The sequence below is a fragment of the Proteiniclasticum sp. genome (assembly GCF_003514505.1).
In the GTDB taxonomy this organism is placed as follows: Bacteria; Bacillota; Clostridia; order Clostridiales; family Clostridiaceae; genus Proteiniclasticum.
Genome location: NZ_DOPX01000010.1, coordinates 1 through 57,671 on the forward strand (window position 1 = coordinate 1; position 57,671 = coordinate 57,671).

A 57,671-nucleotide genomic window follows, 5' to 3' on the forward strand; every position below is an offset into this window, starting at 1 on the left:
ATCAAGGGTCTTAATCAGTCCGTGAGAAATGCACAGGACGGAATTTCTCTGATTCAGACAGCAGAAGGTGCTCTAAATGAAACACACTCCATTCTGAACAGAATGAGAGAACTTGCTGTACAGAGCTCCAATGATACCAATACAAACTCCGACAGAGATGAGATTCAAAAAGAAATGAATCAGCTTTCCCAGGAAATCACAAGAATCTCTGAAAACACTGAGTTTAATACTCAGAAGCTTCTTACAGGAGACTTTGCAAGCAAAAAGCTTCACATTGGTGCCAATGAAGGCCAAGCGATGGAAGTTTCCATTGCTGATATGGGCTCAAATGCACTCGGAGTAGAAGGTAAAGTTGGATCAGCTACAGCTGTTACCGGTGTCGCAAACTTAAACGTAAGAGCAGTTAATGGTGATACAGCCCTTACAATCAAGTTTGCAGCAGCTGGAAATGATGCTGTCACAGAAACAACAGCTACAAGATCTGGTGATGAAATCACAGTTACATTGAAACAAGGAGCAGGTACTCCTGGTACAATAGCTGATACTCATGGAGCCATAGCTGATGCATTAAGCACGATTGAAGGACTTATCGTTGAGAAAGCAACTGGATTTACAGCAGGCACAGCAATTGCAGCAGCTCCTGCTAATACAACCACAAGCACAACACTTGATGCCACCTATAATAGAGATATGGGAATCAATGTATCTACACAGGCTGATGCCGATGCGGCAATCACAACAATTGATAATGCTATTACATCTGTATCTGCAGAAAGATCCAAGCTTGGTGCTGTTCAGAACAGACTGGACCATACCATCAACAACCTGACAGCAACTTCTGAGAACCTCTCAGCTGCTGAGTCCAGAATAAGAGACGTAGATATGGCTAAGGAAATGATGGAGTTCACAAAGAACAACATCCTGAACCAGGCATCTACAGCAATGCTGGCTCAGGCTAACCAGATGCCACAGGGAGTACTTCAGTTACTCGGCTAATCAAAATATTAAAGGTAGACAGTTTCATACTGCCTACCTTTTTTCATACTCTAAAAATATTAGCTAGTTCCTAGTACGTATACACCATCCCTAGCTTTTCAATCTTATCAACAAACCATACTTATCCATGATACGGTAAACCCTGATATTAGTAGCCATAAGTTATTGTACAAAATGGCTAGATTACTGAAAATGCTCTAATTAATCAATAATTTTAAGTTAAAGAGTGATAACAAATGTAAATTTGTTATTATAAAACTCTTTTTGACCAATTTTTACTAGTGAATTTGATGATACAGAATATGCAATGCTATGAATCTCACAAACTCGTTTTGCCAAGTAAAGCCCAATTCCGCTTCCTTTTATGGATGTTTCGCAAGCATTTTTTCCTCTGTAACCATATTCAAATATTTTTTCGTACTCTTCTTTCTCAATTTTAGGACCTAAAGATTCAAATTCAATGAATAACCTTTCCTTTTGTTCATTGAATGAAATATTTATTTCTTGATTTGAAGGAGAGTACTTTATTGCATTTTCAAGAATTACATAAGGTAAAATGTCAAATGTTTCCAAGTTCAACTTTATACTACTATAAGACTCCCCGCTCTTATTAATATATATTAATTTTTCTTTAGCTGATGGCTCAAGGCATCTAATAATTACATTAAATCTGTTATATACCTTTTCGGTAACCTTATCAAATGTTGATGTAGTTAAACTATCATTTAGTAAATCGAAACGCGTAAAGTTAAATCCTATGAGTCTACCAAAGTGAAAAATCTTTAGAGAGATATCCATTAAGTGCTTATCTTTCTTCTTCCCAGTCGATTCTCTAATAAGCTTCTCACTTAAAGTTTGAATCTCTGCACTCCATGTTATTGTTTCATGTTTTAATGACATAAAAAAATCAGTTAACTTTTTTTGTGATTCATAATATTCAATCTCACTCTTACAACTATTAATAATTTCATTCATAGTATTCATATCAAGAATTGGATTATAGTTATTTTCTGTAAAAACTAATTTTTTATATAGCGCTCTATTAATATACCCTTTCATTCTAAAACATGTGAAAATAATTATCTCTGACGAATTTCTATATACATAGCTACTCATTCCATACGGACACTGATGAAAGCCTTCTTCAGTTTTTATTAACTCGTAAAATTGCTTGCATTTCATGTCCTTAACTTTATCCAAGCAACTATTTGAGCACTTAACTAATTGACCATCTATAATTAATCCTTCAGATTCGATAAACCGTGGTAAAAATGTAATCATATCTTCACCTTTGCACTTATTACAGATTTGATAATTGGCGTTAATATTAACTCATATTCTTTCAATGCTTTATAATTTTGGAATAATAAAACCATCTGTGCTTTATTTGGTAGCTTTCCTTGCCTATAAGATTTAACAAACATATCTTCAAATATTGCAACATCTCTTGTTCTAACACCTTTTTTTTCTAAGTATTTTTTTATTTTTCCCCAAGACAAACAAGGATCAATTATTTCACCTATAGATTCATCAAGAATACTTTCCCATGTACTCTTAGACTGTCCTTTTAGAACCCTCTTATCAGCATACTCTTGAATCAATTCTATCTGACTATTTCTCAACGTTCCTGCTGTATAAAGTATTAGTTGTTTATTCGGATACATCAAACGAAGATCTTTAATAAGACCTGCTCCTTCATTTTCATCACTCGTATTAACCCCTTGTAAATCACATAAAATAATGTCATAAATTGATGCATCATAAATATCTTCAAGGTATTCTTTATACCTTACATCATATCCACTTTCCTTCCTTAAAACTTCAATGATACTTAATTCACTATCATCAATAAATAATATTTTAAATTTCTTTCTCATTTCCATATCGATTTCTGGTCTAGAATACGAAATGTCGTCTATACTACATTGACCTATAAACTTGTTTTTTAGGTAGAACACTATGCTTTCTAATCTCACATTAATTACTCCTTTAGATATTTTTATGATATATTTTTATTATATTTTTAAATTGTTTTTTTATCATATAAAATATAAAATCCACTACCTACTAAAGCAAACTCCATTTCCCCAACACATTCATACTGAAACACAGGACCATCCAGTTCTAGATAGGTCTCAACCTCTAAAGTATCCAGATTGATCCTGCAGACCCTATTATTCCCCATATCCGAAACACAAAGCATATTCCCCAGTAGTGTAAGACTTTCTGGATAGCAGAACAGGCTTCCACGATCCATACCGATTTCTCCATCAGAAATTGAAATTTCCAAGCTTCCATCTTCCAAAGAGAATCTTTTTACAGTGTGGGATGTAGGGTAAGCACACCATATGGAGCCCCCATACACGGCAATATCATAAACCGTATCTATACTTCCCATCTCTTCATATTTCCTCATAAGGAATCCACTTCTATCAAATTTGTAGATGACAGATTCCTGATAATAGCACACATAGAGAGAACCATCCTGGTCCCAACACCTTGAAGTACTCCTATCATCAAACCTAACCACCATGGGTTCATAAAGCTCTCCATAAAAGGCTTAAAATATTCTTCTCCCGCGATTTCCCCAATCTCACCACGATATTTTCTGTACGCTCTGTTTCCATAATCATCAGATACTACATAATAAAGATCCTTGTTGCCACTACAGATTTCTGCAACACTTTCACTAATTAATTTCAAATAGACCACTCCTTCTCCTCTAGCATTACAAACAAAGACATCCAGTAGAAAGAACTAAACCACTGATCATTTCCTGCTTCGATCCATCTTCTTTTACACAATAAATTCACTTAAGAAGTTATCGATCCCACTCCACCTCTGAAAACCAGGTGCCTTCACTAAGCTTTTCAGAAAGCGCCACACTATCTACATGGTTCTGAGCCGGTGCTGCAAAGAACTTTTTTATTCTTGGCTGACTCCCTTCTTCATAAAAAAGGATCAGAATCTCTTCAAAATCCTTGGTAGAAACATATCCCCCATGCTGCATAGAGTTCAGCTGGTTTTCCTTCTCGAAGAGGCTGACGTCACCTTCTTCATTATGGAAACGAATGAGAACGTGTTTGCCATTCCATGGATGAGAACTGTCTGAAAAAGTAAATTCCCCCTCAAACTCATTCATCGAAAAGTAGCGGTACTTGGCCGTTCCGTGGATGGTTACTTCCATGACCATATCCTCGCCTTCACTGAAGCTTCTTTGTATGCCGCTCAGCGTACTTTCTATCTCTTTTTCGTAAGGAAGGACATAGGCTATAACAGCTCCCAGAACCAGAAAGATCAAAAACAAACTGCTATAGATCCATCTTCTCTTCATACACGTACACCTCTCCATTTCACATAGGGATATCAATCTAAAACTTCAGTAAATTCAGAATATATTTTTTATATTTCTATCTTAATATATTCACAGATACAACACAATGAAATTTCTATTCTTTTACTCTCCTAAATTAAGAGCAAATTGTAAGTCCTCTTCTTGGATGCTACAATTTATTTAAATGAAGAAGAGAACGTCCATCCGAAGGAGAAGAAGCAGCATGATACACGAAACCATGAAGATCACACAAGAAGGTTCCCTGGAATACGCCAGACTCGCCACTTATCTTTGGGAGGACTCTCCCGAGATTCCCATAAAGAAAAGAGCATTAGTCCTCATCTGTCCCGGAGGAGGCTACCATAGAACCTCCGACAGAGAAGCGGAAGCTGTTGCCCTCAAGATCATGTCCATGGGTCATCACGCAGCCGTGCTCCGATACTCTGTAGCACCAGCCCGTTTTCCTGTGGCTTTAAGAGAAGTGGCCAGCAGCGTAACGCTCTTAAGAAAAAAAGCAGAAACGTGGCACATAGATAAGAATAAAATTGTTGTTATGGGCTTTTCCGCAGGCGGCCACCTGGCTGCAAGCTATGGGGTCTACTGGAACTCGCCAATGCTTTTAGAAAGCACCGGGGCGAGTTTGGAGAATCTCCGTCCAAACGGCCTCATCCTAGGCTACCCCGTCATCACCGCATACGAACCACACCGCCATGAAGGAAGCATCCGAAACCTGCTGGGAGACTACTGGCAGGAAAAAGACCTCCAGGAGAAAGTATCCCTAGAAAACCATGTTGGATCCCATACGCCTAGAACCTTTCTCTGGAGCACCTTTAAAGATGATACGGTTCCAGCAGAAAACTCCCTGGTCTTTGTCCAGGCACTGATGAAAAAGAAAATCCCGGTGGAGTTTCATCTCTATGAAAGAGGCGGACATGGACTCTCCTTAGCAAACCACATCACCGACAACGTTGCCCACACCTGCTATCAGAAAGAATGCCAGAACTGGATTGATCTTGTAGAAGTCTGGCTACAGAATCTATAGAAGACCCCAAAAGGAGAACCGCCATGAGTACCATTCTCAATGAAAACCTCATCTACGAAATCCTCTCCGTGGTGGAAGAGATCCCGCCAGGTAAAGTGGCCACCTATGGCCAGATTGCCCGTCTCATCGGAAGAGAAAAGAACGCAAGGCTTGTGGGCAGTGTCCTAAAAAGATCCGAATACTACGGAAGCTATCCCTGCCACCGGGTGGTGAATCATTCAGGACGCCTGGCGCCCGGCTTTCCAGAGCAGAAAGAGCTTCTACTAAAAGAGGAAGTGCCTTTTAAAAGCGAAAAACAGGTGGACATGAAAAAAGCCCAGTGGGATGTATAGATGGTAGAACTCCTGTTGAGATGATGAGCTATACCTATACCACATCCACCACATAACTGCAAAACCCCATAAATCAAGGAGGAACAAATATGAAGCAGCACATAAAGCTCAAAGACGGCACCTCTATGCCAAGGCTCGGACAAGGAACCTGGAACATGGGAGAGGACCCGAAGCATCAAAAAGAAGAGATAGAAGCTCTCCAGGAAGGGATCCGTTTAGGGATGACGCTTATCGATACTGCAGAAATGTACGGAGAAGGACGCTCTGAAAAACTGGTGGGCGAAGCCATCAAGACCTTCCCCCGGGAAGACCTTTTTCTTGTATCCAAGGTCTATCCTCACAATGCTGGCCGGAAGAACATTTTCACCTCTCTAAAGAGAAGCCTTGAAAGACTGGACACCCCATACCTCGATCTTTATCTTCTCCACTGGAGAGGCAGCGTTCCACTTTCTGAAACCATTGCCTGTATGGAGGAGATGAAAAAGGAAGGACTCATCAAGAACTGGGGGGTCTCAAACTTTGATACTGACGATATGCAAGAACTGCTTTCATGCCCATCTGGAGATCAGTGCAGCGTAAACCAGGTGCTCTACCATCTGGGCTCCCGAGGCATCGAATATGATCTTCTCCCTTATCTGAAGGAAGAGAACATTGCCCTCATGGCCTACTGCCCCTTGGGTCATGACAAGAACAAAAGAAGAAGAATCACCGAACACCCTGTGGTAAGAGAGGTGGCAAAAAAGCATAGCATCACACCTCTCCAGCTGATGCTCTCTTTTACATTAGTAGAGGACAGCATCTGTTCCATTCCCAAAGCATCTTCTCTACCCCACGTGAAAGAGAATGCCGAAAGCTTACACCTTACGCTCACAGAAGAAGACCTTCTGCGTCTTAACGAAGCGTTTCCAGCCCCAAGAAAAAGCGTCCCCTTGGATATGCTCTAAAGCACTTTCATAACTTCATTTCTAAACAGATAAAGGCATAGGAAGCTGCCTTCCTATGCCTTTATCCTATGAGTACTGTTTTTCTGCCAAAGGCACTGATGATTTCTGACTCCACCCCATAGACTTCTTTCATGATCTTCGGCGTCACCATGGAAGCCTCACCATAATCATGAACCTTTCCGTCTTTCAGAAACAAAAACCGGTCGCAGTAGCGAAGGGCTAAATTAATGTCATGGATCACCACAAGGCTGCCCATGCCTCTTTCCTTCGTGATCTCTCTCATGAGACCCATCATTTCCACCTGATTTTTCGGATCCAGACTGCTGGTGGACTCATCCAGAAGAAGCAGTTTTGGATTCTGAAGAAGGGCCCGGGCAATCATCACCTTCTGGACCTCTCCTCCAGAAAGCTCATGGATGTACCGGAGAGAAAAGGGAGAAAGTCCAACTCTTTCCAACGTTTCCTCGCAAAGAAGAAGATCTTCCTCTGAGACCCCCCACTTCATGTGGGGTTTTCTGCCAAGAAGCACCGCATCAAACACCGTCATCTCATGAATCTCATTCTTCTGGGCCACAAAAGCCATCTGCCTTGCCCGCTCCGCCGAAGATAAAGGCAGCATGCTTTTCCCCTCCACATAGACACTTCCATGGCTGGGCACCCGGATTTTACAAAGGCAGGAGAGAAGGGTGCTTTTTCCAGCGCCGTTATTCCCTAAGACGGCCACAAACTCTCCTTTTCCCATACGAAAACTCACATCTTTCAGAATCTCGGTTTTTCCGTAGGAAAAAGAAATCTTATCCACTTGAATCAAACTACATTCACCTCCGCTTTCCTTTCTTCAGGATCAGGTAGAGAAAAAGAGGTGCCCCCAAAAACGATGTGATGGCACCGATGGGAAGCACTGCCGGCGTTCTCACGGTCCTTGAAAGAAGATCCGCAAAGAGCATCAGCATACTGCCAAGAAGGGCAGAGCCTGGAAGGAGGAAGCGGTAATCACTGCCCACAACCTTCCGGACCATATGGGGAGCAATGAGACCGATGAAGCTGATGGTGCCCACAAATGCTATGGCCGTGGCAGAGATCAGCGTGGCGAGAAACATGCTCACAAGAATCAGCCGCTCCACAGGAACGCCAAGACTCTTCGCCGTCTGAACACCGCTTTCCATGGCATTGTAGTTCCATCGGTTGTAAAAAAAGTAGAGAAAAGACAAAAGAGACGTGATGAAAATGAGCGCAATCTCTTCACTTCCCGCCCGGCCAAGACTCCCAAAGGTCCAGTAGACGATGGACGCCACCATCTCGTCGTCACTGAAGTACTGGATGAGGGTGGTGGCACCGCTGAACATGGCACTGAGGGCAACCCCCACAAGGATCATCACCGTGGGGGAGACCCCACGGACCTTGGAGAGAAATAAAATCAGCACCGTGGTAGTCATGCCTCCTAAAAAAGCCAAAATCACAATGATATAAGGATGGGTGAAGGTGATGCTGGAAAGAGCGTTTCCAGAAACTTTGCTCCCCGCATGGAAATACACAATGGCCACAGCAGCGCCAAAGGAAGCCCCTTGGGAAACCCCTAAAGTAGAAGCCGAGGCCAAGGGGTTCCGAAGAACACTCTGCATGACGCAGCCTGCAAGGGCCAAGGCCATGCCCACCGCCACCGCCGTCAAAACCCTGGGCATCCGCACCTGGAAGAGGATGGTCTTCATGGAGGCATCGCCGCTTTTTCCAAGAAGCGTATTTAGCACATCCTTCAGTGGCATCCCGGAAGACCCCACTGAAAGTGACAAAAGAGCCATGAAAATAGCCACGAGAAGAAGACCCAGAAGAAAGAGCGCTTTTCTTCTGGTATAGCGCTGATAGCCTGTACTTGTGGTCTCTTCTCTTCGTACTGTCTTCATTTTCTACTCTCCCAGCTGAATGGTTCCATAATATAGGCCACCTGCCACCATCTCTTCATAGAGATTGACCCCCAGAAACTTCATGAAGATCTCTTCTGCCTTATCTTCCAGGTTCACATCCTGAAACTCTTCCGGATAAAGGATCTTCCCGGCATGGTAGGCATTGAGAAAGGCATAGGTGAAATTGGTGCCTGCATTGTTGAAAGACGGCATGGTATAGACCTGCCCCTCTTGTACCGCCCGAAGATTTTCAAAATACTCCGGATGGTCCTGATACTCCTTGGTCACAAGATCGAGATTTCCAGGATCCAGGAATATCACCTGGGGATCCCAGGTCATGATCTTTTCAAGATCCGCCTCATAAAAGCCCTCTATGGCAGCATCCTCCGCCACGTTTTTCGCATGGATCGCATCAAAGATGCCGAACTTGGAGTAGGTGCCTGAAAAGCCCCGTCTGCCGTTAAAGGTTACAGCCCCTGCATAGGCCCGTAGCTTCTTTTCTTCCGGCACATTTTCTGTCCGCGCCGTAAGATCTGATAGCATGCTGTCCATATAGCTAAGAACTTCCTCTGCCCTGTCTTCCTTCTTGATGACCTCTCCAAAGACTCTCATGGCTTTATAAAAAGACTCCGGAGAAAGGCCTGTGCTGTGCCTGACAGAAACCACGGGAATCCCTGTCTGAGCCTCCAGCTCCTCTGCTGCCTCATAATCAAAGCCTGCGATGATGACATCCGGGGAAACCAGGATGATCTCTTCAGAGAATCCATTGTTCTGTCCGCTGCCGCCTCCTTCACCCACCACTGGAAGCTTTAAAAGGTCCTCCCGGTAGATGGGGTTATAGTCCCGCCGAATATTGACCCCTTCAGAAAGGTAGGCTTCGCTTCCCACCACCATATCCATGGCCTGAAGATACGCCGCAAGTCTTGGAGCTCCTGAACCCAGGCAGATGATGGTTTGAACCTCCACTGGAATCTCCACATCTCTTCCCACGGCATCGGTGATGATTCTCGTCTGGGACGCAGCTGGGGTATCCAGCACATCCTTCTCCACTGTTTCTTTTTCTCCACATCCTGTAAAGCTTGTGAGGACACTCAAGGCAAGCCCCATCAGCAGAATGCTTTTTAACTTTCTCTTCATACTGTTCTCCTTTAAAGCCAGAAAATCCGGTCTTTTCTTTCTCTTTCCTCATCCTTCCACTTAGAAGGTCATAAGAAAGGCACCTATAAAAGGTGCCCACTTCATCCACGATATCTCTACTCTGCAAGGTTTCAGGAAAAACCCTAACACTCTTACTATAATTTTTTCTACAGTCCGTTGGCGGTTAAAGTCTTCTTATAGGCATCGGTGTGCACGTAAAGTTCCTGCCGTATAGGGTTCACCTTTCTCTGTCTCATGGTGTACACCATGAAGAAGAAGACGCCCAGGTTGAACACAAAGGACAGAACACTGAGGCTCATGAGGGCTCCGGTGCTGTAGGTAGGGATCACCTTGAAGAAGGAAGCCGTCTGGAAGTCCACGGACAGAGAGAACATGGCATAAAGAGACAGGATCTGCGCTCTATGCTGCAGCCATGCGCCCCGCTTGAAGAAATACTCCGCAATGACCGCGGCGGTTAAAATGCCAAATCCCGCGTAGAGGGATCGGGTGGAGATGCAGTTATAAACATAGGCATAATTCCATAGGGTATAGCCGATGACGTAGGGCCAGGTCATATCCGGCCAGATCATATCTCTGGATTTGTCCTTGGACACCCGGATGCCCACAAATCCTGTGAGGGTGATGATGGTGAAGACTCCGGCAATGGCATTTAGAATGTTCCAGGGACCACCCTGAACCACAATGCCGCCTGCGTCCACCGTCAGGGTCTTATAGGTCACAAAGATCTCCAGCTCTCTGAATACCGCCTCTGCAATGTTGATGGAGAGGATGGCTGCTGGAAAAACCGCAGCAAACTTCTTTGTGCCAAGCTTTGTAAAGCGAATGAGAAGGAATCCATAGACACCGATGAGGGCGGATACCACTTTCACCCAGCCGAACCAGGTTTTCCCAGTGGGAGAACCCAAGGGGCCAAAAAAGATGCCCATGGCCAGAAGCACTGGAAGAAGGACAAACATCAGCACCGATACTGCTTTGGATCTTCTGCTGATCTCATTTAAGAAAAGGAATGCGGCGATGAACGCCAGGAGGGCCAGGAAACTCTGTACATTTAAACCTTCGTATAAAAATCCCATGATAAGCTCCTTTCACTAATACGCAACGACTTCTTTGATGTTAAACTCCTGACCGGAGAGGAGTGTATAACTACTCCCCCCGCAGGAAGGACAGATGCGGCGGTGGGTGACAATGTTAAAGGTTTCCCCGCAGCCATGGCACTTGGCCATGGCTGGTAAGGTGAGGATTTCAAGCTTTGTCTCTTCATAAGCGGTGCCGCTCACCGCTGCCGGATAGCATTCCTCGATGAATCTTGGAATGGCCTGGGAAAGCTGACCGATTTCCAGCACAATCTTATCCACCTTGGACAGCTGGTTTTCCAGAACAAAGCTGTCCACCACCCGGATCACTTCATAGACAATACCAAGTTCATGCATACAAACACCCCATCATCTGGTTTCACTGAACGGATTGATCTTGTTCAGTGTAATCTTCGCTTTTCTTGTAATGGCATTTTTCATCACAGACTTTGGCAGTTTGTCCAGCTCAAAGCCCTTGACATCGTGGACTCTTTCCAGACTGATGGCACCGAATTTGCACCTTAAAGTGCAGGCGCCACAGCCCACACATAGATACTCATCCACTTTGCTGGCACCGCAGCCAAGACATCTGGAGGACTCTTTCCTTATCTGCTCTTCCGTGAGAACCCCTCTTAAATCCTTGAAGGTATCTCTGGCTACTCTGCCAGAAATTGCAGCGGTTCTCTGACGCTCTGTACCGTCATAATCCACAATCTCCTTGAGATTGCTCTTATCCAGCATGATGTAGGAGTGGTTGTCCCGTCCAAAGACCAGGGACTGTCCATTCTGCACAAATCTGTGGATGGAGATGGCCGCTTCTTTCCCTGCTGCAATGGCATCAATGGCAAGTCTTGGTCCGCTGGCCACATCGCCGCCGGCAAAAATGTCGGCCTTGGAGGACTGCAGCGTCACAGGGTGCACCTTGATGGTCTGACGCTCTGTTAGAAGAACATCCTCTCCCTGGAGAAGCTCTCCATACCCATAGGTCTGACCCACAGATAAAAGCACATGGTCACAAGGAACCAGAATGGTGTCTGTCTCATCATAGACAGGTGCAAATCTTCCGGAAGCATCAAAGATGGAGGTGCATTTTTTAAACTCCACGCCCGTGACCTTCACGCCGTCATGAAGAATGCGCACAGGACCCCAGCTGTTGTGGATGGACACCTCTTCAGAGAGTGCTTCCTCCACTTCTTCCTCGTGGGCTGGCATGGCGTCTCGTGGCTCCAGGCAGTAAAGAGCTGCGCTCTCCACACCGGGAAGCCGGATGGAACTTCTGGCCACATCAATGGCCACATTGCCGCCGCCGATGACGACAACCTTCCCGGATACCCCTGGATTTTCTCCGAGATTGATCTTCTTCAGGAATTCTACGCCGTGCATGACCTCTGGAAGCCCTTCTCCCTGAAGACCCAGGTTTCTGCCTAAGGAAGCCCCAACGGCGATGTAGAAGGCATGGAAGCCTTTTTCTCTCAGCTGCGATAAAGTCACATCCTTGCCCACTTCAACGCCGGTCTCAAACTTCACGCCAAGACCCTTGATGACTTCAATCTCCGCATCCACCACATCTTTTTCCAGACGGTAGGAAGGAATGCCTAAGGTGAGCATACCGCCCAGCTTCTTTTCCTTTTCAAACACCGTCACATCGTAGCCGTCCAGAGCCAGATCATAGGCACAGGTGAGTCCCGATGGGCCGGATCCGATGATGGCCACTTTCTTATCACTGTAGTCATGACGCTTCTTTGGCACATAGCGGGTACCTGCCTCCAGGTCCTTCTCTGCAATGAACTTCTTGATGTCATCCACAGCCACCGCTTCATCATAGGCGCTTCTTGTGCAGTCCTCCTCACAAAGTCTTGGACAGACTCTGCCGCAGACCGCAGGCAGCGGGTTGTGCTTTTTGATGAGCTCTAAAGCTTCAGTGTATTTGCCCTGGGCAGCCAGCTTGATGTACCCTTGCACTGGAATATGCGCTGGACACTTGGTGATACATGGAGCAGTTCCGGAGTCTAAGGTGTTTTTCCGGTTCACCCGGTAGTCGCTGTTCCACTTGTCCTCTTGCCACTCGGTGTTTCTTGGGGTTACCTTTGTGATCTTCTCATCGAGAGGCGTCTTTGCGCAAAGCTTCTGACCAAGTCTGATGGCATTGGTGGGACACACATCCACACACTCTCCGCAGGCAACGCATTTGGACTCATCCACCACGGACTTATAGTTGGAACGTACGATGTCATTATTGAGATACTCATTGGCCAGTCTCATGGCATAGCAGCCACAGCCGCAGCAGTTGCAGATGGCATGGGTATGTCCTGGCGTATCCAGGTTCGGCACAGAGTGCATGAGTCCGTTGTCCTCAGCTTTTCGGATGATCTCATAGGCTTCTTCCCTTGTAATCTCCCGACCTCTTCCGGTTTTGATGTAGTACTCCGCCGCATGGTCCAGCTGAATGCACATCTCTTCCTTGAGATGTCCGCAGCCTTCATGCATGGCTTCTCTGGAGGTTCTGCAGGAGCAGTCGGACACAGAGAAGATATGGGCTTCGTCGAGGTGCTTGGAGATTTCCTCGTAGCTGGCCTTTTTAGAGTTTCCGTCGATGGCACGCTCGATGGGAAGAACCCTCATGGGACCTCCACCGATGGGCATGATGCCTGCCGCCATGGGTCCTTTCTTGCTGCCGAAGAAGTAGAAAGCTTCTGCCACTTCCGGATGCTTTGCCACCAGTTCTTTGTTGTTGTTGATCATCTCCAGATGTCCAGGCACAAAGATGTCATGCCAGTACACATCCACCCCATCCACAGTGTTCCAGAAGGTGACTCCGGTCCAGGCCAGATGCTGCAGCGCTTCTTTCACTTTTTCCAAAGGCTCCCCGGCAGACGCTGCAATCTCCTCTGCACTCTTTTTGTCTCTAAAAGACACATGAAGGGCAATCTTCGCCTCATAGGGAGAAAGGATGGGCGCCAGAGCATAATACTCCGGACCAAAAGGAATGGCCTCCCGGCTGGTTCCCGCTTTAGTTCTGCCGATCTTGTTTGCAAGATCCACAATCTCCTGACGGTATTCTCTGCCGTCCACATCTGCCCAGTTCAGAGCAAAGTTAAATCTTTTCGACTTATTGAAATTTGTTTTTTCCTGTTTTTTTGCCATGTTCTACTTCCTTCCCATTTGCTTTCTGATCCAGTTTGTCCAGGCGTCCATTCCTTCTCCGGTCTTTGCCGAGAGAGGGAAGATCTCAATGTCCTTATTCAGCTGATACACCCTTTCCTTCAGCGCTTCCATATCAAAATCAAAGTAGGGCATCACATCCATCTTGCTGATGAGAAGCGCATCCACCTTGGCGAAGATCATGGGATACTTGAGAGGCTTGTCGTCTCCCTCCGGTACGCTTAGTATTGCGATGTTCTTCATGGCTCCCGTATCGTAGCCCACAGGACAGATGAGGTTTCCGATATTTTCCAGAAACACCAGATCCAGATCCGAAACCTCCAGGGCATCCACCCCGGCTCTCGCCATGGTGGCGTCAATATGGCACAGTCCGTCTGTGTGCATCTGCACCGCTCTCGCACCTGCCTCCTGGACGGTTTTTGCGTCCACATCCGAGTCCACATCCGCTTCAATGACGCCGATGTTCATTTCTTCTTTCAGCGCCTTCACCGTGCTCACCAGCGTGGTGGTTTTTCCGCTGCCGGGAGAGGACATGACATTCACCATGAAGGCTCCATTTTCTCTTAAAAACCCTCTGGTTTCCTCTGCCACTTTCTTGTTGTCCTCATAGATATTCTTCTTGATGGAAAAGACTTTCAGCTCACTCATTTCTACACCTCAACCCTTTATTTGACATGATTATAACAATCTGATATTCCATGAACAACTGCCCTTTTTGTCTTAAAATTAACAATAATTTACTTTACCCATCTGTTTACAATAGATGGAGAGTCCCTGTAAACAGGCAATATCCATCGAAGTGTACACACCACCCCAAAGTAAAATTTTCTTTCTACATTGTATAAAGCCTTGTATTATGTTAAAGTTTTGGTAAATCATGTGCAGAAGAAATGGGGGGGATAACTATGGATTCCAAAGAAAAGCAGAACATCCTGGCAGAGGGTCAGAAATATGGCATCACCACCACCTGCGAGAAGTATGGCATCTCCCGGACTCTCTATTACCGGTGGCTCCACCGGTATGAAACCAAGGGCATGGAAGGCCTGACGTTAAGGAAAGCCCCAAAGTCTCCAGCGAACCGTACACCTATGGATCTGGAGGAGAAGGTGCTCACCCTCATCCGGACCTATCCCGCTTTGGGTCCTAGAGAAATCAAGTACCTTCTGGAGGAGATTGACGTCCATCTCAGTGAATCTGCGGTGTACAACATCATGAAGCGCCATAATCTCTCAAGACGGGAGCAGCGTTTGGCTTTTTCCCGAAAGAAGCTACCAAAGTCCTCTTCCGGAATGCTTCCCTATGAAGATGCAAAAAGTGGAGAGTGCTGGTTTTTCTATCTTACTGCCTGCGGACACTGGCAGGAGGAAAAGCCTCTTTACATATACAGCATCATCGACTACCAAAGCAGGATCGCCTGCTCGCGTCTTTATGAGACACTTTCCATGGACTGCTTTGAAGATCTTCTCACCGCTGCAGCGCTTCCTGTGGCCCAGAACCTGGGCTTTCAGACAAAATATCTGGTGTTTTTGGAAGACGCTCAGCTTCAGTGTAAAAACAGGACCCTCTTTGAGGAAAAGGTCCATGAGATTCTTCACGCCAGCGGATTTGATCCGGAGCTTCATTTTCTGAAAAGTGAGGCTCTGCCAAAAGAGATCCTGTCCCTTCGGGAAAGCTACACAAAAGTCTGTCTGTCAGCCCTGATGCCGAGGCTCTCCCAGTCAGAACCTCTGTCTTCCCTGAAGATCGCCCTCCAAAGAGAAATCAGAAGCTATAATCTTTCCCACAAGATGCTCTATGAAGACCTCTTTCTCTCCCCTTTGGAGTTTCACAGAAGATCCATCGGAGTGGGAACCATTCTTCCATTATGGGCCTATATGGACCGGGAATATTAAGGAGTAGAATGTATGCACATCGCTGTCATCGGCGGAGGATTCAGCGGCCTTCTGGCCGCGTACCTTCTTCAAAAAAAAGACATCCACGTTACTGTTTATGAAAAAGAATCTCTTCTGGGAGGCCATATAAGAACCCTGAACTGTCATGGCCTAACGGTGGAAATCGGAACTGCAGCTGCTTTTTCTCCACATCTCAAAGAGCTGCTTCTGGAGCTGGGCATTCCCTATTCAGAGAGGTTCACCTATAGAAACTTTCTCGATGAGAACTATCAGAAAGTAGAGCAGCTGAGTCATGAGGAAGTGGTGAAGCTCATAGAAGAGCTCCCGCGGTATGAGGCGCTCTACAGCTCACATTTTTCTCAGTGGGCTTCTCCTTTTTATGGAGAATTTGGGTATCTGAAAATGCCTCTTTGTGACTTTTTGACGATGCATGATCTTCCCATGTTGAGACAAGTCATCGCACCCCATCTTTCCGCCTACGGATTTGGGGCCATAGAAGAGGTTCCGGCCTACTATGCCCTTCACACCTTTGATCCCCAGACCATTAAAGCCATCATCCGGGGTGATAAACTGCTTTTTGTGGAAGAGGGCATGCAGTGCCTTATTGAGAAGCTCAGTGCGCATCTGACAGACATCCGTTATGGGTCTGAGGTGATTCATGTGGAGCCTGTCTCAAATAAAGTACGAATCGACACCTCTTTTGACGCGGCACTTTATGATCAGGTGCTGGTGACGACGAAGCTTCCCAAGGGTGTGCTGAAGGATGATCTCTATAATGACCTTATGAAAAAGATTGATACCAATCCCTATATCACCTGCACCTACGAAGTGGAGAACAAAAACATCGTCACCACCTACTACAAAGCCAACGCAGGAAAAAAAGAGTGTCTCCAGTTTTTCAATGTCTATAAAGACAAAGAAAAAACCATCCTGGTGGCCTACACCTATGGACAGCTTACAAAAAATTTAGTGGAGAACATCACAGAGGATCTCATTAGGACCGGGATTGAAGTGAAGCATCTCATCATGGCCAAGCAGTGGTATATTTTCCCCCACCTGAAAACTCATAATCTCACGGAGGATTTTTATGAGCAGCTTTTGGCGCACCAGAAAAAGAGCCCCATCTGCCTCACCGGGACCCTCATGACAAAACCTTCCATCTCCCATCTCTATGAAGCCATTAAAAGCTTTGTGCAGGAAAGATTTTCTTGAATGAAAAGAGGGCAGTGGCACATCTTGATTGTGGCATTGCCCTCTCTTTATCATAAACAGACGCAGTTTCTCCTCCTGAAGTTTCACTTATTGTTCAAAGAATCCTCACAGGCAGGTTTCAGTTCTCCCTTACAATGAATCCAAGTACTTTTTCATGAAATTCAAAGGAGGACGGCAAATCATGGCAGATGATCTAGATAAGAAACTGAACCATCCAAAAAACAATGACCTGGAAGATGCCCCGGAGTCCGGTACCGTGGTGCAGAAGGACGATCCATCCAAACCCTTCCATGCAGACAAGGATGATAACCTGGACTCTGTGGGGGAAGCCCCAGAGTCCGGAACCCTTCGAGACAGATAAGAAAAAGGAAGCAGCTCTTTATTTGAACTGCTTCCTTTTCGTATGAGAGCATCAAAATTCCTACAGACCTTTCACTATAAAACCGCACCCCTTCGGAAGGCTCCTCTTGAAAGAAGTCTTCTAAAGGGGTGCTTGTACTTTTTTATATTAGAGAGGAGGCTCTTGATTTCGCAAGGAAGAATCAATATGGAGATTATCCAGAGGCGTCTTGTACTCCGCTTTGTTCTTGAAGTCCGCCACTGCCCGCTTGACACGGCTCATAGAAGCGATGGTTCCAGGACCTGCAATGCATCCTCCCGGACACGCCATACCTTCAAGAAGATATCCATTTTTCTTGCCAGTCTTTGCCGTGCGCATGAGTTTAACACAGTCCTGAAGGGTGGACGCACCTTCCACCTGAATATCTCTTGTTGGGTCCAGCAGCTGAGCTGTGGTCTTCACCGCTTCCGCAACACCACCTGCGATGGCATAGCCTCGGCCTAACGTCGATGCATCCTGAATCTCCTTAGAGACCTCGATCTCCGAAAGCTCAACTCCTTTAGCCACAAACATACCCATAAGCTCTTCAAAGGTAATGACATAATGGACAAAGTCCTTGACTTCTTCTCTCAGGGCTTCTAATTTTTTAGAAATACATGGCCCGATGAAAGTGATGACAGCATCCGGGTCCATTTTCTTAATGTGCTTTGCCGTCTCCACCATGGGTGAGGCAGAATCAGATATATAGTCTGCCTGGTCCGGAAAGAGCTTCTTCACCATAAGTGTCCAGGAGTTACAGCAGCTGGTGCCCATATAGGGAATTTCCAGTGGCACACGCTTCAAGTACTCCTTGGCTTCATGAAGTGTTGTGATATCAGCACCCAGGCTGACTTCCAGCACTTCCTTAAAGCCCAGCTCCTTGATGCCTTCAAAGATCTGAACCGGTGAGGCCAGAGGGCCAAACTGTCCTAGGAAGGAAGGTGCGATGATCGCGTAAGAGTTTTTTTCTTTCTTCAGTGACTTCACCAGCTGATAAATCTGTGACTTATCAGAAATTGCCCCGAAAGGACAATGCGTAACACACCTTCCGCAGGATACACACTTACTCTGATTGATTTCCGCTCTTCCGAGATAATCACTGCCAATGGCATTGACGCCGCATACCGCGGCACAAGGTCTTTCATAAACCACAATGGCGCTGTAGGGGCAAGTCTCCTTGCATCGCCCACATTTGATGCACTTCGCTTGATTAATGACAGCCCGGTCTTTTCCAATGGATACTGCATTGACAGGACAGACATTCACGCATGGATGCGCAAGACACTTCCTGCAGTTGTCTGTAACCACATAGGCTTTCGTCGGACAGGCTTCACAGGCTGAGGTGATGACATTGACCAAAGGCTCAAGAAACAGAGTGTTCTCCACATCCTCATCCACGATGCCATCGGTAACCCGATGGAACTCAATGGGTTTTCTCGCATCCAGCCCCATGGTGAGACGCAGGCGCTCATCGACAATGGCTCTTTCACGGAACACACTGTCTCTAAAATGCGCCACTTCACCTGGAATAATCTCAAAGGACGCTTTCTCCAGTTCCTGAAGTTCCACATCCTCATAGGCCATTTCAGCTATTTTAGCAAAGACTTTTCGTCTGATATTGACGAGATCCACATAACTTTCCTTCATTGCAATCTCCCTCGCATGAATTATCCTTCGATTCTCAGTTTATCCATTATTTTTTCCATTACCACCTGACCCGATGCCTGGAGGATGATTTCCCCATCCAGAACCACCACGGGTGCAACAGGCTCTGTGGTTCCTTTACAGATCCCTATACATTTCACCGCTTCCACTTCCATGGACTCATTCTGGTAGCTCTCCGGATGCTCTGAAATGATTTCCTTCAGATCTTCAATCTGATCCAGAATATTCATAGCCCCCAGCAACGTACAGTTGGATCCAACACAGACCTTGACTTTCATAGATTTTCCTCCTCTTTCCCATCCTTGCAGATTTCACATCTGCTTTTCTTTGATAAACTTTCACTTATGCATCACTATATTCGTTAAAGATTTAACTTTGCAAGGCGGCATGACTTTCTTTCCAAAGACTTCACGCCAACTTGAAGCTTTGGAAGATTCTGTGATTTTCATTTTCCATTTTTATCATACCATAGACAAGGCGCTCCTGTAATTGGATTCCATGGAGTTTATGGTATATTCTGCCATTTATTACTCAAAAAAAGAGATAGAAACCGTAAGGTACTCTATCTCTTTTCAGCTGGGGCTATTTTACAACAGCCCCCTATACTTCATCCATCCAATTCATTTACGATATGTATCGTGCTGCCCTGCGTTGAACTACTCAGATCTTTTGAGCTTTATGCCATTCAATGGTCCCTGAAATCTAAGTAGGGTCTTTATATCTTCCTGAAACTACAGTATTCTTTGAACAATCCAAATGATCAATACGACAACCAGAATAGTACCAAGCAATCCCCATGCTCTATTGGAGTTCATAGTAAATTCTCCTTTCTTTTGAAAATTTTTCATCCGGTGTCCCAGATGAACATATCCTTTTATTTTGAAAGCTTATTTGTGATAAAACAGCTGCGCTGATTCATTGCTCTAATTTTACAAGGCAGGGCTCTTTGATGACACGGCAACTATTTTGATCCATGTAACGATTCTTTGGCCTAAAAATCTTTTTTCTTCATAAGATGATCGGCTGTATTCTCCGCTTTTTTAATAAGTTTATCCGCTTTCTCTTCTGCTTTATCTCTGATCTTTTCAGCCCTTTTCTGATCTTTCACATCCTGAATATTGTCTATTACGCTCTCCTTCACGTCTCTAATCTCTTCTTTAGCTCTACCTTTGATTTCGTCAATTCTATCGTCTGCTTTGTCTTTGATGATTTCTGCAGATTTCTTTGTATCTTTAAATGTACGCTCTATTCTTCTTTTAAAATTATCCATTGTTCATCCTCCATTTTATCTGTGAACAAGAGTTCAGCAGGTGCGATCCGGGATTTCCTAATAAGCTTCCCGCTCAAAGGTAAAGAACACATATCTTATACATCGCCATTTCATCTTACTGCTCCATAAGATTCCGCAACATCGAAGCAGAAGGCTCCATGCTATTTGGGGTCTTCGTATAGGGTTTTTTCATAGCGCTGGCCTTGACGTGGCCTCAGCAGTTTCAGCACACCCCAGGCAACAAACGCCACTGCAACCATGGCAATGGCCGCTGCTGGTTCAAAGACTGCAGTGTTTCCAATACCAAACATAGAAATTTCAGAGAAAATCCCTTCAAATAATCCTACGATATACTGCGTAATCTGATAGACCCCCTGAACAATTGGGTTCTCTTTATTTGCTCCCAAAAGCTTAAATACCAATCGAAACAGCAAAAGCAATTCTACGGTTCCAAAAAGCAGGCTAGCCACGGTTTGCCCCAAATGGCTTTCTTTTTTTGTCTGTCTAATCTCGGTTCGTCTTGTTCTATTTTCCATTCTTATTCCTCCATTTTTTTCATACGATGGTATCAGAAAGTGACATGTCAGACTTTGATTCCATTCACGATGAATGTTAGAAGCTCCTCAAAGGCCTTGTAGTATCTGTCTTTTTTTCCTTTTATCTGGAGTAAGTAGGCCGTCTCCCGGCCTACAAAGAAAATCACATAGCCAAACATCTCAGCGTCGATATCCCGAATTTCTCCGATTTCTTTAGAATCCTCCAGCATTTTTTGGAAGATATCCGGAACTCCAAGTGAATCGTCTTTCATTTCACTGTCTTGATTCTTGAGTGGTCCTGTACCTTCCTGAGATAGCACTTTGGCCAGATCTGGATGATTCTCCATCTCCTTGAAATGGTACCTCAGTATTCTCTTGATCTTTTCCAGAGGAGAGATCTCCTCTTTCTCCATTTTCTCTATAAACTCACTCATCTTGGTGTGTTGCGACTCAAATATATAGTCCAGAATATCGTCTTTGTTCTTAAAATAAATATACACGGTTCCAACAGCAATCTCCGCATCATCTGCAATATCTTGAACCTTAGTTTTGTAGAATCCCTCTTCTGCAATAATCTTGGTGGCAGAAAGACGAATCAGCTCCTTTTTATTCATGGTATCTCCTCCGCATCTCACGTGATAAGTATGCGAAATATTCTGAACAATCAACCTGTACTCTGCCACGGACTGTGACGGTACTCTTATCCCTACTAGATGTCAGACTATAAAATGAATGAACGTTCATTCATTTTGCTGGATTAAAAAAAGGGCTTTTCCACCCATCATATTTCCGAAATCAAGAAAGAAGTTTTGTCATCTTCTCCCCATTTCCTATTCATACTTTAATTGATGGTTCTTCCTACCTACATCATAGCACTAATTCATCTTCTGTGATTATTTTTCATAAAATTTAATAATAACATAAATTTTAAAACTATGCAATATCTTTTTGAGTATTCACGTACATCTTTTACCCATCTTTTACCTTCTTTTATAAGTGCTTTCGTAAGAGTCTAACTATCTTATCTGCTTTTCTTTGTCCATGAGAGGATTCGCCCACTATTTGTCTGACATGAGGACTATGCCAATACTCCGCTGCCCCGCAGCCACATACTGCCTACTTGACTCTTCAATCTTGTGTACTTCTATAAAATGAGTTCGCTGAAGCTTAGTGTGGAAACTCAAATTCCATGCTAAAATCAGTTCAGATGATTAAATGTAATGGATGGAGAATGAACGTGCCTAAATATAAGAAAATCTATATGGAAATCACCAGCGCCTGCAATCTCTCCTGCAGCTTCTGCCCAGAAACAAAGCGCCCCAAAAGCTTCCTGTCTGTGAAGGAGTTTGAGAGAAGGCTTCATGAAGTCAGACCCTACGCCGACCATCTCTATCTCCACGTGAAAGGAGAGCCTCTCCTTCATCCGCAGCTTGAAACGCTTCTGGATCTCAGCATGGAGAACAATATTAAGGTAAATCTCACCACCAATGGCACCCTTTTATCCAAGCATCGTGAGATGCTTTTGAAAAAACCCGCCCTGAGGCAGGTGAACTTCTCCCTGCACAGTTTGGATGGAAATGAGGAAGAAAGAGACAAGAACTCCTACATGAGGACCATTCTGGACTTTGCCAAAGAGGCTTCTCAAAAAGGACGGCCCATCGTCTCTTTGCGATTCTGGAACATTGACAAATCAGATCTTCTCAGTCTGGATGCGAGAAAAAACCGAGCACTTCTGGAAATCATCGAAAAAGAGTTTCATCTGGACCACCCCATTCTGGAAAAAGTCCAGCCTGGACGGGGCCTGAAGCTTTCAGAAGGGATCTACATCAATCAGGACCACGAGTTCCAGTGGCCGGCCTTAACCGAAGAGGAAGATGATGGAGACGGCTTCTGCTATGGCCTGAAAGACCAGGTGGGAATCCTCACAGACGGCACTGTGGTGCCCTGCTGTCTGGATGGAGAAGGCATCATAAACCTTGGAAACATAAAGGACACGCCCTTTAGAAAGATCATCGAAAGCGGGCGAGCCAAGAACCTGGCAGAAGGGTTCTCAAGAAGAACCGCCGTGGAAGAGCTCTGCAGAAAATGCGGCTACCGGAAACGCTTTGGAAAGTAATCCTAGTCTTCACACTCTGTTTCCATGAACCCATGTTAGACACATACACAATCAAAACAAAAATGATGAAAAGAAAGAAGGGTCAGCACCAAGTGCTGACCCCCCTTTCATTCAAGGAGATTTATTTACCAAACTGAGCATCATTGTTGCCCGAGTCTGATGTCCACATTTCAAGCATGTTGATAGGGTCGTTGAAGTCTGCGATCCATCCATTTCTAGCTACATCGAAGTTACCAGCTTTTCTCTCGTTGAGGAAAACGCTCCACTCCAGAGTCTTGATGGTCATATCAATACCCACAACAGCCAGGTCCTGCTGAATGGCTTCTGCAATGGCTACATGTGCGGAGGACTCATTGGTCACATACTCAAAGCTGAGTGGTGTGGATGCATCCAGCATACCGTCAGCAGTGAATGTGAATCCAGCTTCTTCCAGAAGAGCGATGGCTTCGTCCACAGCTGCATCAGAGTACTCTGGGTCAAAATATCCAACTGTAGCTTCGTCTGGATAGGTGTAATCCGCATCGTTGGTCTTGAACTCGCCGCCATGTCCATCCATCATCTTTGCAGGGATGAAAGCGTTGGCTGGCTGCTGTCCTGTCTGTCCAATATTTTCTGCAATGTATCCTCTGTCTATGAGAAGGGCTAAGGCTTTTCTCATGGCATTGGCCTGTGCAGGAGTCTTGCCTTCAAAGAGGCCGCTCTTGACATTAAAGGTCACATAGTAAGTACCCAGCTGATCCACGATGTTAAATTCTGGGCTGTCTAGAAGTCCAGCGATTTCATCTGTAGGAACGGTATCGATGAACTGAAGGTCTCCGGACTGATATGCTGCAAAAATAGCTGCATCATCATCGCTCAGCATGAATTCCAGTCTTTCAATCATTACCTTGTCAGCGTTGTAATAGTTCGGATTCTTCACATAAACCATACTTTCATTATGGTTCCAGGTCTCCAAAGTGTAGGCGCCGTTGGATACAAATCCAGCTTCCAGTGCCCATGCGCCAGGGTTTGTGGCGTAATCAGCTGGTGCTTCCACAACATCCTTCTTTACAGGAAGATAGGTTGGGAAAGCCACTAGATCCAGGAAGTACGCTGTTGGAGCTGATAAAACAACAGTCAGGGTCTTTCCATCTTCAGATGCAGTCACCTGAAGGTTGTTGTCGTCAAAACCTGCGATGGAGTTGAACATGTAGCTGTAGTCTGCAGCTGTTGCTGGATCTGCAGCTCTTTTCCATGCATACTCAAAATCCTTGGCATTAAGCTCGGATCCGTCGCTCCACTTGAGACCGTCTTTCAGAGTGAACACATAGGTAAGCCCATCTTCTGACTCTGTATAGCTTTCAGCAAGCGCAGGTGCAAGATTTCCTTTGTCATCATAGGTGTAAAGTCCTACAAAAGTATTGGCTGCAAGAGTTGCACCATCCACCGTACTGTTTAGGGCAGGATCCAGTTTGTCCGGCTCACTGGCCAGCTGAAGCTTCAGCACATTATTAGGTGAAGCACCGTACATGAAGTACTTGGTTCCGTATGGATTAGAGTAAATACCTGTCACATCCGGCTTCTGCAGATAAATATCGTTGTAGTAATAAATGGGCACTAACGCGAAGGTTTCCATGAGCATATCTTCTGCTTTATGCATCAGCGCTTCACGGGCAACAAAGTCTGTGCTGGATTTGATTTCTTTGATGAGGGCATCATATTCTGCCCAGTCCAGAGCATCCACCACATCTTCTGCAGGTTCTTCTTCTCCAGGAGTCTCCACAGGAGTTTCTGGGGTTTCAGGAGTTTCCTCTTTCTCTCCGCAGGCAGCAAGCACCGACAAGGACATGAGCGCGGCAAGCAACAACGCTAGGGGCTTTTTCATAGTAATTTCCTCCTTTTTTTCTCGGTCTACCGTAATATGTTATTGATGATTCCCTTGGACTCCATAGAGCCTTCCGGGAAGTCCCCAAAATTACTTCTAGTACTACTCTCCTGCTAGACATTCCAGCAGGCGACAAAGTGCTCCGCGCCACGGTCTATAAGTGGCGGCACTTCCTGTGCACACTTTTCTGTTGCATAGCGGCACCTGGTTCTGAACGAGCAGCCGCTGGGCATTTTCAAGGGACTTGGCACATCCCCTTCCAGTACGATTCTCTGCCTCTCTCGGGCAATCTTCGGATCCGGGATGGGCACAGCAGACAGCAGTGATAGCGTATAAGGATGCACCGGATGACCGTTCAGTTCATCCGCATCTGCAACCTCCACGATTTTCCCAAGATACATCACAGCGATGCGATTGGCCAGGTGATGCACCACAAGAAGATCATGGGCGATGAAGAGATAGGCAACACCAAGTTTACTCTGAAGATCCTCAAACATATTGAGCACCTGGGCCTGGATGGATACATCAAGGGCCGACACCGGCTCATCACAGACGATGAACTTGGGCTCCACCGCAAGGGCTCTGGCGATGCCGATTCTTTGCCTTTGTCCTCCTGAAAATTCATGAGCGTACCGGGCAGCATGCTCGGCGTTGAGTCCCACAAGCTCCATGAGATTCAGGATCTTCTCTCTTCTTTCCCGCTTGTTGCTGTAGAGCTTATGCACATCAAAGGGTTCTCCGATGATGTCTTCCACCGTCATTCTTGGATTCAGCGAGGAGTAAGGATCCTGAAACACCATCTGCATGTTTCTTCTCATGGCGGTGATGTTGTCTTTTGTAACCAGCTCTCCATCAAAATAAACATTGCCTTCTGTCGGCTCATAAAGCCGGACAATGGATCTTCCCACGGTGGTTTTCCCACATCCGGATTCTCCCACAAGGCCTAACGTTTCACCGGGTTTTATTTTGAAGGAGACATCATCCACAGCCTTCAGCATCTGTGTTTTAAACAGACCCATCCGAATGGGAAAATACTGCTTGAGATTTTCCACTTCAATGAGATACTTCTCTTCCATGTTCCTCCTCCTTCCTGCGATCTATGATTTTCTTCACGTTGAGCCAGCAGGCAGCCGCATGAACCCCCTCAAGATGAAGCTCTTCTGGAACTTCCTTGAGGCAGATCTTCATAGCTCGGTCACATCGGCTGGCAAAGGCACATCCCAAAGGCATATTGAGAAGGTTGATGGGGGTTCCTGCGATGGGTTTCAGCCTTTCCTTCACCCTGGTGATATTGGGGATGGAGTTGAGGAGACCTTTGGTATATTCATGGGAAGGTTTATAGAAAATATCATCGGCAGTACCTCTCTCGCAGACACGTCCGCCATACATGACGATGATCTCGTCACACATTTCTGCAATGACCCCCAGATCATGGGTCACCAGGATGATGGCCATGCCAAGCTTTTCCTGAAGCTCCTGCATCAGTTCGAGAATCTGTGCTTGGATGGTTACATCCAGAGCAGTGGTGGGTTCATCGGCGATGAGGATATCCGGTTCACAGGCCAGGGCCATGGCAATCATGACTCTTTGCCGCATGCCGCCGGAAAGTTCATACGGATACTGCTTCACTCTCTTTCTAGGTTCATTGACGCCCACAAGCTCCAGCATCTTCACCGCATGCTCTTTGGCTTCCTTTTTGTTCCGGTTTGTATGAAGAAGGATCGCCTCTTCCAGCTGATTGCCGATGGTGAACACCGGATTGAGGCTTGTCATAGGGTCCTGAAAGATGATGCTGACATTTTTTCCTCTGAAGTTATGGATTCTGTTCTTGTCATACTCCAGAACATTTTCCCCTTTATAATAGATTTCTCCTTCTGTCACCTTTCCTGTATCCGCCAGAATACTCATGATGGAGTAGGCTGTGACGCTTTTTCCGGAACCAGACTCCCCTACAATGCCAAGGATTTTTCCTTTTTCCAGATTGAAGGACACACCATTGACCGCTTGCACCTCACCGGCATCGGTGAAAAATGAGGTGTGGAGATTCTTGACCTCCAGTAAATATTCACTCATATCATCACTTCCTTAACTTTGGATCAAATGCGTCTCTCATGCCATCACCCAGAAGGTTCAAGGACAACACGATGAGACAGATGATGGTGGCAGGGAAAAGAAGCTTATAGGGATAACTCTGAAGACCTTCTCTGGCTGCATTGGCAAGGGATCCCAGGGAAGGCATCGGTGCCTGCACACCAAGTCCTACAAAGCTTAGGAAGCTCTCCGTAAAGATAGCCGAAGGAATCTGAAGTGCTGTGGAGATGATGATGACACTGATGCTGTTGGGCAGAATATGCTTTCTGATGATTCTAGGCGCTTTAGCTCCTACGGCCTTAGCCGCCAGCACATACTCATTCTTCTTGATGGAGAGAATCTGGCCTCTGACAAGTCTTGCCATACCCACCCAGTAAAGAAGTCCAAAGACCAGGAATATACTGATCATGTTGCTGCCCAGCCGGTCCACAAGACCTCCTCCGGCGCTTTGAAGCACCTGGTCGAGAACCACAGAAAGCAAGATGATGATCAGCATATCCGGCAGAGAATAGATGATGTCGACGATTCTCATCATGATGAGATCCGCCCGGCCTCCCACATACCCAGAAATACTGCCATAGAGAAGTCCAATGACCAGCACGATGAGACTGGCAAAAAGACCTACACTCAAGGATACTCTAGTGCCATAGACCACACGGATGAAGTAATCTCTAGAGAGGGCATCTGTCCCAAAAATATGAGGAAAGACCTCTCCGCCATTTTCTATATACTCCTGTTCCAGCTCTGAGTACTCAAAGGGTTTTAAGTTCTTCGCCCCACGGTCTCTCTTGCCATCGACTGAAATGATTTCTGAATACTTATAGGGCACCACCATGGGAGCCACCAGAATGGTCACAACGATGATGGATAACACCACCAGACTAAATACCGCCAAAGGGTTTTTCAGAAGCTTTCTGATCCCATCTCGAAAGAATGTGGTGGACTCTCCCATCACTTCCTGCTGAAGCTTCTCTTCCTCTGTAGCCAGCTCAAACACGCTGGGATCCAGCTGCAGACTGAGGCTGTTTTTTATAGTTGTACGTTCCACGCTTTGCATCTGATCTCCCTCCTAATCGAAACTGATTCTTGGATCCACAAGCTTATACACCAGGTCACTGATGAGATTGGCAATGACCATCAGGGTCGCTAGAAAAATGGTTGTTGCCATGATCATGGGATAATCCCGGTTGGTAATTCCGCTGACAAACTTAGAACCAAGTCCTCCAATGGTGAAAACAGATTCCACCACCAGGCTGCCCGTAAGGATATACGCTGTCATGGGTCCCACATAGGTGACAATGGGAATCAGGGCATTTCTAAGCGCATGCTTAAAAATAATCTTCCACTGGGCAACGCCCTTGGCCTTAGCAGTCCTTATGTAATCCTGTCCTAAGGCATCCAGCATGCTGCTTTTGGTAAGCCTTGTGATATAGGCCATGGGATACAGTGAAAGGGCAATGACTGGAAGAATATAGTTTGTGGATTCCGCACTCCAGACCTGAATCCATCCAAGCTGAATGGAAAAGACAAGGAGAAGCAGCGTCGCCAGCACAAAACTTGGAACTGCTGTGGACAAAGTGGAGAAGAAGATGATCAGCCGGTCCGGCAGCTTGTTTCTTGTCAGAGCTGCGAGGCTTCCCATAACAAGGCCCACGGTCAGCGCCACCACAACAGCCATGCCCCCCAGCCTTGCGGAAATGGAAAAGGACTCCGTGATGGTCAGGGCGATGTCTCTTCCTGTTTTGATGGAAACACCAAAATCTCCTTGAAGAATGTTTCCAAGATAGAGCACATACTGTTCCGGCACCGACTTATCCAGGTTGAAACGTGCTTCCAGCACAGCCTTTACCGCTTCACTGGGTGCCTTCTCCTTGGAAAAGGGTCCTCCAGGAATCGCATTCATGGTGAAAAATGTGATGGCTGTGATGATGAATACTGTAAGAGCCGCCAGGCCCACACGTTTTACTACATACCGAAGCACTTAAACCCCTCCTTCTACCTTCAGGATTTCCATTGAAACGGCAGAAATCCTGTGTTATTGATACCAATATTATTCCTCTATTAACATTTTGTCAATAATATTAAACTCTTGATAATAACCTGATAATCCCAAAACAATCTGAATTGCATAAAACCTCATCATCAACGACCTTTTTTGTCCTCATAAGGAATACATCTGTATATAGCACATGGCTGCATATTACCTGCTATGTTGCATAATTACGTTTACATAAATGTTTACACAGATATCTGTTTGAATAATCAGAAAATTATACTTTTAATAAATCTTTATAGAGAAGACATGTTCCTGATCAGGACATTTTACACCTTTGCCTTTTCTCTGACTTCAGTCCAAAGAAAAATGAAGAATTCACGGATTTTTTGTGAATAGATTAACGAGTTTTTTTGGAACTTTAAGCTCTCTTCTCAGTCCTCGTTCCAAGAGAGAGATCTTCCTCATCACGAAGGATGGCTTTTTCTATTTCTCTTCCTGGTATTCATTCCGAATTCTTCTTGAGATGGTATAATATATAAAATTAAATGAGGTGATTTTATGTCCATGGAACACTGCATCCAAATGGTTAGAGAAAACAGTTTCTGTGTTCTCTCCACATCCAAAAACAATCTGCCCAACAGTTCCCTGATGCTGTACCTTTCCAGTGAAAAAGGAGATACGCTCTACATGGTGACCCGAAGAGGCAGCCTGAAACATACAAATGTCATAGAAAACCCTGAAGTCAGCCTGCTCATCGACACCAGGGAGAACATTAAGAGCAGCTACAGCCATGTGCGGGCCCTCACCGCTTACGGTAAGGCCTCCATTATTGAAGATAAGGAAGAGGAGGAAAAAATCCTGACTCTCCTTACAGAAAAGCATCCAGGCCTTTCTTTCTTCAAATCCATGGAAGATGCCTGCATCATCAAAGTCACCGCGAAAAAATTCCTCTACCTGGATGGTATAGAAGATGCGAAGTACTATACCTTCTCGTAAGAAGTATCTTCAGATCTGACTTGCATTGGGTATGACCGTAAGGAATCCTCCGTAACCTGTTCATCATATGAAAATAAATATGATGCAACGGCCCACCTGGCAATCTCTTTGTGGTACACTTGAAAACAGTGAAAAAAATGATAAGGGAGAAATTATGGATTATATATTTTGTAATATCAGCTGGATGAAATACTACAACGGCATCACCAGGGAGGACCAGCCAAGGCATGGGGGCCATCTCATCAAGGACCCTTCCGATGTATTTGAAAAAGACAACTTCCGGGACTTCAACGGAAACTGCTATGGTTATGTACGCACGGGAGGGGACATTTTACTGGACAAGCATTTCCGCAGCGTCCCTCAGGGCGCCAAAGAGCTTCAGGGGGTCACGGTGGTGTTTACTGCCGCCCTCAACGAAGAGGAATCCCGCATCGTGGGCTGGTATGAAAATGCCACGGTCTATCGGGAAATGGTAAGCCTTCCCCTTTATGAAGAGGACTACCTGTATTTTAACTTCAAAGCAAAAGTCACAGACTGCACCCTTCTTCCAGAAGAGCAGCGGACTTTCTCCATCAAAAGATCCAAATCCTCCACACCGCAAAAAGGTGCCTCTAAATCCAATCTTTGGTATGCAAAATCCGAGTACGGAAGGACCGAGTTCATTCCAAAGGTCCACAGCTTTATCAGAGACTACGAAGGTCCCAAGGTTGCCATCGCTATCCTTGAGAACCTGAAAGAAGCACTGCCTATGGAAGATCTTTCTTTGGTTTCCTATGAAGATTTACTGAAAACTGCTGATGACCTCTATGAGGAAGAGCACTATAAAGAAGCGGTCCTTTACTATCAGGCCGCCCTTCTGAAAGAAGCAACCTATGAGGCAGGGTTTGGCCTGGCCAATGCTTACTGCCAGCTGAACGCTTTCAGTGAGACCATCCGCATCGCAGAGGATCTTCTAAAAACCTTCGGGGAGAGCCGCGAACTCATAGAGCTTCTATATGTGGCCAGTGATGTGATTTTGGAGAAAGATAAAGCACCCGGATACTTCAGACGGCTCAACGAACTGGAAGGCACACCTCTTTCAGATCGGGAGTACTATGATTACCTCAATGAAGTGACCGATCTTTTCCGCTCCTATGGACAGTATTTACGCTAATATGATAGAAAACGCACTCGGTAGATGCCACGATATAGGCGCATCCACCCGGTGCGTTTTGTCCTTTCCAGAGTTTCATCCGCCTTCCCCTTCAGACTGTCATAGAAAAGGCGTTTTATGGAGCAGTACATGTTTTTGTGATACCATGAGAAAAAGGTATTATTGATTGGAATGAGGTTGAAGTGTATGTTCTGGAAAAAACAAGAAACACCCATCCCCACTGTGAAAGAACTGGATCTAACGAAGTATCTCGGACTCTGGTTTGAAATCGGAAAGCTGCCGCAAAGAGAACAAAGACAGCTTACTCACGTCACCGCCCGGTATCATCTGGATGAAAAGGGCATTCTTCGGGTGCACAATACAGGCTATAGAAACGGCAAGAAGGTTGGCATCCGGGGCAAAGCCTGGATCCGGGACAGTAAAACCCCCGGCGCCCTTTATGTGCAGTTTTTCTGGCCCTTCAAAGGGGAATATAACGTCATTAAGGTTCCAGAGGATTACCGCTACGCCGTTGTCGTCGGAAAAAGCAAGGAGAGTCTCTGGATTCTTGCCAGAGAGAGAACCCTGCCCAAAGAAGATCTCCGGGAGATTCTTGATTTTCTGAAAGCCCATGGCATCGACACGAAGCGTATCCTGAAAACCAATCAGAAGGAGGAGAGGCAGCATGGAGCTCTTTAGACAGATGAAAACCCATCCGATTCTTCTCGGAATCCTTCTCGTCTTGCCAGTGCTCTTTCTTCTCCTTGGAAAACCCCGGTGGCAGTTCTATCCCCTTTACGCATTGTTTCTTCTGACACTTTGCATCTTTTTCCTAAGATCCCTGGGTATTACTGAACCCTCCAAAGGGACAAACAGGTTCTACCTGATCCTAGGCGGCAGTCTCCTTCTTCTTTTCCTCCTCTTTTCCGCCGTGTTCCCAAAGATGAAGATCAAAGAACCGGAAGGTCCCTACCAGGTGGGCACAAAGATCTACCTGCTGGAAGACACCTCCCGGGATGAGCCCTATACAGAGGATCCGGAAGATCACCGGCAGATTGCCTATCAGATTTGGTACCCTGCAGAAAAAATTGACGGGTACCAAAAAGTAAAATGGATCACAGAAGGTAAAACTCTTACCAGAACTTTAGCAGAAAGCTTCCGGTTTCCCGCCTTCCTTTTGGACCACACCGCAGAAATCTATGGCAATGCCTATTTAGATGCCCCGCAGCTTCCAGCAGATACGCCTTACCCCGTGGTTCTCATTTCTCACGGATGGCAAGGATTCCGGCAGCTTCATACGGATTTTGCTGAACATCTGGCGTCTTACGGATTCATTGCCATTTCCATAGACCACACCTACGGGTCTCAAGCCGTACCACTGAAGGACGGCTCCACAGCACTGCTGAAAAAAGAAGCCCTCCCCAGCAGAGTCTCTGCGGAAGCCTTCCAAAAGGCCTCTTCCCTTCTTATGAGCACCTATGGTGAAGATGTCCTTAGTGTTCTGGAGGATCTAACCCGGCAGAAAGAGGAGAAGGATCCCTTCTTCCATGCCATGAATCTCAGCTCCGTGGGCGTCCTTGGACATTCTACCGGTGGCGGCGGGGACGTCTATGCCGCTCAGAAAGACCCTAGAATTTCTGCCCTACTTGGTCTGGACGCGTGGCTGGAACCCCTGGGAGGAGATGCTCTTTCCCAAGGCCTCTCCATTCCGGCGCTTTTTGTAAGAAGCAGCCAGTGGTCTGAAGGACCCAACAATCTTCATCTCAGAACCCTTTTATCCGCAAGCAGTGAGGCTTCTTTGTTTGAGATGAGAGAGACCAACCATGTGGACTTCTCCATGGCCTATATGTACTCCCCCATTTCCCCCTACATCGGTTTTTCCGGAAAACTGGGGCCAGAAAAGTCCTCTGAAATCCAGAAGGCCCTTCTTTTGTCCTTCTTCCATAAAACTCTTGGCGGAAAAAATATCCCGGGGATTTTGCCTCTAGAAGATGTGCTTTCCCGGTATAAGGACCTTCTCCCCATCCAAGAAGAAGATCTTCCTTCACTATGGAGACCAGCCAGGGAAAGAAGCTTCTGATTCCCGATGTAACATGCTTTTTTAGTGATTTCCACAGCCGTTCATGAAACGTTTGCTGTTTCGTATCCGTTCTGATATTGAACATCTTTCTTCTCTTTTATATTGTAAAAGCAACCTATGGAAAAAGAGGAGGTACATCCATGAAAAATATTGTTCCGCATCTGTGGTTTGACAAGGAAGCGAAAGAAGCCGTCACCTTCTATATGAGCCTGTTTGAAGACTCCAGAATGCTCCGGGATATTGTCATCGAAGACACTCCATCCGGAGATGCGCCCCTTCACTATTTCACCTTAGCCGGTCAGGAATTTGCGGCCATCAGCGGCGGTCCCTACTTCAGACTCAATCCGTCTGTGTCCTTCATGGTCCAGTGCAAAGAAAAAGAAGAGGTGGACCGGTTGTGGAACGCCTTTGCAGAGGGTGGAGAAGTGCTCATGGAACTGAACAGCTATCCCTTCTCCCCTTATTATGGATGGATCCAGGACCGGTTTGGGCTTTCCTGGCAGCTCTCTTTGGTGGAAACAGAGCCCATCTCTCAAAAAATCCTGCCCTGTCTGCTGTTTGCGAAAGACGTCTGCGGCAAGGCAGAAGAAGCGGCAAACTTCTATGCATCGGTCTTTCCAGAAAGCTCCGTGGATTTTGTCAGCTTCTATCAGGAGGGAGAGGCCTCTAGCGCTAAAGCCAAAGTGAACTATCTGCAGTTCTCCCTGCAGAAGATGCTTTTCACCGCCATGGATCATGCCATGGAAGGAGAAGAGATCTTCACTGAAGCCCTCTCTTTCATTGTGAACTGCAAGGACCAGGAAGAGATTGATTACTTCTGGGACCATCTTTCCTACGTGAAAGAAGCGGAGCAGTGTGGATGGATCAAAGACAAATACGGGCTTTCCTGGCAGATTGTTCCAGAGGACTTTGACGACATCTTTGTCACAGGATCAAAAGAGGAAGTGAGAAGAGTAACAGAAGCCCTTCTTGAAATGAAGAAGCTGGACATAGAAGCTTTAGAAAAAGCCCGGCTGGGTGAATAAATGAAATAGAGCAGAGAGTCTTGGGTGTATCTACCGCAAAACTCTCTGGTCTCTCTTTTCTATAGGTTCATTTCATCTTTTCCAAAAAAGACTTACGCCTCTCTTAGAATTTTCTCCATGGCCTTTCCTTTGGCCAGTTCATCGATGAGTTTATCCAAGTAACGGACTTCTCTCATGAGAGGATCTTCAATCTCTTCCACCCGCACACCACAGATGACTCCTTTAATGAGGGTTCTATTGGGATGAAGCTTTGGTGCTTCCTGAAAAAAGTGCTCCACCGTTTTCTCTTCCCTCAGCACTTTTTGGAGCCCTTCCTCATCATACCCTGTCATCCAGAGGATGATCTTATCCACTTCTTCTTTTGTTCTTCCTTTTTTCTCCGCCTTGGCCACATACATGGGATAGATTCTTCCAAAGCTCATACTGAAGACTTTGTGTGTCATAATAAACCTCCGTTATTACTTGAAACTAGAAAAGTCTCATGGCAAACCAGTACACCACATAGAGGATGAGAAGAATTGCTACAATCCCGGTGAGGTTCCGGTAAAGGCGCTTACGGCGCTGGGCTTTATAGGAAAAGTCTTCCTTGTCCCTTTTTTCCTCATCGGGAAGCTCCATCCGGTTCTTCTCTTTTCTTGCCTGCTCTTTGATTTCCACTTCCTGCCCCACCCGATTCGCCACATGCCGGTTCTGATCGAAATTGAAACTCATGCTGATCCTCCTCTCCTTTTTTTTGCTGTTCTTTGCACTCATTTTACCACGAGCTGAAAACCAAGGGAAACAAAAGTCTTTTCAGGGCAGTCCTTTTGAATCTCTTTTCGTTTGGGACTTGTATCTATCCGCAACTCAGCCCATTATGAATTTATGAATTTTTACTTTACACCGATTCTTTTTCTTTGCGAAAGTCAGATGATTTGATATACTAATTAAAAATTTATACAAAGAAGGAGAATCCTACGTGGCAACAACAACTGCTCTACCACGAAAAAAAATACAGTCAAGAAATAAAGTCTCTCAGGACATTCCTGATATTCCACAAAGAACCAGAGAACTGTTTCTTTATGCCATTTCCCTCTTCAGTCTTCTCACAGGTTTCTTTTTTAACTCTCCCAAAGAGATCCTTGATGGTCTCCTTCGGATTCAGCTGTCCCCCAGCGTTCTATTGTCCGATTTCATGGAGATTGGAAACATTGGCGCTGCTTTTGTCAACAGCGCGCTCATGATGCTGCTTTATACCCGGGTGGCCAAACGGAGCGGAACCCTTGTGAGTGGACCGCTCATGGCTTCTCTTCTCACCATTGGCGGCTTCGCGTTCTTTGGTAAAAATCTATACAACAGCATTCCCATTGTGACGGGTGTGTTCCTCCATGCGAAATACCGAAGAGAGCCCTTTGGGAAATTCATCCTGCCTGCTTTCTTTGGCACCGCTGTAGGCCCCATCGTAAGCCAGATCTCATTTGGATTTGTACTCCCTCATACGGGCAGTATGATCCTAGGAATTGCCGCAGGACTCTTCGCAGGGTTTATTCTCCCTCCCCTTGCCAGCCAGTTTATCAGGTTCCATCAAGGATACAGCCTCTACAACATGGGCTTCACTGGTGGCATTGTGGGTATGCTGTTTATGAGCATCATGCGTGCCTTCGCCTTGGAGAACAACCGGGAGGTCCTGCTTTTAAAAGAATCCTCCTCCTATCTTATGGCCTATCTTCTCCTGCTTTTTTCAGGAATGGTTCTCTTTGGCGTCAGCCATGACAGGAACTGGCCCAAGAGGCTTCTGCATCTCTTTAAAAAGCCAGGGCAGCTGGTGTCAGATTTTACTGCATCAGACGGTTTTTCCGTCACCGTTCTCAACATGGGCCTACTGGGCTTTTTGTCCTTGGGATACCTGTATCTTGCTGGCGGAACCCTCAATGGACCTGTCTTCGGAGGAATCTTCACCGTGGTTGGATTTGGCGCATTTGGAAAACATGTGAAGAATGTGATTCCAGTCATGGCCGGGGTCTACCTGTCCAATTTTGTGTTCCATTGGGAAGTGTCCTCCATCAGTTCTCTCCTGGCCGCTCTTTTTGCCACAAATCTTGCACCCATCGCCGGCGCTTATGGCATCCTCCCTGGACTTCTGGCCGGATTCATCCATATGGCTGTTGTGATGAATGTGGGGGATCTGCACGGCGGTATGAACCTCTACAACAACGGATTCTCCGGAGGGTTTGTCGCAGCCATCCTGGTGCCGATTCTGGATGCACTGAACATCAATAAATATACCTGGGAGGAAGATCTGTAATGGACAACAAACTGCGCTCTGTAAAAATTCTGGAGGAAGTTCTTGGATATTTTCTGCACCACGGGGTGGAAAAACTCGACATCTCCTTTTTCTCCGACGATAAGAAACTCATCATTACAGTGAGAGGATCCACAGATGTGGAACCCCAGGATCTTCCCCAGCTGATAAGGCTTCTCAATGAACCACGAAAGCCTGAATATGAGGAATATTACTGGAGCCTTCTGGGGGCTTCCAGCAAAAGACAGGAACTGCATCTTTTGGGCTCTCTGGTGGATTGCGGAGCCGGTTCTTTTAAAGATCATACGCTCACCATCCACGTGGAACGAGATTACTAAATACTCAGCAACATGCATAGATGAATAAAATCTATGCATGTTTTTTTATTGCTCTGAAAACGTATAACCTTATTTTAAGCCATTTTTATCTCTTGACTTCTAAATCTTATCCGGATATTATGTATAAATAGTGCATTTTATGCATAAATATTCTAACCCAAAGGAGGACCCGGAGACATGGCAAGTACCATCTCCTTCAGCAGAAGGCTCAAACTCAATACCAATCAAAGCTAAAAAATGGAGGAATGATCAACATGCCAAATTTCGGTTTTCTATCTTTAGTCCCAGTGATTCTTGCAGTCACCATTGCCATCAAGTATAAAAACGTCGTGCTGGCTCTCTTTGTCAGTGTGCTCACCGGGGTCCTCATCCTTGTGAACTTCTCTCCCGTCACTGCCCTGACGGAAATGATTGGCACTTACTTCTTCGCTCAGCTTCAGGATTCCTATAATGCAGGGGTTCTGGTCCTTCTGGTCTTCATCGGCGGGTTCATCGCCCTCATGGAAAAGTCCGGCGGAGCCTTGGCTTTTGCTGCCAAAGCCTCCCAGGTCATAAAGACCAGAGCGAAAGTCCAGCTGGCGGCCTGGATCGGTGGCATCATCATTTTCTTCTCTGATCTTGGCACCCCCCTTATCGTAGGCCCCATCTTCGAGCCTCTTTTTGACAAGCTGAAGGTATCCAAAGAGAAGCTGGCCTACATCATCGACTCTACGGCCTCTCCTGTGGCGGTTCTTGTGCCTTTCATCGGCTGGGGCGTTTACATCATGGGTCTCATCCAAAAAGAGTATGAGCTTCTGGGCGTTTCTGAATCTGACTGGACGGCCTTCATAAAGTCCATCCCTTTCAACATCTACTCCATTCTTGCAGTTTTCTTAGTCCCCCTCATCGCCTTCAGCGGCTATGAGTTCGGCGCCATGGCGAAAGCTGAGAAAAGAGTCCAGGAAACAGGTGAGAAGTACTGGTCCACTTCAAAGCCCATGCGAAAAACAGATCAGATGGAGGTGAAAGAAAGTAAATCTTCCCTGGTGTTTCTTCCACTCCTGGTTCTTTTTGTCACTCTTTTTGGCATTCTAGCTCCTTTGGGATTCCCTTTCAAGCAGGTGCCTGGAAGTGCCTTTAGAAGCGCACTGAGTACTGGATATCTTCTGGCCTCCGCGGTACTGATCCTCATGATGGTCTACCACAAGGTGAAAAGCTTTGAAGAAACCTTCTCCATCTATCTGGGTGGTATGGCGAAGATGATGAACGTGGCAGTGATTCTTGTCCTCGCCTGGTCCTTGAGCGCAGTGAGCAAAGAGCTTGGCACATCTAGCTACATTGTCAGCATTGCCAGCGGATCTCTTCCTGCATTTCTGGTTCCCGCTGTGACCTTTCTCCTTGGCGCAGTCCTCTCCTTTGCCACCGGAAGCTCCTGGGGCACCTACGCCATCCTGATGCCACTTGTGATCCCCATGGCTACGGCTTTAGGCGCACCGCTTTATGCCTCCATCGGCGCTGTCCTTTCCGGAGGAATGTTCGGAGACCACTGCTCCCCCATCTCAGACACCACCATCCTGGCGTCTTCCGGAGCAGGCTGTGATCACGTGGACCATGTGAAAACACAGCTGCCTTACGCGCTCCTGAACGGAACAGCTGCACTCATCGGATATCTCTGTGCAGGAGTAACTGGCAGCGCACTTTCTGTGGTCTTATCGCTGATTCTTGTCACCGTGCTGTATGTCGCAGGGTCCAAGTATAAAGGGGTACGCATCCACGAAGAGAAAAAACTGCACGCAGCCTAGTGAAACTGAAGGAGGAAAAGAAACTTGAAAAATCTATGGAGCAGCCGCTTCAAAAAAGAAATGAACCAGATGGTGGAGGAGTTCAACGCTTCCATCACCTTTGATAAGACCCTCTACAGACAGGACATCAGAGGCAGCATTGCCCATGCCACGATGCTTCAGAAGATGGGGCACCTAAGCCCCCATGAACTGGAAGCCATCGTCCAGGGCCTCTCTGATATCGAAAAGAAAATCACCTCAGGAGAGCTCATCTTCACCTACAAAGATGAGGACATCCACATGGCCATCGAAAGCCAGCTCATCAAAGACATTGGAGACACCGGAAGAAAGCTCCATACCGCCCGAAGCCGGAACGACCAGGTGATCCTGGATGTGAGGCTGTATCTGAAGGAAGAGATGGAGGAAATTTTTGAGATTCTCAAAGGACTTCTTGAAACCCTCCTTCATCAGGCAGAAGCCACCAAAGAAGTGCTGATGCCTGGCTTCACACACCTGCAGCATGCGCAGCCTGTCACCGTAGGCTTTCATCTCATGGCCTACTTCCAGCAGTTTAAAAGAGATCTCATGAGGCTTCAGGGATGCTATGAAAGAACCGACGAGAATCCATTAGGCGCCTGCGCTTTGGCAGGTACCACCATCCCCATTGACCGTCAATACACCGCAGAGCTCCTTGGATTTAAGACCGTCACTGAAAACGCCATGGACACTGTATCAGACAGAGACTTTATTGTGGAGTTTCTGAGCTTTTCTTCTCTGTTCATGGCTCATCTCAGCCGGATTTCCGAAGAATTCATCCTGTGGAATGCCCAGGAGTTCAGCTTCATCGAGATCGATGACGGATTCTGCACCGGCAGCAGCATCATGCCTCAAAAAAAGAACCCGGATATTCCTGAGCTCATCCGTGGAAAGACCGGACGGGTCTATGGCCATCTCATGGGGCTTCTCACAGTGCTGAAAGGGCTTCCCATGGCCTTCAACAAAGACCTCCAAGAAGACAAGGAAGCGCTCTTTGATACGGTGAAAACCATCAAGACCTCCGCCATAATCTTCACGGAAATGCTGGAAAACACAGCGTTTAAAGCACCGGACATGAAAAAGCACATGGGAAAAGGCTTCCTCCAGGCTACGGATCTTGCTGAACACCTGGTCCTTCAGGGCATCCCCTTCAGAACCTGTCACGAACTGGTGGGAAAAGCCGTAAAGTACTGTGAAGAGCATCATCTAACCCTGGAGGACCTGTCAGAAGAGTCTCTTTTACTCATTGATCCTCGCCTTTCCGGCATTCCCCTGCCGGACCTTTCCATGGAAGGCTCCATAGAGAGACGAAACTCCTATGGCAGCACCGCTCCAAAAGATGTGGAGCGCCAGATTGCATCCGGTTGGGCACTGCTGGAATCCCTCACCATAATATAATAACGAAAAGAGAGTCCCCACATCAACGAACGTCTGATGTGGGGACTCTTTCCTTATGTCTTCAGTTATGTCTTCTCATTGGCCGAGATAGGTTTCTGCCAGTTTTTCCAGATCCTTCTCAAAGCGGTCATCTTCCCGAAGCTTCATGGTGCCATAATAGCCATAGCCTTCCTCCGTATCCATCTCCACCACCTTGGCTTCTTCTGTATCCAGAGAAGTGTAATGATCTGGATACAGGTACTGACCATCCTTGGTCATCTGAATCTGAGGAGAAAAGGGGTAAAGCACGGAATAGACTTCCTTCCCCTCTTCTTCTCTAAGCGTCAGCGGAATCAGATATGTTCTATCCACCTGGAGCTTCTCCACACTGCCTGCCAAAGAGGTATAGGTATAAAGGTCATTCGTGACGGTAATGCTCTTTCCTTCTTCCACACCTTCAGAGGGCCCATAGACTTTACTGACCAGCACTGTGTATATGACTTTATCATTTTCAAAGGCGATTTCCGTGACGGTTCCTTTGATGAAGGCCGCGCTTTCCGTAAGAAGCTCTTCCGTAAAGGGCATGATCTTTCCACTTTGCCCTTCCATCGGTTCTGGGGCTTCCACAAGGACAGGCTCTTCAAAGAGCAGATTGCTGTATTTTACAGTTCCTGGTTCTCCACCGGGATTCTTTCCCATCAGGCTGTTGCCTGCAAGAATCACGGCCAAAAGGGCAAAAGCGGCTACGGTTCCATATAAGGGTTTTCTATTTTTCTTTTGATCCATGGTGAACACCTCATCTTCTTTATTTGTCAGTTTTTCCATCAGCTCTTCCTGATGTTTTTTCCTGGGTTCTACGTTTTTCCAGAGATTCCTGTATTCTTCCCTAGACATAACCATCCTCCTTCTCCAGTTCTTCTTTTAAAAGCTTTCTGCCTCTTGTGAGCTGCATTTTCACTGCAGACTCTTTCAGACCAAGAAGCTTCGCCACATCTGTAATTTTCAGATCCTCATAATAATGAAGATGCAGCACCGTGCGGTACTTTTGGGGCAGACGATGGAGCACTTCTTTCAGTACGTCTTCTTCAGGGGAGGATACATATCCGTCCTGATCCTGAAGCGGCATCTTCTGCACTTTGGAGAGAAGAGAAAAGAGGCTGCTGCTGCAGTTCATGGTGACCCGCAAAAACCATGCTTTCTCATGGTCTGCGTTCTCAAATACCGGCCGCGTCCGAACATAGCGCAGGAACACTTCCTGGGTCACATCCTCGGCGTCATGGCGGTTTTTTGTTCTGGCATAGGCCAGTTTAAACACTCTATCGTACTGGTTCAGAATGACCGTCTGAATCCCGGGTTCATGGTGGTCTTCTCTTTGCAAGTTCCTTCCTCCCTTCTCTCTTTACTAGGAATACTGTGGAAACTGAAAAAAAGTCACAAGGGTGAAAAAATACTTGAAGATGAGGTGTCAAAGGATCTTTTCACTGGGCTTCTCTTCTTATGGTGAGAAAATCATAGCAGAAGGAGCTGCGCTCTACAATGAAAAAAGCTCCGGTTTCCCGAAGCTCCTACACATTTTATTATTGATGGGACTTTCGAAGCTGCGCATACAAAGCGCCCACGAAAGCACCAAGAGCCGCCGGAAGAATCCACCCAAGTCCAAGATCATAAAGAGGCAGATATTCTTTATAAAACTCCAGAATGCTGCTAAAGAAGCCCAAGGAAACGGAAGGCATAAACTGTAGAAGCGACACGTACCCATCCAGGATGCTGACAGCAAAGGTGAGAAGAATCGCCATGAGAAACACTGGCCTTTTCAGGGGCAGGATTCCCGACAAAAGACTAAGAAGGATCAGCACAATGGCTACGGGATAGATGGTCATAAGCACCGGCACTGCCAGCTGGATGATCTTCGTGAGGCCAAAGTTTGCCACCAGTAAAGACACCAGTGTAAGAACCCGCACGTAGGTTTTATAAGAGAATCTCCCGAAGGTCTCTTTGAAAAACTCGCTGCAAGAAATGATGAGACCGATGCTGGTTTTGAGGCAGGCCAGTACAATGATGACTGCAAGAAGCACAGCTCCATAGTCTCCAAAATAATGCTTTGCCACGGCGGAAAATACCTGTCCGCCATTTTCAAAGGTGCCAAGAATCCCTACACTGGATGCACCCATATAGACAATGAGTCCATAGATGAGCGCCATGAGCGCCATGGCAAAGACTCCTGAAATCAGTGTGGCTTTGGCCATATCCTTCTGAGAGGTGATGCCTCTTCCTTTTAAAGCCTGGATGACCACGATGCCAAAGGCAAGAGAAGCCAGCGCATCCATGGTGTTGTACCCTTCTTTAAACCCGGTGACAAAGCTTTCCTTCACATAGGTCCCTAAAGGGCTCTGAAAACTCCCCATGGGCTTCAGAAGACTCGTGAGAATAAGAAAAAAAAGGAAGAGAAGAAACAGCGGCGTCAGATATTTTCCGATATAGTCCACGATTTTTCCTGGTTTTAAGGAGTAGTAGTACACCAGGGAGAAAAACAGCAGGCTGAACAGGAACAGAAAAAGGCCAGACTGTCCTTCTTTGAGATAGGGCTCAAACCCCACCACAAAAGGAACCGTAGCCGTTCTTGGGATGGCAAAAAATGGTCCGATGGTGAGATACAGTGCCACTGAAAAAATCAGGGAGAACACTGGATGCACCTTATCTGCCAGTTCTTTCAGACCACTGGCGCCAGAAAGACCCATGGCCAGGATGCCTAAAAATGGAAGACCGATGGCGGTGGTGAGAAATCCTGCTAAAGCACCAAAGAACTCTGTCCCTGCACTTTGTCCCATCTGAATGGGAAAAACCAGATTTCCCGCACCAAAGAACATGCCAAAGAGCATGGTGCCGACAATGATGTACGTTGAAGTATTGTTTTTCTTGTTCAAAGTATTTCCTCTTTCTATAAAATAATAAAATATCCTTCCTATTCTATCATAGGATCTCCACTGAAAGCACCGTGAGATCAAGATCTTCCACACGGAACCTGACGTTCATTCCCCCGAAGCTTAGGCCATAGACTCTTTCGGGATCGTTCTGATAAGAAGGTCTTGGGTCTTCTTTCAGCACCGAAACCAGGGCTGCATACTTTTCTGGAATGATTTTATCCACAAGCTCTTTGGGAATATCCACAGAAAGTTTTGGCTTTTCCACTTCAAAGATCCCGCACCGGGCTTCCTCATGGCTGTCTGAATAAGGCAGATAAGGCTTGATGTCCACAATGGGGGTTCCATCCATAAGATCTGCCCCTTGCACCAAAAGAACCGGTCCCTTCATCGGATCCATCTCCACCCCTTTCAGCTTCACAGCAGAAAGACCCAGATGGTTTGGCCTAAAAGGAGATCTTGTGGCAAAAACACCCAGTCTCTTGTTTCCTCCAAGCCTTGGTGGCCTTACCGTCGGTGTCCATCCTCCCTCCACAGCTTCTGAGAACTGCCAGATGAGCCACAGATGGGTGAAGTTCTCCATGCCTTTCACTGCATCCTCTGTTCTGTAGCCTGGTTCAAAGACGATCCTTCCTTCTAAATCCTCCACAAGGCCACCCTGCCTTGGAATGCCGAACTTTGAGGGAAAATCCGTCTCAATCCTTGCAATGATGTCTATTTCGATTTTTTGATTTTCTGTTGTTTCTTCCTTCATATTCCGCACCTTTCTTTTTATCCGTTAAGCACCGGAGTGCTCCTTATTTCGTTTCAGTTTCTCTTCTATCTTCTTGAAAGATACTCCCGTGAAGTCCTCCGTCCACTGAAAAAGCTTTTTTGAAAACTCTTCGTCCCGGGCTTTTCTGGAAACCTTCGCCGGTTTTCCATTGTAGAAGTATTCTCCAGTGATCCCTTCCACAGAAGGGTCTGTGGCCAAATACACCGCCGTGGCCGCCCCTTCCTCAGGGCTTCTGAAAAACGGCTTCAGAAGCTTCGTGATGCTTTTTCCAAACCCAGTCTCCCGGTTTACGCCCATGTTGGTGGCGACAGCACCAGGATGGCAGCTGTTCACAGTAATACCATATGGAGCAAGCTTCTTTGAGAGCTCTTTGGCAAAGAGCACATTGGCAAGCTTCGACTGTCCATAGGCTTTGAAAGGACGAAAGCTCTTTTCAAGGGAGAGATCCTCAAAATAAATATCTCCCCATTTATGGGCACCGGAGGCCACCTGAACGATGCGGCTTCCTTTGTGGAGCCTTTCAAGAAGAAGGAGGGTCAAAAGAAAATGTCCCACATGGTTCACCCCAAACTGCATCTCCAGTCCTTCTTTCGAAAGCTCTCTTTGGGTGGTGATGACCCCAGCGTTATTCAGCATCACGTCTATTTTCTCATAGGTTTCTCCAATGAAGGACGCTGCCCTTCGGACGGACTGAAGATCCGACAGATCGCAGAGAATCAGATGAAAGCATCCCGGCTGCTCTTCATTCAGCATTTTGAAGGCTTCGTTTCCTCTTTTTTCACTGCGGACCAGCATCAACACAAAATATCCTTTTCTTGCCAGCATCCTGGCAGAAGCCATCCCCATGCCTGAATTTGCGCCGGTCACCAGGGCGATCTTCTTCTCCATACTCATTTCCCCTTTGCTTTATGCCATGACTTTTCTTTCTATCTTATCACAGTTCGTCCCGTTTCAATATTGCGGAAACATCAGAGATCCTCAGCCTGTCTTCCTCACTCCGCAAAAAAGCCGCAGCTTCTTTTGCTGCAGCTCTTTTGATTCAGTCTACGAGGAAAGATATTTTGACATTCACTCTATAAGTAGTAATTTCTTCGCCCTCTACCACAGCCTGCATTTCTTTCACATACACAGACTTGATGTTCTTCACGGTTTTTGAAGCTTCCTTCACTGCATCTCTTGTTGCAGCTTCCCATCCATCTTTTGATTCCGCCAGAAGCTCAATGACTTTCACAACTGCCATATTCTAAAGACCTCCTTCTTTGTTTTTTTCATCATAACAAAGAAGCATAGAGAAACTATGAGGAAACACCAAACAATCTATGAATACCGTTCTTCCTTCTCCAGAAAGAGACTGAAAAGCGCATAACCTGCTCCTCCAAATAAGATGGGTAAGCTGAAGAATAAAATGAGTCCAGGTGCATCGTCAACGTCTGCCAGACGGTAAGTAAAGGGCAGCATCAGCAGAAAAATGATACTAAAGACCGCGGCAGAGGCTCTGGCTTTTCTCCATATACTCTGCCTGTTCTTCCCCGCTGCATCTTCTCTTTCCTTCAGCAGGCTTAGCATGAGCTGAAGGAGATAAATCACGGGCAGGATGGACAGGTACAGACCTCCAATGAGCGGATAAAGTAAACCCGCATAGCGTGGATTCACAGGCTCTTCCAAAAGAGAGAACAGAAACATCAAAGAGACCCCCACAATCACAACTGTTAATAGCACCAGAAAACTTTTTAGATACAGCTTATACCATTTTTTCATCACAATCACGCTCTACTGTTAAGGTATCCACAGAAGGATCTCAGCCTTTCTGTGAACTCAGAGCTATTTTATCATCATTTTTATTGAATAACAATAAAAATATATTATTATTCAATTCTATACCATTTCTCCATTCCTAGCCTGCTCCTAGAGAACCGTGTGGTAAGACTTATCTGAATGCGTTCCGATCTTCCACGTAATCCTCCAGAAGAGTCTTCTCCACATTGGGATAATTCTCCAACAGTCCTTCCAAGAGTACACTTTTATAGAGTGCTCCCGCATCATTTTTTGCCTTCACTCTTTTACTGGTGAAAGTCATGGCAGGAATGCCCTCGATATCTTTCAGCCTCACTGGAAGACCGTACCAGGAAGTGTCTTCGTCCGGTTCATTTCCACCATTTTCTTCCCGTAGGATATGCTGATACTGGGTTTTTGTCACAAGATAGGCCACGCCATAGGCTTTTCCAGGCTTTGTGGTATCCAGAAAAGAGACGCCTTTTCCTTCCCAGGATCCTGATTTGCCGCCATAGTACATGTCAAAGGGTATAGTGACCTTCTTCTTTCTCCTTGGGAGCCTTCTGTCTATGCATTCTTTCTGATGTCTCCCAAGCCCTCGGAAGCTTCCGCCCTCCAGATAATACCTGAACCGCTCAAGAAGCATATTGGACCCGTAGGAAACATACCAGATGAGTTCTTCCTTGGGGACCCATGGCTGATCCGTGACTGCCACTTTATTCTTCTTTTCCACTTCATGAAGATACACATAGGTGCCCACAGGATAAAGCATGATGCCCTCCTGCCATACGGAAACTTCACGATAGCTGTAGAGATGCCCTTCCCCCTCCAGATGATGAATCCGCTGCAATGTTTCACGGGTGACTTCATAGACCTCGCCTAAGACTGTACCGTCCTTCTCTTCTTTAATCCCAGGATAGCTCCCCAGGTGATATAGCGCATAGCCTCTCAGCTGAGCCTCTCCAAGATATCTGCTTCCAGAAAGATATGCCTCATGATTTCTGTTTCCTTTCATTAGAGTCCCATAGACAAAAATTCTTGCCATTTCATTTTCTCCTCTCAGTTTTTTCAGCAGTGCTTTTGCTTCTTCTGTATGGTCTTCTCCCCAGTCAGAATATACCGCTTCCCCACGGCATTTCCATGCAAGATCATCCACCGCTGCCTGGAATGCCTTTGAAAACTCCGGTGCATCCTCTGGAAATCTTCGGAGAAACTCCATTACATTTCCTTCTTCAAAGAGTCTCAAAGTTTCCATAAGGCCTTGCAGTCCATCATGTCCTGCCCCTAAAAACCCTCGCCCTGTAGCGCCGTGAAGAAGCCTTCTGAATATCTCATCAAATCCATCGAGAGTTGTAACTTTCTCCAGATTCTTCAGCTTCATCTGCATCAGAATGGCACAGGATATATACGTTGGGTGATAAAAGTAACGGACTCTGGAGTCACTGGGCATCTCCTCTGGTGAACCAAGGCCCAAGAAGTACAGTTTCTCATTTCTTGGAAGCGCCTTGGCATCCTGCAGCATTTTCCTTGCATAGGCCACGGCATCCTCTTCAGAAACTCCCCCGGACTTGATTTCTCTAAAGTCCTCCATCAGCTTGGCAATGATCTTTTCCATTTCCGTGGTATCGATGGTTTCCGGTCTGTAAAATATGTTTTTCATAAAGTTTCCTCCTCATGTTTTCCTTTGCTTTATGTTTTCATGATAGAGGATGGGATTGATTCTTGGTATGAAACCCGGTTTCAATTGGATTAGTACAGCTCTTCTTTGGTATAGGCACTTCTTAAGACACGGTCAAAGAATACGGTCCTTACCCCCTCTTTATACTCAATCTTCAGGAAGCTTCCTTTGTAGGTTCCTGGGATGCATCGGCACTCCTCGAGAAAGACAGCACTGCCGTCCTCTTCCAGGTACACCATAAAAAAAGACTTTTCATTTTTCATGCAGTCCATGAGTACGCTGGGTCCGTCCGTCGTCTTAAAACGCTTCTCTTCAAGAAAAGCATCGCTCTCTGAGCGTGCTAACGCCTCATAAAATGCAGTATCTTCCTGAATAAGCTCTTTTGACACCTGGAGAATTCTATTTTTTCCAAAGGAAGAAAGCTGCATCCAAAGGTCTTCTGCTGACTTCTCTGCATAGGCTTTCATCAACGGATTCTCCATCATCATTTGGAGACCCTTCAGCGCTGCAATGACTTGGGTCAGGTTCCAGGTGAGAAAAAACGGATGAACCGTGGAGGAGAACAAGACTTTTCCATTTTTTCTCTCCATATCCCGGATCTCAAACTTCCGGCCTAGAATCTGAATGGGATCCTCATCCAGTCCCCGGAGCTTTTTAAGATCTTCCTCCAGAGTCCTTGTGCTCACCCATAAGCGCTCACTCAAATCCTCTATATCGAGATCACCACCTTGAAGCTCCTTTGCCAGATACATTTGACGCTCAAAGGTATTCCACACATCCACTTCAGGAAAAGAGACTTCTATACTGCATTGATGCACCTCTAAAAGATACTGAAGAAATTTTTTATAGACGAAGATTGCTGTACCTTTATGATTCTTATAGGATCGAACCGCTTCTTTCATCGCCCGCTCCAGCTCATCCTGATCCAAATCCGGCAGAGCATACTGAGCTTCCAATAGCTTTATCAGGGAAGTTACTGTAGATTTTTTTAGAGAAGAATATTCATAATAATGCTTATAATTCTCTGGTGTCATGATTTCATCAAACCATGGGCCCTTCTTGATGCCCGTCATATCCATCGACTCCTTTCTCGTATTTTTTTCATCCTATAGCTGTATCTTACTGCGAAAATAGCAAAATGGAAATATAATTTCTATCATCCGATATCATTCATACTCCTCTATCTGATTCACTCCATAAATAATAAAATCAAGAAAATCGACCCTGTTTTTTTTGATACTAAAGTTTAACCCAAGATAAATCTTCATTTTTTCAATAATTCTTAAACCTGTACGAACAAGATTGACAACGTTTACTTGATTCGTTAAACTAAATACGAACAGACCTGAATAGGCTTGTTAAATTTCGACAGCTATTCTCCGACTCTGAAAAGGGCTGAACTTCGCTTTAAATTGGCTGAAAATTCAGTGAAGTTTACAGCGCTTATACAGAACCGGCAGTTTTTGCTGTCAAAAAAAAGAGAGGGGTAAAAGAATGAAAAAGAACCGTAAACTTGTCATCTTATCCGCAGTGCTTTCCGCAATGATGCTGTTTTCCGTAGCCTGTTCCTCTGGCGATACTGAAGGAAATGGCGATGGCAGTGTGGATATCGGGATCGTTCTTCCTACAAAAGATGAGCCCCGCTGGGTTCAGGATGAGACCAGATTCAAGGAAGCTCTCGCAGATACAGACTACTCTGTAGAAATTCTCTTCAGCCAGGGATCCTCTGCGAAGGAAAAAGAAAATGTGGAATCACTTCTGACCAAGGGAATCAAAGTACTGATCATCTGCCCACACGATGGAGATGCCGCTGCCGCTGCTGCTGAAGCTGCCGCTGCTGAAGGCGTCAAAGTCATCTCTTATGACCGTCTCATCACCGGTACTGACGCTGTAGATTACTATGTGACATTTGACTCCGTTGCTGTTGGTGCGGCTCAAGGCCAGTATCTCATCGACAAAGCTTCCGGCAAAGACAATCCACTCTATCTCTATGCCGGCGCAGCAACAGACAACAATGCATTCCTGTTCTTTGAAGGCGCATGGAGCGTTCTTCAACCTAAAATCAAGGATGGCACCTTTGTCATCAAGAACTCCCCAGAAGCTGTAGCACTTCAGGACAAAGCTGAGCTGACCCGTGATGAAATGTCCAAGATCATCGGACAGATCACCACCAACTGGGATTTCAATGAAGCGAAGAACAAGGCTGAATCTCACCTGACTGCTGCATCTGCTGCAGACAAGGGCGATGTATTTATCCTTGCACCAAACGATGGAACCGCAAGATCCATTGCGGACACCTTTGCCACAGACACTGATGTCACCAGCTTCGTTGTAACAGGACAGGATGCTGAAAAAGCTTCCGTTCAGTACATCATCGACGGAAAACAATCCATGACCGTATTTAAAGACGTGAGAACTCTAGTAAAAGACTCCATTGACATGGCTGTTTCCATTCTGAAAGGTGAAACTCCTGGAACCACAGGCGCCTATGACAACAAGAACAAAGAAGTTCCTGCAAAGCAGACTGAAGTTATTACTGTGGATCAGGAAAATGTGAAGGCAGCCCTCATTGACTCCGGATATTATGAAGCATCCGAGTTTACTGGACTGGAATAACAGCTCAGGCCACAAAAAAATAGAGTACCATCAGATAGTGAAAGCCATTTTGGCTTTCACTATTTATGATATACGAGATCTGGAAAGGCTCTGGCCTTTTCCGAGCATCCGCAAACAGAGGAGAGGGAAAATATGGAAACTGCTCTTCAGACAGATTATATTCTGGAAATGAAAAACATCACCAAAGTCTTCCCGGGGGTAAAAGCCCTGGATGATGTGAATTTCAAAGTAAAGCGTGGAGAGATCCACTGCCTTGTGGGAGAAAATGGTGCCGGTAAATCCACCTTGATGAAAGTGCTCTCCGGCGTATGGCCCTTTGGATCCTATGAAGGAGATATCCTTCTCAATGGAGAAGTGCAGAAGTATCAGGGCATCCATGACAGCGAAAAAGCAGGCATTGCCATCATCTATCAGGAGCTGGCCCTTATTCCTGAGCTTTCTGTCTATGAAAACATCTATCTGGGCCACGAAATCAGAAAAGGCAGATTCATCGACTGGAACGAGACCATCAAAATGTCCAAAGAAATGCTGAAAAAAGTAAGACTCAACATAAACCCTGAAACCAAAATCAAGGACCTTGGTGTCGGCAAGCAGCAGCTCATCGAAATCGCCAAAGCCTTCAGCAAAGAAGTGAGCCTCATCATCCTGGATGAGCCCACGGCAGCACTAAATGACGACGACTCCGCAAACCTTCTGGAGCTTCTTCTGGAGCTGAAAAAGGAAGGTGTCACTTCTATCATGATCAGCCATAAGCTGAAGGAAGTCATCCACATCGCAGATACCGTCACCGTCCTTCGGGATGGCAAGACCATCTGCTCCCTGTCCAAAGAGAAGGGAGAAATCTCAGAACCTGTCCTCATCCGAAACATGGTGGGCAGAGCCATCGATGACATCTTCCCCAAGCGGCTGGAGAAGAATCTGGGAGAAACACTTCTGGAAGTGAGAAACCTCAGCGCTGTAGATCCTAAAAACGGGAAAAAGGTGCTGAAAAACGTCAGCATTCATGCGAAAAAAGGAGAAGTGGTGGGCATCGCCGGTCTCATTGGTGCAGGACGGACAGAGCTCGCCTCCTGCATCTTCGGGAACCCCAAAGGGTTCAAAATGGAAGGAGACATTTTTGTAGACGGTGAGAAGCATACCTTCCATCATCCGAAAGATGCCATCAAAAAAGGCATCGCCTATGTCACGGAAGACCGAAAAAAGGAAGGACTCATCCTTCTTCAGGATATTAAGAACAACATCAGCCTGGCCAATCTGAAAGGCATCTCCTCCAGCGGCATTGTCAATGACAATGAAGAAATCACTGTAGGAGAATCCTACCGGAAATCGCTTGGCATCAAAACCCCTTCGGTGGAGCAGCTCACAAGAAACTTAAGCGGCGGAAACCAGCAGAAGGTTTCCCTGGGCAAATGGCTGAACACAAAACCAAAGGTTCTTATTCTGGATGAGCCCACCCGAGGCATCGATGTAGGCGCCAAGTTTGAGATCTACACCATCATCAACAGCCTGGTCAAAGAAGGCATGAGCATCATCATGATTTCCTCCGAGCTTCCGGAAATTCTGGGCATGAGCGACCGCGTCTACGTGGTTGCAGAAGGCAAGATCACAGGGGAACTGCCTGTGGAAGAAGCCACCCAGGATAAAATCATGGAACTTGCCACAGTCTGAGAACAAAGAGGAGGAAGAAAAAATGGAACTGCTTAACGATCTCAAAACCATGCTCAAGAAAAATATCCGTGAATACGGCATGTTCATTGCCCTTTTTGCCATCATGCTCGTATTCTCCATCCTCAGTGATGGCGTGTTCATGTCTCCCCGAAACATCAGCAATCTCATAAACTCCATGGGCTACATCGCCGTCCTTGCTGTGGGTATGACCCTCATTCTCATCATCAAGCACATTGATCTGTCTGTGGGATATGTGGCAGGATTTCTAGGTGCTGTGGCAGCAATGCTGATGACTTCCTGGGATCTGCCGGTGCTCCTCGTGATTCCCATCATACTCTTTCTGGGTATCCTCATTGGTCTCTTCAATGGCTTCATGGTCGCAAAGCTTCAGCTTCCAGCCTTTGTGGTTTCCCTGGCAGGCATGCTGATTTTTAGAGGAGCTCTTCTCCAGGTCACAGCAAAAACCGGAACCATCATCATCCCGAACAAAACCTTCAATAACATCGGAGTCGGTTACATCCCGGACCCCGTGAAGCTCCTTCCAGGCTTTCACACGTTGACTTTAGTCATCGGGGCACTTTTCATCGTTTTCTTCATTCTGGCCCAGTTCAAGAACCGGAAAAATAAGCTGAAATATCAGTTTGAAGTGGTGCCCATCAAGATCTTCTACATCAAGCTGGTGTTTGTATCCGCGCTCATCGCCTATGTGACCTATATCCTCTCGGACTATAACGGTCTTTCCTGGACCGTTGTCATTGTCCTCATCGTGGTGGCTCTTTATCATTTCCTCACCACAAAGACCGTTCTTGGAAGACACATCTATGCAGTGGGTGGCAATGATGAAGCCGCAAAACTCAGCGGAATCGACGTAAAAAAGGTCACTCTTTTCGTCTTCTCCTCCATGAGCATGCTGGCTGCCCTTTCCGGTATTCTATACACCGCAAGGCTCCAATCTGCAACGGTCACCGCAGGAACAGGATTTGAACTGGATGCCATCGCCTCTGCTTATGTGGGCGGTGTTTCCGCAGCTGGTGGTGTAGGAAAGGTCACTGGCTCCATCATCGGTGCTCTTGTTATGGCTTCACTGACCAGCGGTATGAACCTCCTGAATGTAGGCGCATCTTACCAGTACATCATCCGTGGTGCCATCCTCATTCTTGCTGTGGTTTTCGATGTGCAGACCCGAAACAAAGCAAAATAGTGCAACAAAGAAAGGAACCACCCAAAATGGATGGTTCCTCTTTTTCTGTCCTTAGGAGATTCTGGCGTGAGCCATGGACTCTCCTTTTTACTTTATTTTTCTGTCACTGGAAGATGTCTAGTACTTGGTTGTATTATAAAAAGCATTCATCTCCCAGAAAGGAACATAGGTCTCAGAGTGTGCTGCGATGTAGATTGGACCAGATTTCTTTAATGTAATCTCATAGGTGAAGCTTGTGGTCTGGTCTGTAATGGCAGGCTTATATGGGAACTGACCAGGGTCTGCTGTGTAAACGGATGTCTTTCCGGTCTTCTTCACTGGCAAAGGTGTCTCACCCACATAGAGGTGAATCTTCTTTAATGAGAATCCAGACTCCATCTCGTATCTTAAAGATACCAGCTTGTCATGGTACTCTACATAAAGTTTACCTGCGAGAAGTCCCTTGGTGACATCATTCTGTCCTGCTCCTGTATAGATTGGGAAGATGTAGCTGCCTTCAGGAAGAGGTCCATTGGTCCATCCCCATTTGGCATTTTCAACTAGAGTATTGATTGGGATGGCATAGTCTCCACCAAAGGCCCATCCGGTCTCCATATAGAGCATCTGTCTGACTTCCACAATCTCTGTGTCACTGTCTCTGATCTCATTGGGAAGCCCTGCAGGATTTGCAAGAACAGATGCTGTATTTTCCAGCATACCGATGTCTGCGGTGGTAAGCAGTCTTGTGTACTGCACTTCTTCAGAAGCGCCAATGGCTAAGGAGCCTGTAAATCCAGCTAAAGTTCCTGCCAGAGTATCTTTCACAACAACGTTCACAAGATCAATGTCTCCTGTATTTGTGATTTTCACCGTGTAGGTCAGGGTATCGCCCACATGAGCCATGGAGGTATTGACGCTCTTCTCCAGCTTGATATGAGGATGTACCAGATCTACCGATACGCTGTCTTCCAGTTCAAACTTAGAAAGAAGCTCAAATCCCATTGGACTTGCAGTAAGCTTCACGGTGTTCTTCAGCTCAGTCCAGCCATACTTCGTCATGTAGTCAGGATCGTCAGTGGCTTTGACCACATATGGAACCTTAAAGGTCTTTGTCATGCCCGAGGCAAGTTCAAAGGTCTCATCAAGGCCCAGCATTGGATCCGTTACATGCACCTTCATATCTGGTGCGAAGTCTTCCTTTGTCAGATTCTTCACGGTAATGGTGTAATTGATGGTATCGCCCACCTTGGAGATCTCGGTATCTGCTGTCTTCTCTATGGAGATGTCCGGTACGAAGAGCTTCACTTCATGAGAATCCGATGCATTCAGGATGTTCGGGAATCCCTTAGGAGATGCGGTGACAGAAGCCGTGTTCTTCACAGGGCTCATATCTTCAGGCTTAATCATGTAGGTATAGGTGTACTCCTTGGACTCACCAGATGCAATTTCCGCATCGGTCACTACGTTTCCTGCATGATCATCCACAACGGAGTAGATAAGATTTGGTGCATCCATGGAGCTGGTATTCTTTACAATAATCTTATAGTTGATGGTGTCACCAATCATCGAAACGGTCTTGTCTGCGGTTTTCTCGATGGTGATGCCAGGCTGGAACAGCTCTACCGTATGTGTATCCGAACCTGTGACTTCCTTGACAAACAGTCCGCTGACATACTTATACGTCGCTGTGACACTGTTGATGAATGGATCCTTTGCATCTGCTGGGATGACAAACGTCTTAGTGATCTTCTCTTTCTCGCCCACTGCCAAAGTCTTCTTGGCAAAGAGTGCGGTCAGATCAAAGTCAAAGGTCTTGTCATATACAGACACCAGTTCCAGAGGAACATCACCGATGTTCTCTACTTCAAAGCTGTACGTGACTTCATCTCCAATCTTCGACAGAGGATCTCCGTCTTTAGTGATCTTTATGATTGGATGAAGCACTGTGGTTTCGGCAAATGCGCTGCCTCTATAGACGTTCGGGAACTTCTCGAAGGAGGTCACAAAGGAAGCTTCATTCTTAATGACAGATCCTCTCTCCGCATCCATTGGAATCACATAGTTCATCTCTTCTCCGTCAAAGGTCTTGGATTCTCCTGGCAGAAGTTTGAAAGTCTTTGCGGCTCCACCAACAAATCCTAGAAGCTCATCTGTCAGTACAAAGGTTGTTTCAGGTGTATCTTCTGAGCTTAGGTTCTTCACCGTAATGGTGTAGTGGACCGTCTCTCCAGGTACGGCTTTTGCTTTGTCCACTTTCTTTTCAATGCTGTAGCTTGGCTGGAAGAGATTTACGCTGTGCTTGGAATCTGAAGATACTTCTTTCGAGAAGGCACCATTGACATATTTATAAGTCGCCGTAACGCTGTTCAGGAATGGGTCTTCTGCGCCTTCTGGAATCAGGAAGGATTTTGTGACCTTCTCCTTCTCTCCCACACCTAGGGTATTTTTCAGGAAGAGCGAGGTGAGGTCAAAATCAAAGGTGCTGTCATAAATCTTTACTTTTTCCAGTGGCACATCGCCGATATTCTCCACTTCAAAGCTGTAGGTGGTTTCATCACCAATCTTGGAGAGTTCATCGCCTGTTTTTGTGATCTTTATCATTGGATATACAATGGTCGTTTCAGCAAATGCAGTTCCACTGTACTTATTTGGGAAGTTCTCAAAGGAGGTGACATAGGAGGCTTCATTCTTGATGATGGAACCTCTTGCCGCATCCATTGGAATGGTATAGTTCATCTCTTCTCCGTCAAAGATCTTGCTCTCTCCTGGGAGAAGCTTGAAGGTTTTTGCTGTGGCATCTTTAAACCCAAGCAGCTCATCTGTGAGAACAAAGGTTGTTTCTGGAGTGTCTTCTGAACTTAGATTCTTCACAGTCACTGTATAGTGCACTGTCTCTCCGGGAACTGCTGTCGCCTTGTCTACCTTCTTCTCAATGCTGTAACTTGGCTGGAAAAGATTCAGGCTGCTGGTGGCGCTGCTTGAAGTTTCCTTGGTGAAAGCACCATTGACATATTTATAGGTTGCCATGACGCTGTTCACGAATGGATCTTCTGCATCTTCCGGAATCATAAAGGACTGCTGAACACTTTCTTTTTCCCCAACACCAAGGGTATCTTTCAGGAACAGTGGTGTCAGATCAAATTCAAAGGTGTCATCCACAATTTTTACTTTTTCCAGAGGCACATCACCGATGTTCTCCACCTCAAAGGTATACAGAGCCATATCTCCAATCTTGGAGAGCCCTTCCCCAGTCTTTGTGATCTTGATGATGGGATAAACCACTGTGGTGTCTACGGAAGCGCTGCCGTCGTAGACATTCGGGAAGTTCTCAAAGGAGGTCACAAAGGAAGCTGTGTTCGTAATGACAGAACCTCTCTCCGCATCTTCTGGAATCACATAGTTCATTTCTTCACCGTCGAAGATCTTACTTTCTCCTGGGAGAAGTTTAAAGGTTTTTGCTGTAGCGTCTTTGAATCCAAGCAGTTCATCTGTCAGCACAAAGGTCGTCTCTGGTGTGTCTTCTGAACTTGTATTCTTCACAGTCACTGTATAGTGTACCGTTTCTCCAGGTACTGCCTTTGCTTTATCCACTTTCTTTTCAATGCTGTAGCTGGGCTGGAAGAGGTTTGTATCATGGGTTGCTTCGCCTTTGGCTTCTGCTTCCATATACTTGTACACAGCCGATACCTTGTTGACAAAAGGATCGTCTTCCGTTTCAGGAACATTCATCTCAAACTCATGACTCTCCGTTGCCCCCACTGCCAGGCTTGGTCCGAATCCGTTGGCAACAGATCCTGCGTCCAGTGGACCAAACTTGTCATCTGTGATGCTTACAAGCTCCAGTGGCACATTACCTGTATTCTTTACTGTTACTGTGAACTTGATGGCATCTCCAATCTTTGAAAGGGTGTCTCCTGTTTTTGTCACTTCAATCTTTGGATCAGGCAAGAAGTTACCAAAATCCACTCCGGATATAATGGTATCTCCCGAATCTGGCATCAGCATGGATGGAATCCTCCATCTCCAGCTTCCCTCGCCCAGAACGTCCTCCTTATAAGAAGTGGCACCAATGGGCAGCGACTCCACTTTGTTTGGATAGGTCTGCATATAGTTTGGTTCCATCATCTCATAAATAAGAAGCTCTGAACCGTAGGACAGCTCTTCAAACATATATACACCACTCGTATCTGTCTTGGTCTCCAGAGGCACCAGAATGTCCTCAATCTTACCGATGAGCTTGATGGTCCAGTTTGGAAGACCTGGCTCTCCTTCATCAAACATTCCGTTGTTGTTGGCATCCAGGAACTTTTTACCTGTCACTGTACGGTAGCTTTCAGGAGTATCCGGAAGCTGCACATCTCTGCTTCCTTTTACGTCCAGCATACCAAAGTGTCCGCTGGATCCTGTCTCAGGTCCTGAACCATATCCAATGGGATCAAAGTCCAGAACATTATAGATATAGCCTCCCCAGCCTGCAGGTGCGCCACTGGCATAGGCTTTCTGAAGATCTCTTGAGAAAATGGAGGTTCTGGCCAGGTGAAGCTCAAAATAAATGTAGAATGAATCTACAGTATTGGGATCCTTTCCCTGGGCCTCCAATGCATTCATAATATCTTCCGCAGTGACAATAAAAGCTCTTTTCTGATCGTAAATACTGCCCACTTGACCAATGGTTCCAGTTATTGCAGAGCGGTTCATCTGAGAGTTTGGCAGGTTCAGCAGTTCATATCCGTCCCAGGCGTTTTCTCCCGGATGGTTCTGAGCGATGTTCACGTTCTCCGGTGTGCCCAGTGGATAAGCATTTCCATCTGCCATGGGCCATCCTTCTGCAAAACCAAGCTCATCTGTACCAACCTGAATGCCCTTCACCAGGTCCACAAACATGCCCCACTCACCACTGCCACCAAGAGGATACGCTGCACTATACCAGATGGTCAGATCCGGAAAATTCTGGAATCCTGGGTAAAGACTCTGGAAATTGGAGATCTTTGCTCTTCCTGGGAAGTATTCTCCTTCTGCATAGGATTTACCAAGGTTACCCGTCGTCCAGTCGCCGTCCCAATCCTTTGTGT

54 protein-coding genes (1 of these 54 running past the window's edge) are annotated in these 57,671 nt (G+C 46.1%); 20 read left to right on the forward strand and 34 right to left on the reverse strand.

Annotated elements, in window-relative coordinates; translation table 11 throughout:
* The coding region (locus DEF30_RS02640; RefSeq protein WP_294096215.1) for a flagellin at window positions 1-996 on the forward strand (996 nt) is incomplete at its 5' end.
* Between the two features lie 219 nt (window positions 997-1,215).
* Here the strand turns inward: DEF30_RS02640 and DEF30_RS02645 are convergent.
* From DEF30_RS02645 to DEF30_RS02665, 5 genes are all read right to left on the reverse strand, one after another.
* Window positions 1,216-2,277: an ATP-binding protein gene (locus DEF30_RS02645; protein WP_294096217.1), complete on the reverse strand. Its 1,062-nt coding sequence runs from the start codon at window positions 2,275-2,277 to the stop codon at window positions 1,216-1,218.
* Window positions 2,274-2,972, reverse strand: a complete 699-nt coding sequence (locus DEF30_RS02650; protein WP_294096219.1) for a hypothetical protein — start codon at window positions 2,970-2,972, stop codon at window positions 2,274-2,276. Before DEF30_RS02650 ends, DEF30_RS02645 begins: the two co-directional genes overlap by 4 nt.
* A 47-nt stretch (window positions 2,973-3,019) precedes the next feature.
* Window positions 3,020-3,412, reverse strand: a complete 393-nt coding sequence (locus tag DEF30_RS02655) for a hypothetical protein (protein ID WP_294096221.1) — start codon at window positions 3,410-3,412, stop codon at window positions 3,020-3,022.
* Window positions 3,409-3,699: a hypothetical protein gene (locus tag DEF30_RS02660; protein WP_294096222.1), complete on the reverse strand. Its 291-nt coding sequence runs from the start codon at window positions 3,697-3,699 to the stop codon at window positions 3,409-3,411. The genes DEF30_RS02655 and DEF30_RS02660 overlap by 4 nt, the downstream gene beginning before the upstream one ends.
* Window positions 3,700-3,817: 118 nt before the next feature.
* Window positions 3,818-4,330: a hypothetical protein gene (locus DEF30_RS02665; RefSeq protein ID WP_294096223.1), complete on the reverse strand. Its 513-nt coding sequence runs from the start codon at window positions 4,328-4,330 to the stop codon at window positions 3,818-3,820.
* Between the two features lie 223 nt (window positions 4,331-4,553).
* Here DEF30_RS02665 and DEF30_RS02670 point away from each other — a divergent pair, with 223 nt between their 5' ends.
* From DEF30_RS02670 to DEF30_RS02680, 3 genes are all read left to right on the forward strand, one after another.
* Window positions 4,554-5,372, forward strand: a complete 819-nt coding sequence (locus tag DEF30_RS02670) for an alpha/beta hydrolase (protein WP_294096224.1) — start codon at window positions 4,554-4,556, stop codon at window positions 5,370-5,372.
* A 23-nt stretch (window positions 5,373-5,395) separates the two neighbouring features.
* Window positions 5,396-5,704, forward strand: a complete 309-nt coding sequence (locus DEF30_RS02675) for a methylated-DNA--[protein]-cysteine S-methyltransferase (protein WP_294096226.1) — start codon at window positions 5,396-5,398, stop codon at window positions 5,702-5,704.
* An 89-nt stretch (window positions 5,705-5,793) separates the two neighbouring features.
* Complete coding sequence (locus DEF30_RS02680; RefSeq protein ID WP_294096228.1) at window positions 5,794-6,648, forward strand: aldo/keto reductase; 855 nt, start codon at window positions 5,794-5,796, stop codon at window positions 6,646-6,648.
* Window positions 6,649-6,709: 61 nt separating this feature from the next.
* On the opposite strand, the gene DEF30_RS02685 is transcribed toward DEF30_RS02680, so the two are convergent.
* The 7 genes from DEF30_RS02685 to hypB all read right to left on the reverse strand — a co-directional run bounded on the left by DEF30_RS02685 (window position 6,710) and on the right by hypB (window position 14,590).
* Window positions 6,710-7,450 (reverse strand): ABC transporter ATP-binding protein, encoded by a 741-nt coding sequence (locus DEF30_RS02685; RefSeq protein WP_294096356.1) that lies wholly within the window; start codon window positions 7,448-7,450, stop codon window positions 6,710-6,712.
* Between the two features lie 16 nt (window positions 7,451-7,466).
* The gene (locus DEF30_RS02690; RefSeq protein WP_294096229.1) at window positions 7,467-8,549 is read right to left on the reverse strand and encodes an iron ABC transporter permease; all 1,083 of its coding nucleotides are present in this window, start codon (window positions 8,547-8,549) and stop codon (window positions 7,467-7,469) included.
* Window positions 8,550-8,552: 3 nt separating this feature from the next.
* Entirely contained in the window at window positions 8,553-9,686 is a 1,134-nt protein-coding gene (locus DEF30_RS02695) for an iron ABC transporter substrate-binding protein (RefSeq protein ID WP_294096231.1), read from the reverse strand.
* Between the two features lie 167 nt (window positions 9,687-9,853).
* A complete protein-coding gene (locus tag DEF30_RS02700; protein WP_294096233.1) occupies window positions 9,854-10,780 on the reverse strand; it encodes a DUF5692 family protein in 927 nt (308 codons plus the stop codon).
* 15 nt (window positions 10,781-10,795) lie between these two features.
* Window positions 10,796-11,137 (reverse strand): hydrogenase maturation nickel metallochaperone HypA, encoded by a 342-nt coding sequence (locus DEF30_RS02705; RefSeq protein WP_294096235.1) that lies wholly within the window; start codon window positions 11,135-11,137, stop codon window positions 10,796-10,798.
* A 12-nt stretch (window positions 11,138-11,149) separates the two neighbouring features.
* Complete coding sequence (locus tag DEF30_RS02710) at window positions 11,150-13,924, reverse strand: FAD-dependent oxidoreductase (RefSeq protein ID WP_294096238.1); 2,775 nt, start codon at window positions 13,922-13,924, stop codon at window positions 11,150-11,152.
* Window positions 13,925-13,927: 3 nt separating this feature from the next.
* Window positions 13,928-14,590 carry a hydrogenase nickel incorporation protein HypB gene (hypB, locus tag DEF30_RS02715; RefSeq protein ID WP_294096240.1) on the reverse strand — a complete coding sequence of 221 codons (663 nt, stop codon included), beginning with the start codon at window positions 14,588-14,590 and terminating at the stop codon, window positions 13,928-13,930.
* 257 nt (window positions 14,591-14,847) lie between these two features.
* Here hypB and DEF30_RS02720 point away from each other — a divergent pair, with 257 nt between their 5' ends.
* The 3 genes from DEF30_RS02720 (at window position 14,848) to DEF30_RS02730 (ending at window position 17,407) form a co-directional block, all read left to right on the forward strand.
* Window positions 14,848-15,834: a helix-turn-helix domain-containing protein gene (locus DEF30_RS02720; RefSeq protein WP_294096242.1), complete on the forward strand. Its 987-nt coding sequence runs from the start codon at window positions 14,848-14,850 to the stop codon at window positions 15,832-15,834.
* Between the two features lie 12 nt (window positions 15,835-15,846).
* Complete coding sequence (locus DEF30_RS02725; RefSeq protein ID WP_294096244.1) at window positions 15,847-17,046, forward strand: FAD-dependent oxidoreductase; 1,200 nt, start codon at window positions 15,847-15,849, stop codon at window positions 17,044-17,046.
* A 181-nt stretch (window positions 17,047-17,227) separates the two neighbouring features.
* Window positions 17,228-17,407 (forward strand): hypothetical protein, encoded by a 180-nt coding sequence (locus DEF30_RS02730; protein ID WP_294096246.1) that lies wholly within the window; start codon window positions 17,228-17,230, stop codon window positions 17,405-17,407.
* A gap of 147 nt (window positions 17,408-17,554) precedes the next feature.
* Here the strand turns inward: DEF30_RS02730 and DEF30_RS02735 are convergent, their stop codons facing one another.
* From DEF30_RS02735 to DEF30_RS02755, 5 genes are all read right to left on the reverse strand, one after another.
* Entirely contained in the window at window positions 17,555-19,072 is a 1,518-nt protein-coding gene (locus tag DEF30_RS02735) for a 4Fe-4S dicluster domain-containing protein (RefSeq protein ID WP_294096248.1), read from the reverse strand.
* Between the two features lie 20 nt (window positions 19,073-19,092).
* Window positions 19,093-19,368 carry an NAD(P)H-dependent oxidoreductase subunit E gene (locus tag DEF30_RS02740; protein WP_294096250.1) on the reverse strand — a complete coding sequence of 92 codons (276 nt, stop codon included), beginning with the start codon at window positions 19,366-19,368 and terminating at the stop codon, window positions 19,093-19,095.
* A gap of 713 nt (window positions 19,369-20,081) precedes the next feature.
* The gene (locus tag DEF30_RS02745; RefSeq protein WP_294096252.1) at window positions 20,082-20,360 is read right to left on the reverse strand and encodes a hypothetical protein; all 279 of its coding nucleotides are present in this window, start codon (window positions 20,358-20,360) and stop codon (window positions 20,082-20,084) included.
* Between the two features lie 161 nt (window positions 20,361-20,521).
* Window positions 20,522-20,896: a YggT family protein gene (locus DEF30_RS02750; protein WP_294096254.1), complete on the reverse strand. Its 375-nt coding sequence runs from the start codon at window positions 20,894-20,896 to the stop codon at window positions 20,522-20,524.
* A gap of 47 nt (window positions 20,897-20,943) precedes the next feature.
* A complete protein-coding gene (locus DEF30_RS02755) occupies window positions 20,944-21,510 on the reverse strand; it encodes a TetR/AcrR family transcriptional regulator (protein WP_294096257.1) in 567 nt (188 codons plus the stop codon).
* Between the two features lie 623 nt (window positions 21,511-22,133).
* Here DEF30_RS02755 and DEF30_RS02760 point away from each other — a divergent pair.
* Window positions 22,134-23,012: a radical SAM/SPASM domain-containing protein gene (locus tag DEF30_RS02760; protein WP_294096259.1), complete on the forward strand. Its 879-nt coding sequence runs from the start codon at window positions 22,134-22,136 to the stop codon at window positions 23,010-23,012.
* Window positions 23,013-23,133: 121 nt separating this feature from the next.
* Here the strand turns inward: DEF30_RS02760 and DEF30_RS02765 are convergent, their stop codons facing one another.
* The 5 genes from DEF30_RS02765 to DEF30_RS02785 all read right to left on the reverse strand — a co-directional run bounded on the left by DEF30_RS02765 (window position 23,134) and on the right by DEF30_RS02785 (window position 28,948).
* On the reverse strand, window positions 23,134-24,876 hold the full coding sequence (locus tag DEF30_RS02765; RefSeq protein ID WP_294096261.1) for an ABC transporter substrate-binding protein: 1,743 nt from the start codon (window positions 24,874-24,876) through the stop codon (window positions 23,134-23,136).
* A 113-nt stretch (window positions 24,877-24,989) separates the two neighbouring features.
* The gene (locus DEF30_RS02770; RefSeq protein ID WP_294096263.1) at window positions 24,990-25,952 is read right to left on the reverse strand and encodes an oligopeptide/dipeptide ABC transporter ATP-binding protein; all 963 of its coding nucleotides are present in this window, start codon (window positions 25,950-25,952) and stop codon (window positions 24,990-24,992) included.
* Window positions 25,930-26,949, reverse strand: coding sequence for an ABC transporter ATP-binding protein (locus DEF30_RS02775; protein ID WP_294096265.1), 1,020 nt, complete (start codon window positions 26,947-26,949; stop codon window positions 25,930-25,932). The genes DEF30_RS02770 and DEF30_RS02775 overlap by 23 nt, the downstream gene beginning before the upstream one ends.
* A 4-nt stretch (window positions 26,950-26,953) precedes the next feature.
* The gene (locus DEF30_RS02780; RefSeq protein ID WP_294096268.1) at window positions 26,954-28,024 is read right to left on the reverse strand and encodes an ABC transporter permease; all 1,071 of its coding nucleotides are present in this window, start codon (window positions 28,022-28,024) and stop codon (window positions 26,954-26,956) included.
* A 12-nt stretch (window positions 28,025-28,036) separates the two neighbouring features.
* A complete protein-coding gene (locus DEF30_RS02785) occupies window positions 28,037-28,948 on the reverse strand; it encodes an ABC transporter permease (protein ID WP_294096270.1) in 912 nt (303 codons plus the stop codon).
* Window positions 28,949-29,521: 573 nt separating this feature from the next.
* Between DEF30_RS02785 and DEF30_RS02790 the strand changes: the two genes are divergently transcribed.
* The 5 genes from DEF30_RS02790 (at window position 29,522) to DEF30_RS02810 (ending at window position 34,196) form a co-directional block, all read left to right on the forward strand.
* Window positions 29,522-29,959 carry a pyridoxamine 5'-phosphate oxidase family protein gene (locus DEF30_RS02790; protein WP_294096272.1) on the forward strand — a complete coding sequence of 146 codons (438 nt, stop codon included), beginning with the start codon at window positions 29,522-29,524 and terminating at the stop codon, window positions 29,957-29,959.
* A gap of 154 nt (window positions 29,960-30,113) precedes the next feature.
* Window positions 30,114-31,112 (forward strand): hypothetical protein, encoded by a 999-nt coding sequence (locus DEF30_RS02795; protein WP_294096274.1) that lies wholly within the window; start codon window positions 30,114-30,116, stop codon window positions 31,110-31,112.
* A 186-nt stretch (window positions 31,113-31,298) separates the two neighbouring features.
* Complete coding sequence (locus tag DEF30_RS02800) at window positions 31,299-31,790, forward strand: lipocalin family protein (RefSeq protein WP_294096275.1); 492 nt, start codon at window positions 31,299-31,301, stop codon at window positions 31,788-31,790.
* Window positions 31,777-33,171: a dienelactone hydrolase family protein gene (locus DEF30_RS02805; protein WP_294096276.1), complete on the forward strand. Its 1,395-nt coding sequence runs from the start codon at window positions 31,777-31,779 to the stop codon at window positions 33,169-33,171. Before DEF30_RS02800 ends, DEF30_RS02805 begins: the two co-directional genes overlap by 14 nt.
* A gap of 140 nt (window positions 33,172-33,311) precedes the next feature.
* Window positions 33,312-34,196, forward strand: coding sequence for a VOC family protein (locus DEF30_RS02810; protein WP_294096278.1), 885 nt, complete (start codon window positions 33,312-33,314; stop codon window positions 34,194-34,196).
* 92 nt (window positions 34,197-34,288) lie between these two features.
* On the opposite strand, the gene DEF30_RS02815 is transcribed toward DEF30_RS02810, so the two are convergent.
* Together DEF30_RS02815 and DEF30_RS02820 are read right to left on the reverse strand one after the other, a co-directional pair.
* The gene (locus tag DEF30_RS02815; RefSeq protein ID WP_294096360.1) at window positions 34,289-34,642 is read right to left on the reverse strand and encodes a DUF2200 domain-containing protein; all 354 of its coding nucleotides are present in this window, start codon (window positions 34,640-34,642) and stop codon (window positions 34,289-34,291) included.
* A 22-nt stretch (window positions 34,643-34,664) separates the two neighbouring features.
* Window positions 34,665-34,907 carry a hypothetical protein gene (locus DEF30_RS02820; RefSeq protein WP_294096280.1) on the reverse strand — a complete coding sequence of 81 codons (243 nt, stop codon included), beginning with the start codon at window positions 34,905-34,907 and terminating at the stop codon, window positions 34,665-34,667.
* A gap of 247 nt (window positions 34,908-35,154) precedes the next feature.
* Here DEF30_RS02820 and DEF30_RS02825 point away from each other — a divergent pair, with 247 nt between their 5' ends.
* The 4 genes from DEF30_RS02825 (at window position 35,155) to argH (ending at window position 40,009) form a co-directional block, all read left to right on the forward strand.
* Window positions 35,155-36,480 carry a DUF1576 domain-containing protein gene (locus DEF30_RS02825; RefSeq protein ID WP_294096281.1) on the forward strand — a complete coding sequence of 442 codons (1,326 nt, stop codon included), beginning with the start codon at window positions 35,155-35,157 and terminating at the stop codon, window positions 36,478-36,480.
* The gene (locus DEF30_RS02830; RefSeq protein ID WP_294096283.1) at window positions 36,480-36,815 is read left to right on the forward strand and encodes a hypothetical protein; all 336 of its coding nucleotides are present in this window, start codon (window positions 36,480-36,482) and stop codon (window positions 36,813-36,815) included. Before DEF30_RS02825 ends, DEF30_RS02830 begins: the two co-directional genes overlap by 1 nt.
* A gap of 254 nt (window positions 36,816-37,069) precedes the next feature.
* Window positions 37,070-38,596 (forward strand): Na+/H+ antiporter NhaC family protein, encoded by a 1,527-nt coding sequence (locus tag DEF30_RS02835; RefSeq protein ID WP_294096285.1) that lies wholly within the window; start codon window positions 37,070-37,072, stop codon window positions 38,594-38,596.
* Window positions 38,597-38,620: 24 nt separating this feature from the next.
* Complete coding sequence (argH, locus tag DEF30_RS02840; protein ID WP_294096286.1) at window positions 38,621-40,009, forward strand: argininosuccinate lyase; 1,389 nt, start codon at window positions 38,621-38,623, stop codon at window positions 40,007-40,009.
* A 75-nt stretch (window positions 40,010-40,084) separates the two neighbouring features.
* Here the strand turns inward: argH and DEF30_RS02845 are convergent, their stop codons facing one another.
* The 9 genes from DEF30_RS02845 to DEF30_RS02885 form a co-directional block, all read right to left on the reverse strand.
* Window positions 40,085-40,882 (reverse strand): hypothetical protein, encoded by a 798-nt coding sequence (locus DEF30_RS02845; protein ID WP_294096288.1) that lies wholly within the window; start codon window positions 40,880-40,882, stop codon window positions 40,085-40,087.
* A complete protein-coding gene (locus DEF30_RS02850; RefSeq protein ID WP_294096290.1) occupies window positions 40,875-41,366 on the reverse strand; it encodes an RNA polymerase sigma factor in 492 nt (163 codons plus the stop codon). Before DEF30_RS02850 ends, DEF30_RS02845 begins: the two co-directional genes overlap by 8 nt.
* Before the next feature lie 199 nt (window positions 41,367-41,565).
* Entirely contained in the window at window positions 41,566-42,912 is a 1,347-nt protein-coding gene (gene brnQ / locus DEF30_RS02855) for a branched-chain amino acid transport system II carrier protein (RefSeq protein WP_294096291.1), read from the reverse strand.
* A 46-nt stretch (window positions 42,913-42,958) separates the two neighbouring features.
* Window positions 42,959-43,663 (reverse strand): tRNA (N6-threonylcarbamoyladenosine(37)-N6)-methyltransferase TrmO, encoded by a 705-nt coding sequence (tsaA, locus tag DEF30_RS02860; protein ID WP_294096293.1) that lies wholly within the window; start codon window positions 43,661-43,663, stop codon window positions 42,959-42,961.
* A gap of 24 nt (window positions 43,664-43,687) precedes the next feature.
* Window positions 43,688-44,572, reverse strand: a complete 885-nt coding sequence (locus tag DEF30_RS02865; protein WP_294096295.1) for an SDR family oxidoreductase — start codon at window positions 44,570-44,572, stop codon at window positions 43,688-43,690.
* Window positions 44,573-44,723: 151 nt separating this feature from the next.
* Window positions 44,724-44,924 (reverse strand): dodecin family protein, encoded by a 201-nt coding sequence (locus DEF30_RS02870; RefSeq protein WP_031575382.1) that lies wholly within the window; start codon window positions 44,922-44,924, stop codon window positions 44,724-44,726.
* 77 nt (window positions 44,925-45,001) lie between these two features.
* Window positions 45,002-45,442, reverse strand: a complete 441-nt coding sequence (locus DEF30_RS02875; RefSeq protein ID WP_366409318.1) for a DUF2975 domain-containing protein — start codon at window positions 45,440-45,442, stop codon at window positions 45,002-45,004.
* A gap of 169 nt (window positions 45,443-45,611) precedes the next feature.
* The gene (locus DEF30_RS02880; protein WP_294096300.1) at window positions 45,612-47,117 is read right to left on the reverse strand and encodes a gamma-glutamylcyclotransferase family protein; all 1,506 of its coding nucleotides are present in this window, start codon (window positions 47,115-47,117) and stop codon (window positions 45,612-45,614) included.
* 89 nt (window positions 47,118-47,206) lie between these two features.
* Window positions 47,207-48,208, reverse strand: coding sequence for a hypothetical protein (locus tag DEF30_RS02885; RefSeq protein WP_294096303.1), 1,002 nt, complete (start codon window positions 48,206-48,208; stop codon window positions 47,207-47,209).
* A gap of 421 nt (window positions 48,209-48,629) precedes the next feature.
* On the opposite strand from DEF30_RS02885, the gene DEF30_RS02890 reads away from it, so the two are divergent.
* The 3 genes from DEF30_RS02890 (at window position 48,630) to DEF30_RS02900 (ending at window position 52,620) form a co-directional block, all read left to right on the forward strand.
* Window positions 48,630-49,751, forward strand: coding sequence for a sugar-binding protein (locus DEF30_RS02890; protein ID WP_294096305.1), 1,122 nt, complete (start codon window positions 48,630-48,632; stop codon window positions 49,749-49,751).
* A gap of 132 nt (window positions 49,752-49,883) precedes the next feature.
* The gene (locus DEF30_RS02895; protein ID WP_294096307.1) at window positions 49,884-51,419 is read left to right on the forward strand and encodes a sugar ABC transporter ATP-binding protein; all 1,536 of its coding nucleotides are present in this window, start codon (window positions 49,884-49,886) and stop codon (window positions 51,417-51,419) included.
* Between the two features lie 22 nt (window positions 51,420-51,441).
* Window positions 51,442-52,620, forward strand: coding sequence for a sugar ABC transporter permease (locus DEF30_RS02900; RefSeq protein ID WP_074912537.1), 1,179 nt, complete (start codon window positions 51,442-51,444; stop codon window positions 52,618-52,620).
* A gap of 117 nt (window positions 52,621-52,737) precedes the next feature.
* Here DEF30_RS02900 and DEF30_RS02905 read toward each other — a convergent pair whose 3' ends face one another.
* Window positions 52,738-57,671, reverse strand: the 3' portion of a protein-coding gene (locus DEF30_RS02905; protein WP_294096310.1) for an SdrD B-like domain-containing protein. It continues 151 nt past the right edge of the window; 4,934 of the gene's 5,085 nt are visible here — the last part of the coding sequence; its start codon lies beyond the right edge, outside the window; its stop codon occupies window positions 52,738-52,740.

Coding starts and splice junctions, on each gene's coding strand:
- DEF30_RS02645 (WP_294096217.1), bottom strand. CDS start 2,277: ATGATTACATTTTTACCACGGTTTATCGAATCTGAAGGATTAATTATA.
- DEF30_RS02655 (WP_294096221.1), bottom strand. CDS start 3,412: ATGAGGAAATATGAAGAGATGGGAAGTATAGATACGGTTTATGATATT.
- DEF30_RS02665 (WP_294096223.1), bottom strand. CDS start 4,330: ATGAAGAGAAGATGGATCTATAGCAGTTTGTTTTTGATCTTTCTGGTT.
- DEF30_RS02670 (WP_294096224.1), top strand. CDS start 4,554: ATGATACACGAAACCATGAAGATCACACAAGAAGGTTCCCTGGAATAC.
- DEF30_RS02675 (WP_294096226.1), top strand. CDS start 5,396: ATGAGTACCATTCTCAATGAAAACCTCATCTACGAAATCCTCTCCGTG.
- DEF30_RS02680 (WP_294096228.1), top strand. CDS start 5,794: ATGAAGCAGCACATAAAGCTCAAAGACGGCACCTCTATGCCAAGGCTC.
- DEF30_RS02690 (WP_294096229.1), bottom strand. CDS start 8,549: ATGAAGACAGTACGAAGAGAAGAGACCACAAGTACAGGCTATCAGCGC.
- DEF30_RS02695 (WP_294096231.1), bottom strand. CDS start 9,686: ATGAAGAGAAAGTTAAAAAGCATTCTGCTGATGGGGCTTGCCTTGAGT.
- DEF30_RS02700 (WP_294096233.1), bottom strand. CDS start 10,780: ATGGGATTTTTATACGAAGGTTTAAATGTACAGAGTTTCCTGGCCCTC.
- DEF30_RS02705 (WP_294096235.1), bottom strand. CDS start 11,137: ATGCATGAACTTGGTATTGTCTATGAAGTGATCCGGGTGGTGGACAGC.
- DEF30_RS02710 (WP_294096238.1), bottom strand. CDS start 13,924: ATGGCAAAAAAACAGGAAAAAACAAATTTCAATAAGTCGAAAAGATTT.
- hypB (WP_294096240.1), bottom strand. CDS start 14,590: ATGAGTGAGCTGAAAGTCTTTTCCATCAAGAAGAATATCTATGAGGAC.
- DEF30_RS02720 (WP_294096242.1), top strand. CDS start 14,848: ATGGATTCCAAAGAAAAGCAGAACATCCTGGCAGAGGGTCAGAAATAT.
- DEF30_RS02725 (WP_294096244.1), top strand. CDS start 15,847: ATGCACATCGCTGTCATCGGCGGAGGATTCAGCGGCCTTCTGGCCGCG.
- DEF30_RS02730 (WP_294096246.1), top strand. CDS start 17,228: ATGGCAGATGATCTAGATAAGAAACTGAACCATCCAAAAAACAATGAC.
- DEF30_RS02735 (WP_294096248.1), bottom strand. CDS start 19,072: ATGAAGGAAAGTTATGTGGATCTCGTCAATATCAGACGAAAAGTCTTT.
- DEF30_RS02740 (WP_294096250.1), bottom strand. CDS start 19,368: ATGAAAGTCAAGGTCTGTGTTGGATCCAACTGTACGTTGCTGGGGGCT.
- DEF30_RS02745 (WP_294096252.1), bottom strand. CDS start 20,360: ATGGATAATTTTAAAAGAAGAATAGAGCGTACATTTAAAGATACAAAG.
- DEF30_RS02750 (WP_294096254.1), bottom strand. CDS start 20,896: ATGGAAAATAGAACAAGACGAACCGAGATTAGACAGACAAAAAAAGAA.
- DEF30_RS02755 (WP_294096257.1), bottom strand. CDS start 21,510: ATGAATAAAAAGGAGCTGATTCGTCTTTCTGCCACCAAGATTATTGCA.
- DEF30_RS02765 (WP_294096261.1), bottom strand. CDS start 24,876: ATGAAAAAGCCCCTAGCGTTGTTGCTTGCCGCGCTCATGTCCTTGTCG.
- DEF30_RS02770 (WP_294096263.1), bottom strand. CDS start 25,952: ATGGAAGAGAAGTATCTCATTGAAGTGGAAAATCTCAAGCAGTATTTT.
- DEF30_RS02775 (WP_294096265.1), bottom strand. CDS start 26,949: ATGAGTGAATATTTACTGGAGGTCAAGAATCTCCACACCTCATTTTTC.
- DEF30_RS02780 (WP_294096268.1), bottom strand. CDS start 28,024: ATGCAAAGCGTGGAACGTACAACTATAAAAAACAGCCTCAGTCTGCAG.
- DEF30_RS02790 (WP_294096272.1), top strand. CDS start 29,522: ATGTCCATGGAACACTGCATCCAAATGGTTAGAGAAAACAGTTTCTGT.
- DEF30_RS02795 (WP_294096274.1), top strand. CDS start 30,114: ATGGATTATATATTTTGTAATATCAGCTGGATGAAATACTACAACGGC.
- DEF30_RS02800 (WP_294096275.1), top strand. CDS start 31,299: ATGTTCTGGAAAAAACAAGAAACACCCATCCCCACTGTGAAAGAACTG.
- DEF30_RS02805 (WP_294096276.1), top strand. CDS start 31,777: ATGGAGCTCTTTAGACAGATGAAAACCCATCCGATTCTTCTCGGAATC.
- DEF30_RS02810 (WP_294096278.1), top strand. CDS start 33,312: ATGAAAAATATTGTTCCGCATCTGTGGTTTGACAAGGAAGCGAAAGAA.
- DEF30_RS02820 (WP_294096280.1), bottom strand. CDS start 34,907: ATGAGTTTCAATTTCGATCAGAACCGGCATGTGGCGAATCGGGTGGGG.
- DEF30_RS02830 (WP_294096283.1), top strand. CDS start 36,480: ATGGACAACAAACTGCGCTCTGTAAAAATTCTGGAGGAAGTTCTTGGA.
- DEF30_RS02835 (WP_294096285.1), top strand. CDS start 37,070: ATGCCAAATTTCGGTTTTCTATCTTTAGTCCCAGTGATTCTTGCAGTC.
- DEF30_RS02845 (WP_294096288.1), bottom strand. CDS start 40,882: ATGTCTAGGGAAGAATACAGGAATCTCTGGAAAAACGTAGAACCCAGG.
- tsaA (WP_294096293.1), bottom strand. CDS start 43,663: ATGAAGGAAGAAACAACAGAAAATCAAAAAATCGAAATAGACATCATT.
- DEF30_RS02865 (WP_294096295.1), bottom strand. CDS start 44,572: ATGGAGAAGAAGATCGCCCTGGTGACCGGCGCAAATTCAGGCATGGGG.
- DEF30_RS02870 (WP_031575382.1), bottom strand. CDS start 44,924: ATGGCAGTTGTGAAAGTCATTGAGCTTCTGGCGGAATCAAAAGATGGA.
- DEF30_RS02875 (WP_366409318.1), bottom strand. CDS start 45,442: ATGAAAAAATGGTATAAGCTGTATCTAAAAAGTTTTCTGGTGCTATTA.
- DEF30_RS02880 (WP_294096300.1), bottom strand. CDS start 47,117: ATGAAAAACATATTTTACAGACCGGAAACCATCGATACCACGGAAATG.
- DEF30_RS02885 (WP_294096303.1), bottom strand. CDS start 48,208: ATGACGGGCATCAAGAAGGGCCCATGGTTTGATGAAATCATGACACCA.
- DEF30_RS02890 (WP_294096305.1), top strand. CDS start 48,630: ATGAAAAAGAACCGTAAACTTGTCATCTTATCCGCAGTGCTTTCCGCA.
- DEF30_RS02895 (WP_294096307.1), top strand. CDS start 49,884: ATGGAAACTGCTCTTCAGACAGATTATATTCTGGAAATGAAAAACATC.
- DEF30_RS02900 (WP_074912537.1), top strand. CDS start 51,442: ATGGAACTGCTTAACGATCTCAAAACCATGCTCAAGAAAAATATCCGT.